54 protein-coding genes and 5 pseudogenes (2 of these 59 cut by a window edge) are annotated in these 55241 nt (G+C 70.8%); 33 read left to right on the plus strand and 26 right to left on the minus strand.

The genetic code is table 11. The features are described from left to right. Positions 1 to 223: the 5' end (the start) of an ABC transporter permease gene (locus ABD932_RS03205; RefSeq protein WP_345008524.1), read on the minus strand. Its footprint begins 791 nt before the window's first position; only the first 223 of its 1014 coding nucleotides appear in the window; the start codon lies at positions 221 to 223; its stop codon lies off the left edge, out of view. 213 nt (positions 224 to 436) lie between these two features. Next, positions 437 to 1453, minus strand: coding sequence for a sugar ABC transporter substrate-binding protein (locus tag ABD932_RS03210; protein ID WP_345008525.1), 1017 nt, complete (start codon positions 1451 to 1453; stop codon positions 437 to 439). A 224-nt stretch (positions 1454 to 1677) separates the two neighbouring features. Here ABD932_RS03210 and ABD932_RS03215 point away from each other — a divergent pair, with 224 nt between their 5' ends. From ABD932_RS03215 to ABD932_RS03235, 5 genes are all read left to right on the plus strand, one after another. Next, positions 1678 to 2640 (plus strand): carbohydrate kinase family protein, encoded by a 963-nt coding sequence (locus ABD932_RS03215; protein ID WP_345008526.1) that lies wholly within the window; start codon positions 1678 to 1680, stop codon positions 2638 to 2640. A gap of 221 nt (positions 2641 to 2861) precedes the next feature. Beyond that, positions 2862 to 5420 carry a GH32 C-terminal domain-containing protein gene (locus ABD932_RS03220; protein ID WP_345008527.1) on the plus strand — a complete coding sequence of 853 codons (2559 nt, stop codon included), beginning with the start codon at positions 2862 to 2864 and terminating at the stop codon, positions 5418 to 5420. 15 nt (positions 5421 to 5435) lie between these two features. Beyond that, complete coding sequence (locus ABD932_RS03225; protein ID WP_345008528.1) at positions 5436 to 5738, plus strand: putative quinol monooxygenase; 303 nt, start codon at positions 5436 to 5438, stop codon at positions 5736 to 5738. Positions 5739 to 5789: 51 nt separating this feature from the next. Next, positions 5790 to 6464 carry a substrate-binding domain-containing protein gene (locus ABD932_RS03230; protein ID WP_345008529.1) on the plus strand — a complete coding sequence of 225 codons (675 nt, stop codon included), beginning with the start codon at positions 5790 to 5792 and terminating at the stop codon, positions 6462 to 6464. Positions 6465 to 6601: 137 nt separating this feature from the next. Next, entirely contained in the window at positions 6602 to 6736 is a 135-nt protein-coding gene (locus ABD932_RS03235) for a hypothetical protein (protein WP_345008530.1), read from the plus strand. A 233-nt stretch (positions 6737 to 6969) separates the two neighbouring features. Here the strand turns inward: ABD932_RS03235 and ABD932_RS03240 are convergent, their stop codons facing one another. Further along, positions 6970 to 7686: a transporter substrate-binding domain-containing protein gene (locus ABD932_RS03240; RefSeq protein ID WP_345008531.1), complete on the minus strand. Its 717-nt coding sequence runs from the start codon at positions 7684 to 7686 to the stop codon at positions 6970 to 6972. Positions 7687 to 7711: 25 nt separating this feature from the next. Here ABD932_RS03240 and ABD932_RS03245 point away from each other — a divergent pair, with 25 nt between their 5' ends. Together ABD932_RS03245 and ABD932_RS03250 are read left to right on the plus strand one after the other, a co-directional pair. Further along, entirely contained in the window at positions 7712 to 8233 is a 522-nt protein-coding gene (locus ABD932_RS03245) for a chromate transporter (protein WP_486389362.1), read from the plus strand. A gap of 202 nt (positions 8234 to 8435) precedes the next feature. Continuing rightward, entirely contained in the window at positions 8436 to 8795 is a 360-nt protein-coding gene (locus tag ABD932_RS03250) for an ArsR/SmtB family transcription factor (protein WP_126395616.1), read from the plus strand. A 63-nt stretch (positions 8796 to 8858) separates the two neighbouring features. Here ABD932_RS03250 and ABD932_RS03255 read toward each other — a convergent pair whose 3' ends face one another. After that, positions 8859 to 9974, minus strand: coding sequence for a sensor histidine kinase (locus tag ABD932_RS03255; RefSeq protein ID WP_345008533.1), 1116 nt, complete (start codon positions 9972 to 9974; stop codon positions 8859 to 8861). Then, positions 9971 to 10636, minus strand: coding sequence for a response regulator (locus ABD932_RS03260; protein WP_345008534.1), 666 nt, complete (start codon positions 10634 to 10636; stop codon positions 9971 to 9973). Before ABD932_RS03260 ends, ABD932_RS03255 begins: the two co-directional genes overlap by 4 nt. Positions 10637 to 10811: 175 nt before the next feature. Here ABD932_RS03260 and ABD932_RS03265 point away from each other — a divergent pair, with 175 nt between their 5' ends. Continuing rightward, positions 10812 to 12053: a DUF418 domain-containing protein gene (locus ABD932_RS03265; RefSeq protein ID WP_345008535.1), complete on the plus strand. Its 1242-nt coding sequence runs from the start codon at positions 10812 to 10814 to the stop codon at positions 12051 to 12053. A gap of 204 nt (positions 12054 to 12257) precedes the next feature. Next, a pseudogene (locus ABD932_RS03270) lies at positions 12258 to 12570 on the plus strand (CBS domain-containing protein); the annotation flags it as partial. 24 nt (positions 12571 to 12594) lie between these two features. Here ABD932_RS03270 and ABD932_RS03275 read toward each other — a convergent pair. Next, the gene (locus ABD932_RS03275) at positions 12595 to 13143 is read right to left on the minus strand and encodes a GNAT family N-acetyltransferase (protein WP_345008536.1); all 549 of its coding nucleotides are present in this window, start codon (positions 13141 to 13143) and stop codon (positions 12595 to 12597) included. A 298-nt stretch (positions 13144 to 13441) separates the two neighbouring features. Between ABD932_RS03275 and ABD932_RS03280 the strand changes: the two genes are divergently transcribed. The 5 genes from ABD932_RS03280 to ABD932_RS03300 all read left to right on the plus strand — a co-directional run bounded on the left by ABD932_RS03280 (position 13442) and on the right by ABD932_RS03300 (position 18240). Then, positions 13442 to 14581: a hypothetical protein gene (locus ABD932_RS03280; RefSeq protein WP_345008537.1), complete on the plus strand. Its 1140-nt coding sequence runs from the start codon at positions 13442 to 13444 to the stop codon at positions 14579 to 14581. A 171-nt stretch (positions 14582 to 14752) separates the two neighbouring features. Further along, positions 14753 to 15112 carry an SCO4225 family membrane protein gene (locus ABD932_RS03285; protein WP_345008538.1) on the plus strand — a complete coding sequence of 120 codons (360 nt, stop codon included), beginning with the start codon at positions 14753 to 14755 and terminating at the stop codon, positions 15110 to 15112. A gap of 35 nt (positions 15113 to 15147) precedes the next feature. After that, positions 15148 to 15513: an SCO4225 family membrane protein gene (locus ABD932_RS03290; protein ID WP_345008539.1), complete on the plus strand. Its 366-nt coding sequence runs from the start codon at positions 15148 to 15150 to the stop codon at positions 15511 to 15513. Between the two features lie 136 nt (positions 15514 to 15649). Next, positions 15650 to 17113, plus strand: a complete 1464-nt coding sequence (locus tag ABD932_RS03295) for a flavin-containing monooxygenase (protein ID WP_345008540.1) — start codon at positions 15650 to 15652, stop codon at positions 17111 to 17113. A gap of 149 nt (positions 17114 to 17262) precedes the next feature. Continuing rightward, the gene (locus ABD932_RS03300) at positions 17263 to 18240 is read left to right on the plus strand and encodes an alpha/beta fold hydrolase (protein ID WP_345008541.1); all 978 of its coding nucleotides are present in this window, start codon (positions 17263 to 17265) and stop codon (positions 18238 to 18240) included. Between the two features lie 27 nt (positions 18241 to 18267). Here ABD932_RS03300 and ABD932_RS03305 read toward each other — a convergent pair whose 3' ends face one another. The 5 genes and pseudogenes from ABD932_RS03305 to ABD932_RS03325 form a co-directional block, all read right to left on the minus strand. After that, positions 18268 to 18390 (minus strand): hypothetical protein, encoded by a 123-nt coding sequence (locus tag ABD932_RS03305; RefSeq protein WP_345008542.1) that lies wholly within the window; start codon positions 18388 to 18390, stop codon positions 18268 to 18270. 126 nt (positions 18391 to 18516) lie between these two features. Next, the gene (locus tag ABD932_RS03310; RefSeq protein ID WP_345008543.1) at positions 18517 to 19707 is read right to left on the minus strand and encodes a cytochrome P450; all 1191 of its coding nucleotides are present in this window, start codon (positions 19705 to 19707) and stop codon (positions 18517 to 18519) included. A gap of 199 nt (positions 19708 to 19906) precedes the next feature. After that, complete coding sequence (locus ABD932_RS03315; RefSeq protein WP_345008544.1) at positions 19907 to 20614, minus strand: SDR family NAD(P)-dependent oxidoreductase; 708 nt, start codon at positions 20612 to 20614, stop codon at positions 19907 to 19909. A gap of 205 nt (positions 20615 to 20819) precedes the next feature. Then, a pseudogene (locus ABD932_RS03320) lies at positions 20820 to 21071 on the minus strand (response regulator); the annotation flags it as partial. Positions 21072 to 21304: 233 nt separating this feature from the next. Continuing rightward, positions 21305 to 21832, minus strand: a complete 528-nt coding sequence (locus tag ABD932_RS03325; protein ID WP_345008545.1) for a MarR family winged helix-turn-helix transcriptional regulator — start codon at positions 21830 to 21832, stop codon at positions 21305 to 21307. Positions 21833 to 21917: 85 nt separating this feature from the next. Here ABD932_RS03325 and ABD932_RS03330 point away from each other — a divergent pair, with 85 nt between their 5' ends. From ABD932_RS03330 to ABD932_RS03340, 3 genes and pseudogenes are all read left to right on the plus strand, one after another. Next, positions 21918 to 22757, plus strand: coding sequence for an alpha/beta fold hydrolase (locus tag ABD932_RS03330; protein WP_345008546.1), 840 nt, complete (start codon positions 21918 to 21920; stop codon positions 22755 to 22757). 243 nt (positions 22758 to 23000) lie between these two features. Next, positions 23001 to 23189: pseudogene (locus ABD932_RS03335) on the plus strand (hypothetical protein); the annotation flags it as partial. A gap of 268 nt (positions 23190 to 23457) precedes the next feature. Then, on the plus strand, positions 23458 to 24528 hold the full coding sequence (locus tag ABD932_RS03340) for a zinc-dependent alcohol dehydrogenase family protein (protein WP_345008547.1): 1071 nt from the start codon (positions 23458 to 23460) through the stop codon (positions 24526 to 24528). Positions 24529 to 24608: 80 nt separating this feature from the next. On the opposite strand, the gene ABD932_RS03345 is transcribed toward ABD932_RS03340, so the two are convergent. Both ABD932_RS03345 and ABD932_RS03350 read right to left on the minus strand, forming a co-directional pair. Further along, positions 24609 to 24770, minus strand: coding sequence for a hypothetical protein (locus ABD932_RS03345; protein ID WP_425587399.1), 162 nt, complete (start codon positions 24768 to 24770; stop codon positions 24609 to 24611). A gap of 411 nt (positions 24771 to 25181) precedes the next feature. Continuing rightward, entirely contained in the window at positions 25182 to 26174 is a 993-nt protein-coding gene (locus ABD932_RS03350; protein WP_345008548.1) for an SMI1/KNR4 family protein, read from the minus strand. 269 nt (positions 26175 to 26443) lie between these two features. Between ABD932_RS03350 and ABD932_RS03355 the strand changes: the two genes are divergently transcribed. The 3 genes from ABD932_RS03355 to ABD932_RS03365 all read left to right on the plus strand — a co-directional run bounded on the left by ABD932_RS03355 (position 26444) and on the right by ABD932_RS03365 (position 27838). Beyond that, entirely contained in the window at positions 26444 to 26740 is a 297-nt protein-coding gene (locus ABD932_RS03355; RefSeq protein WP_345008549.1) for a hypothetical protein, read from the plus strand. Positions 26741 to 26829: 89 nt separating this feature from the next. Continuing rightward, positions 26830 to 27117: a transposase gene (locus tag ABD932_RS03360; RefSeq protein ID WP_345008550.1), complete on the plus strand. Its 288-nt coding sequence runs from the start codon at positions 26830 to 26832 to the stop codon at positions 27115 to 27117. A 100-nt stretch (positions 27118 to 27217) separates the two neighbouring features. Then, the gene (locus ABD932_RS03365) at positions 27218 to 27838 is read left to right on the plus strand and encodes a dihydrofolate reductase family protein (protein WP_345008551.1); all 621 of its coding nucleotides are present in this window, start codon (positions 27218 to 27220) and stop codon (positions 27836 to 27838) included. A 46-nt stretch (positions 27839 to 27884) separates the two neighbouring features. Here the strand turns inward: ABD932_RS03365 and ABD932_RS03370 are convergent, their stop codons facing one another. From ABD932_RS03370 to eno, 4 genes and pseudogenes are all read right to left on the minus strand, one after another. Further along, positions 27885 to 29672, minus strand: a complete 1788-nt coding sequence (locus ABD932_RS03370; protein WP_345008552.1) for a thiamine pyrophosphate-requiring protein — start codon at positions 29670 to 29672, stop codon at positions 27885 to 27887. 140 nt (positions 29673 to 29812) lie between these two features. Beyond that, positions 29813 to 29995 (minus strand): hypothetical protein, encoded by a 183-nt coding sequence (locus ABD932_RS03375; RefSeq protein ID WP_345008553.1) that lies wholly within the window; start codon positions 29993 to 29995, stop codon positions 29813 to 29815. 43 nt (positions 29996 to 30038) lie between these two features. Further along, positions 30039 to 31289, minus strand: a complete 1251-nt coding sequence (locus tag ABD932_RS03380; protein ID WP_345008554.1) for an ATP-grasp domain-containing protein — start codon at positions 31287 to 31289, stop codon at positions 30039 to 30041. Between the two features lie 99 nt (positions 31290 to 31388). Next, a pseudogene (eno, locus tag ABD932_RS03385) lies at positions 31389 to 31568 on the minus strand (phosphopyruvate hydratase); the annotation flags it as partial. On the opposite strand from eno, the pseudogene ABD932_RS03390 reads away from it, so the two are divergent. Next, a pseudogene (locus ABD932_RS03390) lies at positions 31569 to 31739 on the plus strand (winged helix-turn-helix transcriptional regulator); the annotation flags it as partial. Between the two features lie 55 nt (positions 31740 to 31794). Continuing rightward, positions 31795 to 32511, plus strand: a complete 717-nt coding sequence (locus ABD932_RS03395; protein ID WP_345008555.1) for a FadR/GntR family transcriptional regulator — start codon at positions 31795 to 31797, stop codon at positions 32509 to 32511. A 12-nt stretch (positions 32512 to 32523) separates the two neighbouring features. Here ABD932_RS03395 and ABD932_RS03400 read toward each other — a convergent pair whose 3' ends face one another. Next, positions 32524 to 32988, minus strand: a complete 465-nt coding sequence (locus ABD932_RS03400) for a DUF6174 domain-containing protein (RefSeq protein WP_345008556.1) — start codon at positions 32986 to 32988, stop codon at positions 32524 to 32526. Positions 32989 to 33210: 222 nt separating this feature from the next. Between ABD932_RS03400 and ABD932_RS03405 the strand changes: the two genes are divergently transcribed. Continuing rightward, positions 33211 to 33984 carry a carbonic anhydrase gene (locus ABD932_RS03405; RefSeq protein ID WP_345008557.1) on the plus strand — a complete coding sequence of 258 codons (774 nt, stop codon included), beginning with the start codon at positions 33211 to 33213 and terminating at the stop codon, positions 33982 to 33984. A gap of 81 nt (positions 33985 to 34065) precedes the next feature. Here the strand turns inward: ABD932_RS03405 and ABD932_RS03410 are convergent, their stop codons facing one another. Continuing rightward, positions 34066 to 34581 (minus strand): MarR family winged helix-turn-helix transcriptional regulator, encoded by a 516-nt coding sequence (locus tag ABD932_RS03410; RefSeq protein ID WP_345008558.1) that lies wholly within the window; start codon positions 34579 to 34581, stop codon positions 34066 to 34068. A 124-nt stretch (positions 34582 to 34705) separates the two neighbouring features. On the opposite strand from ABD932_RS03410, the gene ABD932_RS03415 reads away from it, so the two are divergent. Beyond that, positions 34706 to 35224 (plus strand): YceI family protein, encoded by a 519-nt coding sequence (locus ABD932_RS03415; protein ID WP_345008559.1) that lies wholly within the window; start codon positions 34706 to 34708, stop codon positions 35222 to 35224. Here ABD932_RS03415 and ABD932_RS03420 read toward each other — a convergent pair. Continuing rightward, a complete protein-coding gene (locus ABD932_RS03420; RefSeq protein ID WP_425587400.1) occupies positions 35202 to 36926 on the minus strand; it encodes a hypothetical protein in 1725 nt (574 codons plus the stop codon). The genes ABD932_RS03415 and ABD932_RS03420 overlap by 23 nt on opposite strands. 100 nt (positions 36927 to 37026) lie before the next feature. Then, complete coding sequence (locus ABD932_RS03425; RefSeq protein ID WP_345008560.1) at positions 37027 to 41064, minus strand: bifunctional nitrate reductase/sulfite reductase flavoprotein subunit alpha; 4038 nt, start codon at positions 41062 to 41064, stop codon at positions 37027 to 37029. A gap of 232 nt (positions 41065 to 41296) precedes the next feature. Between ABD932_RS03425 and ABD932_RS03430 the strand changes: the two genes are divergently transcribed. From ABD932_RS03430 to ABD932_RS03445, 4 genes are all read left to right on the plus strand, one after another. Beyond that, a complete protein-coding gene (locus ABD932_RS03430) occupies positions 41297 to 41686 on the plus strand; it encodes a cell division protein SepF (RefSeq protein WP_345008561.1) in 390 nt (129 codons plus the stop codon). 86 nt (positions 41687 to 41772) lie between these two features. Beyond that, positions 41773 to 43080: an AAA family ATPase gene (locus ABD932_RS03435; RefSeq protein WP_345008562.1), complete on the plus strand. Its 1308-nt coding sequence runs from the start codon at positions 41773 to 41775 to the stop codon at positions 43078 to 43080. Then, positions 43077 to 43403, plus strand: coding sequence for a nucleotide pyrophosphohydrolase (locus ABD932_RS03440; RefSeq protein ID WP_126395678.1), 327 nt, complete (start codon positions 43077 to 43079; stop codon positions 43401 to 43403). Before ABD932_RS03435 ends, ABD932_RS03440 begins: the two co-directional genes overlap by 4 nt. 228 nt (positions 43404 to 43631) lie before the next feature. Next, complete coding sequence (locus tag ABD932_RS03445; RefSeq protein WP_345008563.1) at positions 43632 to 44102, plus strand: DUF6099 family protein; 471 nt, start codon at positions 43632 to 43634, stop codon at positions 44100 to 44102. A gap of 147 nt (positions 44103 to 44249) precedes the next feature. Here ABD932_RS03445 and ABD932_RS03450 read toward each other — a convergent pair whose 3' ends face one another. Then, positions 44250 to 44441, minus strand: coding sequence for a hypothetical protein (locus tag ABD932_RS03450; RefSeq protein WP_345008564.1), 192 nt, complete (start codon positions 44439 to 44441; stop codon positions 44250 to 44252). Between the two features lie 244 nt (positions 44442 to 44685). On the opposite strand from ABD932_RS03450, the gene ABD932_RS03455 reads away from it, so the two are divergent. After that, a complete protein-coding gene (locus tag ABD932_RS03455) occupies positions 44686 to 45609 on the plus strand; it encodes an LLM class F420-dependent oxidoreductase (RefSeq protein WP_345008565.1) in 924 nt (307 codons plus the stop codon). Positions 45610 to 45711: 102 nt separating this feature from the next. On the opposite strand, the gene ABD932_RS03460 is transcribed toward ABD932_RS03455, so the two are convergent. Beyond that, positions 45712 to 46512 carry an SAM-dependent methyltransferase gene (locus tag ABD932_RS03460; protein ID WP_345008566.1) on the minus strand — a complete coding sequence of 267 codons (801 nt, stop codon included), beginning with the start codon at positions 46510 to 46512 and terminating at the stop codon, positions 45712 to 45714. Between the two features lie 160 nt (positions 46513 to 46672). On the opposite strand from ABD932_RS03460, the gene ABD932_RS03465 reads away from it, so the two are divergent. Both ABD932_RS03465 and ABD932_RS03470 read left to right on the plus strand, forming a co-directional pair. Further along, a complete protein-coding gene (locus tag ABD932_RS03465; RefSeq protein ID WP_345008567.1) occupies positions 46673 to 48148 on the plus strand; it encodes a 3' terminal RNA ribose 2'-O-methyltransferase Hen1 in 1476 nt (491 codons plus the stop codon). Continuing rightward, positions 48145 to 50694, plus strand: coding sequence for a polynucleotide kinase-phosphatase (locus ABD932_RS03470; protein ID WP_345008568.1), 2550 nt, complete (start codon positions 48145 to 48147; stop codon positions 50692 to 50694). The genes ABD932_RS03465 and ABD932_RS03470 overlap by 4 nt, the downstream gene beginning before the upstream one ends. Positions 50695 to 50730: 36 nt before the next feature. Here ABD932_RS03470 and ABD932_RS03475 read toward each other — a convergent pair whose 3' ends face one another. Together ABD932_RS03475 and ABD932_RS03480 are read right to left on the minus strand one after the other, a co-directional pair. Further along, complete coding sequence (locus ABD932_RS03475) at positions 50731 to 51630, minus strand: diacylglycerol kinase catalytic domain-containing protein (RefSeq protein WP_345008569.1); 900 nt, start codon at positions 51628 to 51630, stop codon at positions 50731 to 50733. Beyond that, positions 51627 to 52736, minus strand: a complete 1110-nt coding sequence (locus ABD932_RS03480; RefSeq protein ID WP_345008570.1) for an SPFH domain-containing protein — start codon at positions 52734 to 52736, stop codon at positions 51627 to 51629. The genes ABD932_RS03475 and ABD932_RS03480 overlap by 4 nt, the downstream gene beginning before the upstream one ends. 125 nt (positions 52737 to 52861) lie before the next feature. Between ABD932_RS03480 and ABD932_RS03485 the strand changes: the two genes are divergently transcribed. Together ABD932_RS03485 and argF are read left to right on the plus strand one after the other, a co-directional pair. Beyond that, a complete protein-coding gene (locus ABD932_RS03485; protein WP_126395687.1) occupies positions 52862 to 54085 on the plus strand; it encodes an arginine deiminase in 1224 nt (407 codons plus the stop codon). Between the two features lie 88 nt (positions 54086 to 54173). After that, positions 54174 to 55181 (plus strand): ornithine carbamoyltransferase, encoded by a 1008-nt coding sequence (argF, locus tag ABD932_RS03490; RefSeq protein ID WP_345008571.1) that lies wholly within the window; start codon positions 54174 to 54176, stop codon positions 55179 to 55181. A gap of 28 nt (positions 55182 to 55209) precedes the next feature. Here argF and ABD932_RS03495 read toward each other — a convergent pair whose 3' ends face one another. Continuing rightward, positions 55210 to 55241, minus strand: the end of a protein-coding gene (locus tag ABD932_RS03495; RefSeq protein ID WP_345008572.1) for an ATP-binding protein. The gene runs 421 nt beyond the window's last position; 32 of the gene's 453 nt are visible here — the last part of the coding sequence; the start codon falls outside the window, past its right edge; the stop codon is at positions 55210 to 55212.

Raw genomic sequence — 55241 nt, forward strand, 5'->3', positions numbered from 1 at the left:
GGCCGATGGCGAGGGTGCCGACGACCATGACCTGCTGCACGATCAGCGAGAAGTTGCCGCCCGTGAGGAACTGCTCGGTCGAGAAGGAGAAGAAGGCGCAGGCCAGGAGGAGGGCGGCCAGTGGGCCGGTGGTGGGCGCGGTGAGCAGTCTGCGGGCCGTGGTCGGCGCTTTGAGCTCGGCATACGGCGAGGACGTGCTCGGAGGCGTGGACGTGGCGGTCATGCGGAGTCCTTGTCGGAAGACAGAGTCCTTGTCCGTCCTTGTCCGTCCCTGTCCGTCCCGGTCCGTCCTCGTGGGAGGCGCCGGAGGAACCGGAGGAATCGAAGAGGCCGGAGGACAAGGGAACGAGGGGGCGGCCGTCCCCACGGTCGGGGAGGAAGGGCCGGCCGCCCCGCTTGAGGGGGAGGCGGCGAACGTACGGTCGTCGGGGGCGGCTCAGCCCCAGCAGTTCTCCAGGCCGTAGGCGGTGTCCTTGGACGTGACCCCGTCCTGAGCCTTGTCGGTGATCAGCGTGACGCCCGTGTCGGTGTAACCGGACGCCTTCTTGTCGTCCTTGGCGTACGCCACGACGGCCTTGACGCCCTCGGCGGCCATCTTCAGCGGGTACTGCTGGGACGTCGCGGCGATCTTGCCGTCCTTGACCGCCTGGGTGCCCGTGCAGCCGCCGTCCACGGAGACGATCAGCACGTCCTTCTCCCGGCCCTTGGCCTTCAGCGCGGTGTACGCGCCCAGCGCGGCCGGCTCGTTGATCGTGTAGACGACGTTGATGTCGGGTTCCTTCTGGAGACAGTTCTCCATGGCGGTCTGGCCCTTGGCCTGGTCGCCGCCGGTGTCCTGGGCGCAGGCGACGTCCTTGTCGGTGGCGCCGAAGCCCTTCAGGAAGCCCTCGTGCCGCTGGACGCCGACGGAGACGCCCGGCGCGAGGTCGAGGGTGGCTATCTTCGCCGTCTTGCCCTTCATGGCGGCCTTGGCGTACTGGCCGATCAGCTCGCCGGCCTTCACGTTGTCCGTGGCGAAGAGGGCGTCGACCGCGCTCTCCGGGTCGGTCGGGGTGTCCAGGGCGATGACCAGAACACCCTTGGCCTTGGCCTTCTCGATCGCGGGGACGATGGCCTTGGAGTCGCTCGGAGTGATCAGGATGCCCTTCACCCCGGCGGCGACCATGTTCTCGAGGGCGGTGACCTGCCCGGCGTTGTCCCCGTCGAACTTGCCCGCGGCGGTGGACAGTTCGGCGCCGTTCTCCTTGGCGGCCTTCTCCGCGCCCTCCTTCATCTTCACGAAGAACGGGTTGGTGTCGGTCTTGGTGATCAGACCGACCTTGACGCTGCCCGAGCCGGAGCTCGTGGAGTCCGAACCGGAGCCGGATCCGCAGGCCGTCAGGGTGAGGGCCGCGACGCCCGTGACCGCGGCGGCTCTGACGAGGGAGGAGGACAGACGAGTGGTGCGAGGCATGTTCGACTCCTGAGGTGTAGCGAGCGGCACGGGGTTGTCAGAGCAGGCCGCCCGGGGTGTCATCGTTGACTTATGTCATCGTTGACACTGCATGGCGAGGATGATGGACTCCGCCTCCCGGAAACGTCAATGCCTTGCACGCGTCACAAGTCCGCAACGCCCCCTGCGGCCGCCCGTTTCGTGCCCGCTTTTTTTGCCCGTACGTTCGCAGAGAAGAGCAGCCCATGAGCCCGCGCCAGATCACCGTCCTGGGAGAGTGCGTCGCGGACGCGTTCGCCGAACCCGCCAACACCTCGAACGAACTCGCTCTGCGCGTGCTGCCGGGCGGCGGACCTGCGAATACGGCAGCGTCACTGGCCCGCCTCGGCACCCCGGCCCGCTTCCTCGCGCGGCTGTCGGGCGATGTGTTCGGCCGCCTGTTCCGCGCCCACCTGGAGACATCCGGGGTGGACCTGTCGAGCGCCGTCCCGGCCGCGGAGCCCAGCACGCTGGCCGTGGCGGAGCTGGACGCCCAGGGACAGGCCGCGTTCTCCTTCCATGCGCAGAACACGGCCGACTGGCAGTGGACGGCAGCGGAACTGGCGCGGGTGGACCTGTCCGAAACCGCCTGTGTGCACACCGGCTCCCTGGCCCTGGTCCAGGAACCCGGGGCGGCGGTGGTGGAGGACTTCCTGGCGGCGGCCGCCCCGCACGCGACCATCAGCATCGACCCCAATGTCCGGCCACTGCTGGTGCACCCCGACGTCTACCGCGCCCGGTTGGCGCACTGGTGCGGCCTCGCCGACGTGCTGCGACTCAGCGAGGACGACCTGGAGCTCCTGCTGCCGGGCACGCCGCCCGAGGAGGCGTGCGACATCTGGCACGCGGCCGGGGCGCGGCTCGTGGTGATCACGCGCGGCGCCGACGGCGCCCTGGCCTCGCTCGACGGCGAACGGGTCGAGGTGCCCGCCGTGCCGACGAGCGTCGTCGACACGGTCGGGGCGGGGGACTCCTTCACGGCCGGGCTGCTGCACCACCTCGGCGCCCGCGGCCTGCTCGGTGGTCGGCTGACGGAAGTCCGTCTCGACGACGTCGCGGAAGCCTGCCGGTTCGCCACCCGGGTCGCGGCCCTGACCTGCTCGGTCGCCGGCCCCAACCCGCCGTGGCAGAGCCAGTTGGAGCACCTCGCCACGGCCGATCGCACCTGACGGACAGTCGGGCCGCGCAGTGGACATCCCGGCCGAACCGTTGACGCATTGACCGGATTGCGTCCATCATCGGGCCACTCGATGTCATCGATGACACAAGTCAACGATGACACCCCTTCTCGGTGTCGTGGACGACGGCGCCGAGAAGGCGTCACTTTTCGGTCGGTTCCGCGCCGGGCAGCAGGCTCCGCTGCGCGGACGGCCGCGGCACAGGAGTCACCATGAGCTCTGAACGTGTATTTCGGCATGCCCGCATACGGATGATCGCGGCGGTGGCGACCGTCTGCGCCCTGTCCGCAGCCCCGCTCGTCCCCCAGGCCGTCGCCGCCGACACCTCGCCGTACTCCGAGACCTACCGGCCCCAGTTCCACTTCACCCCGGCGAAGAACTGGATGAACGACCCCAACGGCCTCGTGTACTACAAGGGCGAGTACCACCTCTTCTACCAGTACAACCCCAACGGCAACTCGTGGGGAGACATGTCCTGGGGGCACGCGGTGAGCACCGACCTCGTGCACTGGAAGGAGCTGCCGCTCGCCCTGTCGCACGACGACCAGGAGATGGTGTTCTCCGGCAGCGCGGTCGTCGACCGGAACAACACCACAGGGTTCGGAACCAAGGAGAACCCGCCCATGGTGGCGATCTACACCAGCCACGCCAAGGGCACGGGCATCCAGGCCCAGTCGCTCGCCTACAGCACCGACCGCGGCCGCACCTGGACCAAGTACCAGGGCAACCCCGTCATCGACATCGGCTCCAGGGAGTTCCGCGACCCCAAGGTCCAGTGGTACGAGCCGACCCAAAGCTGGCTGATGACGGTGTCCCTGTCCACCGAGCACAAGGTGCGGTTCTACTCGTCGAAGAACCTCAAGGACTGGAACCTGCTCAGCGAGTTCGGGCCGGCCGGCGCGACGGGCGGCGTGTGGGAGTGCCCCGACCTGATCCCCCTCGCGGTCGACGGGGACAAGAACAACATCAAGTGGGTCCTCGTCGTCAACATCAACCCCGGCGGTATCGCGGGCGGTTCGGCCGCCCAGTACTTCATCGGCGACTTCGACGGCAAGAAGTTCACCGCCGAGGACAAGGGCACCTACACCCCGCCCACCGGCACGGTGCTGCAGGACTTCGAGAACACCGACTTCGGTACGTGGACGACCACCGGTACCGCGTTCGGCGCCGGACCGGCGGCCGGCGCGGTGGCCGGACAGGGTGCCGTCTCCGGCTTCGACGGCAAGGGCCTCGCCAACAGCTTCCACGGCGGTGACGCCACCACCGGCATCCTCACCTCGCCCGAGTTCACCGTCGACAGCCGCTACCTGAACTTCAAGGTCGGTGGCGGACGGCACCCGCACGAGCCCGGGACGCTCCTGGAGCAGGCAGACCCGCCCGCGGGGACGGTCCTGGCCGACTTCGAAGGCGGGAGCTACGGCGACTGGACGGCGACCGGAGACGCCTTCGGCTCGGCACCGGCCAACGGCACCCTCCCCAACCAGCAGGAAGTCTCCGGATTCCGGGGCAGCGGCCTGGTCAACAGCTACCTGAACGGCGACTCCACCACCGGCACTCTCACCTCGCCGGAATTCACCATCGACAAGGCCTACGTCAACTTCCTCGTCGGCGGCGGCAACCACCCCGTCGGCTCCGACAACCCCACCGCCGTCGAGCTCCTCGTCGACGGCCAGGTGGTGCGCAGCACGACCGGAAAGGACGGCGAGGCGCTCAACTGGGCCTCCTGGGACGTCAAGGCCCTCGCCGGCAAGAAGGCGCAGATCAGGATCGTCGACGACAACACCGGCGGCTGGGGCCACATCAACGTCGACCACATCATGCTGTCCGACATCAAGGCCCAGCCCGTCTCCCAGGAGACGTCCGTCAACCTGGTCGTCGACGGCCAGGTCGTCCGCAGCGCCACCGGCTCCAACAGCGAGACCCTGGACTGGGCGTCCTTCGACCTGCGTCCCTACGCCGGCAAGAAGGCGCGGATCCAGATCGTCGACATGAACACCGCCGGCTGGGGCCACATCCTGGCCGACCGGTTCACCGCCGCCGACGCCCCCGCCAAGTCCGTCGTACAGCGCGCCGACTGGGCCGACTACGGCAAGGACTACTACGCGGCCGTCTCCTGGGAGAACGCCCCGGGCGGCAAGCGCTACATGATCGGCTGGATGAACAACTGGGACTACAGCGGCGCCATCCCCACCTCACCCTGGCGCGGCGCGCAGAGCATCCCCCGGGAGATGGCCCTGCGTACGATCGACGGTCGGATCCGGCTGACCAGCAAGCCGGTGAACAGCGTGGCGTCCCTGCGGCAGGACCCGGTGTCCGCGACCGGCGTCACCGTCAACAGCACCACCAAGCCCCTGATCGGCCCCGCGGCCCAGGGCAAGGCCCTCGACATCGAGGCGACCTTCTCCCTCAAGGACGCCGAACGCTTCGGCCTGAAGGTGCGCACCGGCGCAGGCGGTGAGGAGACCGTCATCGGCTACGACACCACGACCCAGGAGCTCTACGTCGACCGCACCCGCTCCGGCGCCGTGGACTTCAACAGCACCTTCCCCGGCGTCCAGACCGCACCGCTGAAGGCCACGAACGGCAAGGTGAAGCTGCGGATCCTCGTCGACTGGTCGTCCGTCGAGGTCTTCGGCGGCAACGGCGAGGCCGTGATCACCGACCAGATCTTCCCCGACCCCGCCGGCCAGGGAGTGGAGGTCTTCGCCGAGAACGGCTCGGTGAAGCTGGACCAGGCCGTCGTCTGGCACCTCGACTCCGCCCACGACTGACAAGGACACGAGACCATGAAGAAGACCCTGCTCGCCGAGTTCACCGCCCGCGAGGGAGCGGAGGCCGAGGTCGCCCGCATGATCGGGGACTACGCCCTGAAGGTGCGCGAGGAAGAAGGCAACATCGCCTTCGACGTCTACACCAAGGCAGCCCACCCGCGCGCCTTCTGGATCTTCGAGGTGTACCGGGACGAGGACGCCTTCCAGGCGCACCTGAACGCCCCGTACGGCGGCCCGTTCAACGCCGCCCTCACCCCGCTGATCGAGGAGGACGCCTCCGTGCTGACCTTCTTGGATCCGCTGGCCATGAAGCCGTGACAGGCAGTCGACAAGGGGCCCCACCGGGGCGCAATCTCATCCCGCACTCACTTGCCAGCGCGTCCTGGAGACGGCCCAGCAGCTGGGATACGCGCCCAACGGGCTGGCCCGTGGCCTGAGGCTGAAGCGGTCGAGCACCATCGGCTCAAGGAGATCGAACTGCTGCTCCAGCGCCAGGTCGACGGGGTCCAGGGCGGCTACACCGCCGTACAGGAACTGCTCCGCCACGGCCACCGTCGTATCGGCTTCCTCAACAACGTCGACGACATCCCTGCCACCCACGGGAGGCTGGCCGGCTACCGCCAGGCCCTCGCGGAAGCCGGTGTCGTCTTCGACCCCGGGCTGGTGGTGACCGACACCTCCGACGCCGCCGGCGGCTACCGGGCGGCACGCGGTCTGCTGCAGGCGGCGGAGCGCCCGACCGCGCTGTTCTGCTTCACCGACCGGATGGCGATGGGCGCCTACCACGCCGCCGCCCAACTGGGGCTGTCGATCCCCGCCGATCTGTCGGTCATCGGTTTCGACAACCAGGAACTGATCTGCGACGGCATGTTCCCGGGGCTGACCACCGTCGCCCTGCCGCACTACGAGATGAGGGCGCGAGCCGTCGTACAACTGCTCTCGCTCACGGGCGCCCGGGACCGGGGGACTGGTTCGGTTGCCCAGGAAATGCTGCCGTGCCCGCTGGTGGCACGGGCATCGGTCGCTTCGCCGCCCCGACTCTGACCCCGAGACGGCGAAGCACCACCGATACAGGCGGCCGCATCATCGGCCGCCGGCACGGTCTTGCAGGACCGCGGTCTTGCAGGGCCGTGCCCAGTGAATTGGAGGAACCCGTGGAATCGAGAACCAGGCGCCTCGCGGTGTCGAGTTTAGCCGCCCTGTCCGCCGCGACGCCGGTCGCGGGCTGCGGGGGCGGTGGCACCGCGGCCGGCTCGGGAGCCGAGGGCAACACCCTGACCCTGTGGACCCACGACGCCGGCAAGGCCACCGAGTAGGCCGTCGTCAAGCAGATCGTCAATCGCTCGACGGCGGCCACACCTGGGCCAAGCGGCCATGCACTCGCCCCCCGAGTTGCTCGGCTTCAGGGGCGCCGGGCAGTCCGCTCGTCCTTGCCGGATGGCGCGGAGGACCCCGGTGCGGCCGGGCCTGGTGCCAGGCAGCGTCGTAGGACGGGCGTCCAGCGCATGGCGACACCTCTCCCATGCCCGGCACCCTCGGTGAGACACCGCTAGGCCGGCAGAGCCACCAGGCTGTCGGACTGCCCCGCGCGGCGCAACGACGCGGCGACGAAGCCGTTCGCCTTGAGTTCCTCGACCAACTCCCGCAGGAACCGCACGGTTTCCGGACGCCGGTCCTTGGTCGTGCCGACGGCCTGCCGGATCTGCATGAACCCCTCCTGGATCAGCCGCACTTCGGGGTGTGCGTCCGCGTAGGCGGTCATCGGCTGCCGGATGCCCGCGCCCGCCTCCAGGCCTTGCGCGGCAAAGGTGTCGACGCCTTCGTCGCCGCGAACCAGGGTGGCGTGGCGCAGGGTTCGGGTGAGGTAGAGGTCGTATGCGGACCCGGACTTCACGCCGATCCTGACCCCGGGTGCGTCGACGTTCTCGGGCTTCGTCAGCTCGGAGTCCCGGGGCACCGCGTACACGCCCTCGATGAGCACGTACGGGGCTGTGAACGCGACCTCCGCCTCGCGGGCGGGGTCAATCGCGAGGAAGCACACATCGGCCCGCCCGTCGGCCATCGCCTCGAATGACTTCCGCGCGGCGTCGAAGCAGAGGAACTCCACGGGCACGCCGAGTCGGGCCGCGATCTCCTGGGCCAGATCGACGGTGATGCCGCTCGGCGCGTCCGGCGTGCCCTGGGCGAGGACGGGATTGCCGAGGTTGATGGAAGCGCGCAGGACACCGGTGGGCGCGAGGTCGGCGGCGAGGGAGGGCAGGCTCATGGCGAGAGTCTAGGTCGGGCGGCGAATGCGCCGGGCAGGGCGGAGGCTTGAGGGCCGCCGATGCCGGTGGTCACGAAGGCTGTCGCCTCTGGAGGGCCCCGAACCGGTCGTACGTCATGCGATCGGACGGCAGCGCTTCAGCCACGCCCTGAGCTACTGCATGCTGCAGCCCGGTCCCGAGGCGCATGCTGCAGGCACCCTGTTCGTGCTGCCACGCGTCCTGGCGCTGCTCGCGCTGTCCGCGCTGTACGTCGGCTTCGGTACGACGGCCGCGGTCACCGGGCTGTTCGCCGGGCTCGCCCCTGCTGTGGTCGTCATCGTCGCGCAGGCCGTGTGGCGGGTCGGCCGCCGTACGTCGCGGATCCTGCTGGTCGGCCTGCTGCTGTGGGTCGTCCCGGTGGTCGCCGTCGCCGTCCTCACCGGCACGGGGAGCGTCTTCACCATCCAAGCTCACCTTCGTGCCCTTTTCCTGTTCATCTTGCTCGGCGCCCCTATATCGAGGACCGCCTGGTACTGCGGGGTTCATTGGATGCCTGGAACGGGGTAGAGACCGGTCAGGACCCGAGGGGAGGTGGGATGCGATGAACAAGATTCCCCGCTGGGTCGCCCAGGCCGTCGCGGTGCTGGCCTGCGTCGCGGTGTTGCTGTTGGCGGCGACCTGGGCCGTGCAGAACTTCTGAGGCGCTCGTCCCGCCAGAGCCGGCCGGCGATCCGGTCGCGGAACTCCCGTATGGCTCTAGGCTGAGCCCATGCCTGAGCGCCATGCCGTATCACCTGCAGTCGGTGCGCATCTGCGTGCCCCGGACAGTGCGCGGCTCGCCGAGGCGACCGGGGTGTTCGCGATGCTCTCGGACGTCACCCGGCTGCACCTGTTGTGGCTGCTCTCGCAGGACGAGGCGGACGTCGGTTCGCTCGCCGAGCAGTGCGACGCCTCACGCACTGCGGTCAGCCAGCATCTGGCGAAGCTGCGGCTTGCCGGGCTCGTCGACACCCGTCGCGAGGGACGGCACATCTACTACCGCCTCAGCGACGGGCATCTGCGGCGCCTGGTCGTGGAAGCGCTCAGCCACGCGGACCACCGGGTGAGCGGGACGGCTCCGCACGACTGAGGTGTCGTACGAATGCCCTCTCATGAGGTGTCGTACGAATGCCTCTCACTTCTGAGCCGCCGGTCAGGACGTGCCGTCGGCCGGGAGTTCGAGGTGGACCTCGTAGCCGCCGTCGGCCGTGGGGCCGGAGGTGATGGTGCCGCCGAGGAGCTCGGCGCGCTGGCGCAGTCCGACCAGGCCGTGGCGGGAGCCGGGCAGGGGGAGCGGGGGCCGGGTGGGGGCGGTGTTGGTGACGGTGGCGCGTACGGTGCCGTCCTCGTGCTGGACGCGGATCGTCGTTCTGGCCCCTGGGGCGTGTTTGCGTACGTTGGTCAGCGCCTCCTGCACCGTGCGGTAGACGGCGCGCTGGAGGGGCGGCGCCAGGCCGTCCGGCAGGTCGGTGTTCAGCTTGGCGTCGAGGCCGCTGCCGACCACCAGCCGTTGCAGATCGGCGAGGGACGGCTGCGGGGTCAGCTCCGTCGGGCGGCTCCCCGAGGCGCGCAGCACGCTCACCATGTGCCGCAGCTCGTCGAGGGTGTGCACGCTGAGCCGCCGGATCGCGGACGCCGTCTCCCGGACCTCCGCGTCATGGCTGCGCATCTGCAGTGCCCCGGCCTGCACGGCGATCAGGCTGACCTGGTGGGAGACCACGTCGTGCATCTCCCGGGCGAGCTGTGCGCGTTCCTTGGCCAGCACCGTCTGCGTGATCAGTAGCTCTTCGCGCTCGCGCACCTTGGAGATCTCGGCCAGCCGCAGTGACAGTTCACGTCGGGCCTGGGCGAGCTGGCCCAGGAAGACGGGCGCGACCGCTTCCGCCAGGCTGTAGCTGACGGCGATGAGGGTGGAAGACGCGTCCGAAGGGTCGGCGAACTCCGGTGTCGGCCAGGACCAGACGGTGATGTTGCACGCGGTGAAGGCGGCGGCGCAGACACCCAGCAGGACGCGGTGGCGGGTGAGGGAGGCCAGCGTGTACAGCGCGGCCAGGGTGGCGAACACCGCGTCGGTGACCAGGACGCTGGGCAGGGTGAGGACGAAGGTCGTCAGCGGCAGCCGGCGGCGCAGCGTGAGCGCGAAGGCTCCGAGCAGGGCACAGGCCAGGGCCGGCCGCTCGTCGCCGTCCACATTGACCCAGACGTCCAGCAGCGACACTCCGACCAGAGCGAGGTCGATCAGCCGGGCGGGAGGGCGGCGTGGTCTCATCCGCCCTCCCGGTGTCCCGGCTGTCTGAGCAGGCCCGCGCGTTCGGCGAGCAGGGCGGCCTGGACCCGGCTGCCCACCTCCAGCTTGCCTAGGACGGTGCTCACGTGATCCTTGACCGTGCCGGTGCTCAGGTGCATCCGCCGGCCGATGTCGGCATTGGACAGCCCCTCGGCGATGAGGGTGAGGACGGCACGCTCGCGCTCGGTCAGCCGGGCGACAGCGCGGACGGCGGCTTCCTGGTGGCTGTTGTCGAGGTAGCCGTCCACGACGGTGCGGGTGACCGCCGACGACAGCACGGCACCGCCGTCGGCCAAGGTGCGCACCAGGTACGGCAGCTGTTTGGGGTCGGTGTCCTTGAGCAGGAAACCGGCGGCCCCCGAACGCAGCGCTGACGCCACGTACTCGTCCATGTCGAACGTCGTGAGCATGGCCACCACCGGTGGATCCGGCAGCCGACGCAGATCGGCCAGGACGGTGAGCCCGTCGACGTCCGGCATGCGGATGTCGAGCAGCACCACATCCGGACGTGACTGCCGTACGGCGCTGACGGCCTGCCCGCCGGGGACGGCCGCCACCACCTCGATGTCGTCCGCGCTGTTCAGAATGTGCTGGAAGCCCGTACGGATCAGGGCCTCGTCGTCGACCACCAGTACCCGGATCACCTGTGCTCCACCCGTCGTCGGACCTACGCCGGATTCCCACGACGCACTGCGCGGCTTTCAGGTTACTTTGCGCCGGTTGCTGCTACATGGCGGGAAAAGTACCGCCGGTCGGCGGGGGTGGCTCCGGACGGCCGACGGGTGGTGGGCTTCACGTTCGCTGCGGATCGTGAAGCCCATGACCGGCAACGCATCCTCGGCCGTACCGTCGACGGTGGAACCCGCCCTGGCGACCGGTCCTCCCGCGGCTCCTTCCCGGGCACCGTCGACCGGCCGGCTGATCGGCATCGACCTCGCCCGCGGACTCGCGGTCCTCGGTATGTACGCCAGCCATGTCGGGCCCGATCCGTCAGTGGGCGGGCCGGTGGGCTTCCTGCTGGAGTCGGCGCGTGGCCGTTCCTCCGCCCTGTTCGCCGTACTCGCCGGATTCACCCTGGTCATCATCACCGGGCGGCCGTCCCCACGGACCGGGCGCGACGGGCGGCAAGCGGCCGGCCGGGTCGTCGCCCGCGGCATCGTCCTGATCGCGCTGGGCTTCGCCCTGACCGCCCTGGACACCTCGATCGACGTGATCCTCTCCTTCTACGGGCTGATCTTCCTCGTCGTGCTCACGCTGTACCGACTGCGGGCCACGACGCTCGCGGTGATCGCCGCCGCGGGAGCCCTCGTCCTGCCCCAGGTGCTGTACGTCGTACAGCAGTCGATCTACGAAGGAACCTGGTCGGACACGGTCATCGCCTGGGACCCGCTGGCCCGGATCGGCGACTCGGACGGATTCATGGAACTGCTGTTCACCGGCGAGTACCCGGTGCTCACCTGGGCACCGTTCGTGATCGCCGGCATGGCGGTGGCCCGGCTCGACCTCACCGACGCCAAGGTCCGCGTCCGCCTCGCTCTGACCGGCGGCGCGCTTGCCGTGGTCGGCTACGGCGGCTCCTGGCTGGCCCTCCGCCTCCTCCCGCAGGCCCGCACCGTCATCGCCGACGCCACGGACGGCGGTTCGGCGTCCTCCGCCTGGTGGTCCGACACCGTCGGTGACATCACGGACAGCACCCCGCCGCAGTGGCTGCTGGTGGCCGCGCCGCACAGCCAGACGACCTTCTCCATCCTCGGCAACGCGGGCGTCGCCCTCGTCGTCGTGGCGGCATGCGTCTGCGCCGCGTACCGGACGCCGCGCGTCATGCGCCTGCTGCGCCCCGCCGCCGCGGTGGGCATGGTGGCGCTCAGCGCCTACGTGCTGCACATCGTCGCCGTCCGCGTCTTCGGCACTGAGGACGGCTCGATGTCCGCTCTGCTGGTGCTGTCCGGCCACATCGCGGGAGCCATGGTGTTCGCCATGGTCTGGACCCGGCTGTTCCGCCGGGGCCCGCTGGAGTACCTCCTGCATACCGCGACCCGGCCGGCCCGCCACATCAGGTGACGACCTGCTCTGTCCCTGGACCGGAACCCCGGGGCCCTCGCCGTCCCCGTCCTGCTCGGTGTCGGCTGCCTGCGGAGTGGGCGAGGCCGACGTCTCCTCCGCGGTCGGGTCGGCGAGGCAGGCAGGGTGTCCGGCTGGCTGGGGGCCGGGCTGACCGGCATGGCGCCAGGGGGTGGCGGCCGAGCGGATCACCTCGGTGCGGGTGCCGAGGCGGATGTGGCCGAGATCCTCGCGCTCGCGGCCGCGCAAGACCGCAGCCGATTTGCTGGTGCGCGACGGCGACACGGTCGTCGGCTCCGTCCATGCCCCGCGACACCCTGGTCGCCCAGGCCCGCGGCCGGGGCCGTCACCGCACGCGACCTCGCGCGCCCCGTGCCCGAACCGGCCCCGCAGGACACCCTCGGCGACGCCATCGAACGTCTGCGCCGCCGCCGGGTCACCCTCGCTGTCGTCCATGACGATGCGGGTGGGCTCACCGGTGTTGGTCCCGCTGGCCGACCTGCTCGCACGGCGGTTGTCTGCCTGCCGGGAACGGCGTGCCTCAACCGGACGGCGTGACCGGGGACCACACTCCGAACCACTGCTCGGCGCCGTACTCCTCGAACCGCCCCACCTCGGTGAACCCCAGCTTCGCGGCGAGGCGCATCGCGCGGTCGTTGGCGGTCTGGGTGCTGAGCACCACCGGCTCGACGGGAAGCGCGTCGGCGAACCAGTCGAGTGCCGCCACGCACGCCTCGGCGGCGTAGCCGCACCCCCACGCCTCCGGCAGGAACATGTAGCCGAGCTCGGCCTCCCCGGCATCCGGACGGACGTGGCCCGGACGCTCGGCGTCGCGCCGATCGAGCGTGATCATGCCGATCATCGCTCCGTCGAGCTCGATCACGAACAGGCCGGGGCGCCGCCCGGGCACCTCGGGCACCGCGCGTTCGATCTCATCACGCGGTCGAGGGCCACCGATGTAGGTGCCCACCTCCGGCGAGGCGAACAACTCGATGAACGCCGCACGGTCCCGGGCCTCGGACTCGCGGAGCACGAGCCGCTCGGTTCCGATCGGGGCTGGTGGCCAGGCGCCGGGTCCGAGGGCAGTCATGGCGGGCAACCTATCGCACGCCCGTGAGCGTGATCCGAGAGAGAAAGAGAGGGAAAGAGAGGGCCTGGGCAGGGCGGCAGTTGCCGGGCTCGCCGCCACGGCGACCGTACGGAGAAACTGGATGGGCAGCCCGGAGCGCGGCTCTTCAGTGGTCATGCAAGTCCCCCCAAGGACGTCCTCATGCGCTGCCCATGGTGACTCATGCCACTGACAACGCAGGTCGCACAGGCCAAACCCGCCCATGCGGACACGCGCATTTCCGCGCGCGAAGCGGTTCCTTCCTGTCAGGCTCGGACACGTGACGTACGTAGTGACCGTGGACACCTGCATCCCGGAGGACACTCCGGAGATGGACCCGCTGCAGCGCGCCGGCGCCGTGGCACTCATCGAGGACGGATTCGACTCCGTCCGGGCGATCGAAGGGCCCGACGGTGTGGAAGTCGATCTCCTCGACACCATCGTGGCGGTCCACCCCGGAGGAGCTCTTCTGAAGGTCATCGTCGACGCTCCGGCCCTGGCGTTCGCCGAGGACTCGGTGCGGGCGCTCGTGGACGAACTGCTGGAACGCACCGAACTGTTGGCGGACTGGACGATCGAGCGGTGCGAGGTCGAGCTGCACCAGGATCTGGCGAAGGCGAGCCTCGACGCGGCCGATGGGCCGGATGCCCCACCCGACGATCCAGCCGCCCGGAAGGCACGCCACGCCGAGACCCCGACGCCCGACCGCGCCGATGAGGGAGACGACGCCGAGGCGAAGGCGACGGCTGTGCGAACGCAGATGCTGGGGCTGGCGGACGAACTGCGCTCCTTCCCTCCGGTCATGTTCGGCGTGGTCGAGAACGAGGGCGGGGAGCGGGAAGGCGGCGATGACGAGTTCACCGTCCCGCCGGAAAGCGCCAGACTCGCCGCCGGCGCCCTGGTCTACGCGACCGACATCCTGGTGGACGAGCTGTTCGAAGACGTGCAGGTCCTGACACAGGAGGACGCCGCCGTAGCGGAATGCGAAGGCCCTTTGTGGCACCTGGAACGCCTTCCCGACCGGTACGCCCTCCAGTACGACGCCCACTTCGCCCGCCGCTTCCTGGTGACGGCGATCGCCATGACCACCCGTTTCACCGACGGGAGCTTCCAGCGGCTCAGCTGCGTGGCCGAGGAACTCGCCCTGAGGTTCCTCCTGAGCCGGACGACCATGACCCTGGAGCTGTACGACCTTCTCGACGACGACGTGTCAGCCGCTCTGGAGGCCTTCGCCGACAACGTGTACGAGGACCGGGACCACGAGTGGCTCTACGACGACTCGACGGACGGGATCGACGAGTCTCCCGAGGGCGTCACGATCGGAGTCGCGCCCATGGAGTTCAAGACGTGGTTCACCCCCTTCAAGGAGGGCAGATACGTCCACCCGTCCGCGGCGAACGAACCCGAAGCCGCGGCGTAGCCGGGGGCGGCACGCGAGGCGGTGTCGGGCTGAGGCACCTGCGACCGCCCGCACGCGGCAGTCGGTGTGGGTGGAAGTCCCCGCGGAGATGAGCATCCGTACTCATGTCCGAGCGCGCGTCCCGGTCCACCGTGGAGAGCACAACCGGCGGACCGAACCGAAGGACCTGCGATGCCGAACGCCTCCCACCCACGCCGTCTCCCACGGCTGCGCCGGCTCCTCGCGCTCGCCACGGACAACTGGCCCGCCCGGGGCTGTCTGGCGGTCTTCGCCGCCTCCGTGCCGGTCTCGTTCCTCTTCCCGGACAGCATGTACGCCACGACTCCTCTGCTGCTCACGGAACCTCTCTCCCTCCTGGGCATGGTCCTCCCCGCCGGTCCCGGCGTCGTCGAGGACAGCGGCGGGCCGGCCGTGGTGGTGGCCTCCGTCGTCGCGGGCGTGTGGCTCCTCGCGTGCGCCCTCGTGAACGCCGCCGTGGTCGGCGCGCTCGCACACCACGTCCGCGACGTCCGCACCGCCCGGCACGCGTGAACCCCACACATCACTCCGAACAGAAAGGAACGGACATGGCGCGATCGGCACGCCCCCGACTGCAGAGGATCCGGGCCCTGTTGACGCCCGCCGTGGACAACTGGCTCGCGCGCGGCTATCTCGCGGTGGTCGCGGCGTCGCTGGGGTTCTTCCTGTGGGCCGTCTACCTGTCCCCGGACCCGGGGTTCGCCGGGATCTGGCCGCTCATGGCCACGGCGCCGCTCAGCATGCTCGTCAGCATCCCCTTGATGGCGGCGGCACCCGCGTGGGACTCCTCGCTCGACTGGCTGAGCCCGTTGCTCTTCTCCGCGGGTACGACCCTGTGCGGGCTGGTCAACGCCGTACTGCTCGGCCTGCTCGCCCGCCGGCTCACGACTCGGGAGCCGCACCCGGCGGCCTGACAGTCCACTTCCGGTACACCCGGCGTGGCCTCTCCTGACGCATCGTCATACGCCCGGTGCGCCCTGGGCATCGGCCTCCGCAGCCGGGATGATGGGCGGGCTGGATGTGGCGATCACCCCGGGGGAGTGGCAGCTGATGAAAGCGTGTGTGGTCGGGGCCGGCCCCGGGGGAGTCGTCACCGCCAAGGTGCTGCTGGAGAACGGCTTCGACGTCACGGTCTTCGACAAGTACCAGCAGGTAGGCGGGATCTGGTCGGCGGAAGGCTGCTACGACGGGCTGGCCAACCAGGCCGCGCTCCGCCTCTTCGAGTTCGCGGACCTGCCCAACCGCCTGCACTTCGCCGACGCGCGGGACACGCAACGCTATTTGGAGGACTACGCCGAGAAGTTCGGCGTGCTGGACCGCGTACGGCCCGGCACCGAGGTGATCTCCGTCCGGCCGGTGGAGGGGCCAGGGCGGGTGGGTGCCCGCGGCTGGTCGGTCGACTCCCGGCCCGTCGACGACAAGTCGGCGGACCTTCATCGGGAAACCTTCGACTACGTCGTCGTCGCCAGTGGGGCTCATCATCATGCCCACCTGCCCGAGCTGCCCGGGCGGGAGTTGTTCCGCGGGACCGTGCTGCACTCCAACGAGGTGCGCGCCGGCACGTTCGCCGACCGGCGGGTGGTCGTCGTGGGCGGCGGCAAGTCCGCGTTGGACCTGGTCACCCGCGCCTCACGCGAGGCGGCCTCGGCCACGCTCGTGCAGCGCAAGGTGAACTGGATGGTCCCCGAGCGGCTGCTGCTCGGTCTGGTCGGCTACAAGTGGATCCTGTTCACCCGGCTCGGTGAGGCGCTCCTGCCCCGCTACCACGATCCTGCCTGCGTCCGTCCGGTCGACCGCGTCGACGAGCGGGTCAAGCGGGCTCTGTGGTGGCTCATCACGCGCGACATGCTGTTCTCCAGCGGGCTGTACCGGCTGCCGAAGCAGCTGCGACCCGCCTACGCGCTCCCCTTCCACCTGGCCCACGCGGGAGTGATGCCACGCGGGTACACGCGGGCCGTCCGCCGCGGCCTGATCCACCCCAAGGTCAGTGCCGTCGAGGCGTATACCGACAAGGGGCTGCGACTGGCGACCGGTGAGGAAGTGGCGGCGGATGTCATCGTGTTCGCCACGGGGCACCACAAAGTCTTCCCGTTCCTGGACGCGAGCGTGCCGGTGCACGATGCCGACGGGCGGCTGCGGCTCTACCGAGGCATCGTGCCACCCGGCGCCGACCGGCTGGGGTTCGTCGGTTTCCGGCAGGTCTTCAACAACATCATGGGCGTGGAACTCACCGCGCACTGGCTGACCCGTCACTTCCTGGCAGCACTGCGCACCACCCCGGGCGAGCAGGAGATGCAGGAGGCCATCGACGCCCGCCTGACCTGGCAGGAGCAGGTGCTGCCCGGCTCCGGCGGCTACGACTTCGGCCCCTACGACATCCACTGCGCGGACGAACTCCTGCACGACATGGGGTTGCCGTCCCACCGCGCGGGCAACCTGCTGGCCGAATACCTGCTTCCGGGCGGAGTCGCACACCGCTACGCGGGCCTGAGTGGACCGGGTTCGGAGGAATGAACGCGGAGGATGGGCGGCCCGACACTCCATGTCACGCACGGCGAGATCACCCAAGGCACGTGCACCGGACCGACGATCGATGTGAACCGGCGCGGTGAAGCACGGGGCACGGTCGAAGCCGGAAAAACATGGTCAGTACACTCATCCGCATGGTTGAGCATCGGCTGGTTGACGTGAACGGCGTTCGGCTGCACATCGCCGAACAGGGCGACGGACCCTTGGTGGTGCTTCTGCACGGCTTCCCCGAGTCGTGGCACTCCTGGCACCACCAGTTCGGCCCCCTGGCCGACGCGGGCTTCCGGGTGGTCGCCCCCGACCAGCGCGGATACGGACGCAGCGACCACCCCGACTCCGTCGACGCGTACACCATCCTCCACCTGGTCGGCGACGTCGTAGGCCTCATCCAGGCCCTGGGCGAGGAGAAGGCGTACGTCGTCGGCCACGACTGGGGCGCACCGGTCGCCTGGCACACCGCCCTGCTGCGGCCGGACATGGTGCTCGGCGTGGCCGGTCTGAGCGTGCCGCCTCCGTTCCGGGGAACAGAGCCTCCGCTGGCCGCCATGGAGGAGAGGTTCGGCGGCCGGTTCTACTGGAACTACTTCAACCGCCCCGGTGTCGCCGACGCCGAGTTCGCGAAGGACACGCGCACCACCCTGCGGAAGTTCTTCTACGCCGCGTCCGGCGACGCTCCCGACGCCGAGCACGGCAAGCAGCCGCTGGTCGACCCCGAGCGTGGCTGGCTCGCGGACATGGCGGACCCCGAAGTGCTGCCGGCGTGGTTCACCGAGGACGACCTCGACACACTCACCGAGAGCTTCTCCCAGGGCTTCACCGGCGCCCTCAACTGGTATCGCAACCTCGACCGCAACTGGGAACTGACCGCTCCCTGGCACGGCGCCGTCGTCACCCCGCCCGCCCTGTACGTCTACGGCGACCGCGACCTGGTCCCGGCGTTCCCCGGCACACCCGAGCTCATCGAGCGCCTCCCCGACCTGATGCCCAACCTGTGGCGCAAGCCCGTCAAGTTGGCGGGCTGCGGACACTGGACCCAGCAGGAGCGCCCGGACGACGTGAACCGGGCACTCGTCGAGTTCCTCACGGCCATCAGGAGCCGCCACGCGTCGTAGGCCGTCAGCGCCTGCCCACCGGTTCGCTCAGGGCACGGACTTGACGCGAGTGGCGATGACGAGGCCACCGAGAAGGGTGGGAGCGGCAGCGATGAAGAACAGCAGGGTGCAGTTCTTCTCGTCGCCGCTCGCGCCGAGCAGCAGGACCACCGGTGCGGCCGGCGGGGCGAGTCGTCCAGCAACTCGCCCCCATCAGTGGCGCCATGATGGCGGGCGGGTTCCCCGGACTCGGTGGCGCGCCGCCGTGGGCGAACTCGTCCGTCACCGGTTCCGTGGTCACACGTCCCAGGTGACCGGGAGGGTCTTCACTCCGTAGATGTCCGCGGTCTCCGGACGCAGGCCGACTTCTTCGGCCGGTACGGCCAGACGCAGCGTGGGGAAGCGGTTGATCAGCGCGGAGAGGGCGATCCGCATTTCGATGCGGGCCAGTTGCTGGCCCAGGCACAGGTGGATGCCGTGGCCGAAGGCCAGGTGCCCGCCGTCCTGCCGGTGGAGATCGAGCACATGGGGATCGGTGAAGCGCTCGGGGTCGCGGTTGGCGGTGTTGTACGACAGGACGACCGTCGTGCCGGCCTCGATGGTCCGGCCGCCCACCTCGACGTCCACCAGAGCCGTCCTCATGAACGTCTTGGCGACGCTCAGATACCGCAGCAGCTCTTCCACGGCCTGGTCGGTGAGCGCGGGGTCGGCGCGCAGTGCGGCCAGTTGCTCCGGATGCTGCAGCAGCGCGAAGGTGCCGAGGGACAGCATGTTCGCGGTGGTGTCGAACCCGGCCGCGAGCAGGATCAGGCTGATCCCCTGAAGCTCCTCATCGGTCAGGTCGCTGTCGGTGAGCTCGCTGAGCACGTCGTCGGTGGGGTTCACGCGCTTGGCGGCGACCAGTTCCGCGAGGTACTGCTGGGTCGCGGTGTAGGCCGCTATCAGCTCCTCCTCGCTCGGCTCCCCGTTCATGAACGAGTCGATCTGCTCCTGGAAGGAGGCCCGGTCCCGGTACGGCACCCCCAGCAGCTCGCAGATGATGATGGTGGGGATGGGCTTGGCGAACGCGGTCACCAGGTCCGTCGGCGGCCCGGTCTTCTCCATGGCGTCCAGGCAGTCGGTGGTGATCTGCTCGATGCGCTCGGTGAGCAGTCGCATCCGTCGTGCGGTGAACTTGCCCACCAGCGGTTTCCGGTAGCGCCCGTGCTGGGGTTCGTCCATGAGGAGGAACTCGCCGGGCGGCGCCGGAGGGAGTTCGAAGTCGACCACGTTCAGGAGCTCTTTGCGTGAGCTGAACCGCGAGTCGGCCAGGACCGACCTGACCAGGTCGTATCCGGTGATCAGCCAGCCGGGCTTGCCGCCGGGGTGGGTGTAGCGGCTGATGGGACCGTGCCGACGGGCGTCGATCAGCTCTGCCGGCGGGTCGAAGGGACAGCCGGGCGGACGCTCCGTCGGGAGCGTCGTGACCGTGTGGAGGGATTCGCTCATGGCTCTTCCTCATCTCGCGACATCAGGTGTTTGACGCCTGCCGAAAGCTACGTTGCATTCGTGGTGCGGTCAATCGCTCGATGGGTGTAAGTGCTGCTAGTAGGCGGTAAATTGATGCAATGACGCTGTGAGTGAATGCAACGCTTCGTTGCAATGAGTGGGGGCGAGGGGCCGATGCGGTGTCAGTCGCGCGGGAAGCTCAGCCGCGCGGGAACCCCTCCCCGCCGACCTTGAAGACGAGTTCGGCCTCGTCGCGCCGGGTGGTGTGCAGATCCCAGTAGAGGGGCGAGATCTCCTCGGGCTGGACGGCCTCCACGCCGGGGATGACGGAGACGCCGATCGACGCGTCGATGCCGACATGGGCGGCCTGGATACCGGTGCCGGCGTCGGCCAGCCCTTTGTGCAGGTTCATCGCCCAGTTGCGCAGCGCCGCCGCGGCGGCGTGGACGTTGGCGACCCGCGGGTCGGGCCAGATCGAGCCGGCGCCGGTCGTGTAGAGCAGGGTGCCCGCGCCGGCCTCGCGCATCGCGGGCAGCGCCGCCTGCGTGGCGGCTATGGCCCCGTACAGCTGGAAGTTCATCTCGAACTCCACGTCGGACGGTTCGGTTCCGGCCGGAGAGGTCAGCGTGGTGACACCGAACTGCCCCACCGGGGAGTACTCCAGGACGTCGATCCCGCCGAAGCGCGTGGCGGCGTCCTGGAGCGCCTGCGTGAGGCCGGCACGGTCGAGCACGTTCGCTGGGAACGCGGCGGCGGTGATGCCCTCGGCGCCGAGCTTGCCGACGATCCCGTCGAGCTTCTCGCGGTCACGGGAGATCAGGGCGACGTCGAAACCCTGGGCGCCGAAGGTGCGGGCGATGGCCAGGCCCAGCTGGGGGTCGGCTCCGATGATGGCGATGCTGGTCACGACAAGTCCTTTCGCAAAACTGGTGCAGGGGGTCGCGTCCGCGGCGCCCGGCTGCGCCCGCTGCGCCTCGGTGATGGTGTCCACGGGGACGGAGACCACGTCGGCCACCCGCGGCCGCCCCCGCCGCGTGCCACCGCCTCGGTGATCACGGCGGTGTGGCCGTGGCCGGAATGAAAGGCGACGGCGACGGTGGAGCGGGCGGAATGGCCAGCTCCGGCATCCGGTCGCGCAGCTCGCGGCAGACGGTGATGCCGTCGCCGTCGGGGAGGCGTACGTCGAGCACGGCGACGTGCGGGCGCAGTGCCGGCCCGCGGACGAGGGCGTGCTCGACGGTGTCCGCGTAGCCGACCACGGAGATGTCCGGTTCGGCGTCGAGGAGGTCGGCAGGCCCCGTCATACGACATTGCTCGCCGGGCCAGGAAGCACCCGGGCCGTCCGGCCCTCGATGTGACCCGATGCGTGGTGCTCCGGATCTGGACGGAGCCTATTTGAACGTGTTCAAATAGTGGCGCGCGGAGGGCTACCGTGCGGAAGTTGCCGCCGCTGTTGCGGTGGGTATCCGGGGAGGAAGCTTTGGGGTCCGGTGCGTTCGGCGTCGTCTGGGCGGTGTTCTTCCTCTACGTGCTCCTCATGGGGCCGTTCTGCATCCTCATCGGCACCAGGACGTCCGGGAGCATGGGCTGGCTGATGTCAGTTCCCTTGATCTTCCTGCCCTTCGCCTGGCTGGTCGGCCTTCTGATTCCCTGAGCCGCCCGAGTCCCGGTCGCGCGCTCGCCGTGCGGCGGCGATGTCGCGCATGGCCAGCAGGAAGCGACGTACCGTGGCCAGCTCCTTCTCGTCGAAGGACCGCATCTCGGTGACCATCTCGTCGATCAGCGGCCCGAAGAACGACCAGCCCAGGGTGATCGCCTCGTCCCGCACGACCAGCAGTACCCGCCGGCGGTCACCGGTGTCCCGTTCCCGGCGCACGAGCCCCAGCCGCTCCAGCCGGTCGACCAGCGCTGTGGTCGACGCCGAGTTCACCCCCAGCTGGGATCCGAGCCACCCAGGAGTGGCCCGCAGGTTCTCGCGCCGGGCGTCCAGCAGGTGGATCAGGGCGCGCACGTCCGTGGGGTGAAGCCCGTTGCGGCCGGCGAACTCGGCGGCGAAAAGGTCCAGTTCCACGGTGACGGCCCGCAGCAGATGGACCAGTTGGAGGCCGGGGTCCTGGTCGTCCATGCTCACGCTCCCGTAATATCTTGATGGTCGAGATTATTGACAGTCGAGTAATCATACGGTGGTGGGGGACAGGTGGTGGGGGGCCATGGGTGACGAGGCGGTCTTCTTCGCGGCGTACGACGCCGTCCTGCGACGGTGGCCGGTCGAGGTGCGCGGCGTTGATGTTCCGACCCCGTACGGCAGTACCCGGGTCCAGGTCTGCGGCCCGGAGGACGGCGTTCCGATCGTGCTGCTGCCCGGAGGCGGAGCGACTTCGGCGGTCTGGTTCGCCAATGTCGGAGACCTGGTGCCCGGCCATCGCGTGTACGCGGTGGACCTGATGGGCGACTTCGGGCGCAGCGTGCACGACGGGGCACCCCTGCGCGGCGCCGGTGACCTGGTGGCGTGGCTCGACGCGCTCTTCGACGAGCTGGGCCTGGACGGCGCGCACCTTTGCGGCCACTCCTACGGCGCCTGGATCGCCCTGAACTACGCGCTGCACGCGCCCCAACGGCTCGGCAGGCTTGTGCTGCTCGACCCGACCAGCTGTTTCGTCGGCATGAGCCCGCGCTATCTCATGCACGGGCTGCCGACGCTGCTGAAGCCCACCGTCGAGCGTGTGCGTGCCTTCCACCGGTGGGAGACCGGCGGCGACCCCGAGGACCCCGTGTGGCGGGCCTTCCTGGACAGCACCGCCACCGCCCGCCGGTCGAAGGTCGTGGCCATGCGACGCCCCAAGGCACAGGACCTGAGGGCCTGCACCGTCCCGACCCTGGTGCTCCTGGCCGAACACAGCCGGGCGCATGACGTGCCACGTGCGGCGGCCGCCGCCCGCCGGCTCCTGCCCGAGGCGAGCGTCGTCACCCTGTCCCAGGCCTCCCACCACTCGATCCCCACCGAGCGGCCCGCCGAACTCAACCGTCTGGTGGCCGAGTTCCTGGCCTGAGCGATGACGGTCGGAGCCAGGCGCACGGCGGCTTCTTCCGTGCCTCGGCTCGCGCGCGTGTTTCAGACGCGGCTGCCGGCGCCGTACGGGGCGTAGAGGTCGAACGTCAGCCCTGCGGCCAGGGATCTCCGACATCGGGCAGGCCTGCGGGACCGTGCACACCCCGAACCGCCCATGGGCCCCCGCGCAGATCCGCAAGGTGCTCGAAGCGTGATGAGCCTCGGAGGAGACGGGCGGCGCGCCATGACCGCGACGACCGACGTCGACGCCGACTTCGACCGTCTCCCGGTTCACGCCCTGCTCGTGGACGGCACCACCGTGTGCATTCGCCCCGTCCTGCCGGGTGAACACGGTCAACTGCGCGCGCTCTACGAGGAGATGTCCGCGGAGAACCTGCGGTTCAGGTTTTTCGCGGCGAGCCGGCGTTCGGCGAGGGGATGGTGGCCGGCATGATCCCGCGCTCCAGGAAGGGCGGGGGCTTCCGGGACCGCACCGCGATCGAGAAGTGGGCGGGGCGTGTGGCCGCCGAGGTGGCGAGTGGTGAGTGACGGACGCGGCGGATGACAAGCGGTCCGCACGCGTGCGGGTCAAGCTGGAGGTGCGGGGTGATTCCGGCGCGGGGTCGGGCCAGGCTCGTACTGGCGCCGGGCCTCGGTGCCGGGCCAGGGTTCCGCGGCTCATCGAGTGAGGTGAGGACGTCATGAAGGGCTACGTGTTCCATGGCGCGGGCGAGTCCGCCTGGGAAGAGGTCCCGGACCCGGACGTCAAGGAGCCCACCGACGCGGTCGTGCGCGTCACTGCCGTCACCATCTGCGGAACGGACCTGCACATCCTCAAGGGCGACGTCCCCGAAGTGCGCCCCGGCACCGTCCTCGGTCACGAGGCGGTCGGGGAGATCGTCGAGGCGGGCAGCGACGTGCGTACCGTACGGCCGGGGGACCGGGTCCTGGTCTCCTGCATCAGCGCGTGCGGGCGCTGCGCCTACTGCCGACAGGGAACGTACGGCCAGTGCAGGGGCGGCGGAGGCTGGATCCTCGGCCACCTGACCGACGGTACCCAGGCCGAATACGTCCGTGTGCCCTACGCCGACCTGTCCGTGCACCCGCTGCCGGGCGCCATGGACAGCGCGGACGCCGTCCTGCTGGCCGACATCTTCCCCACCTCCTACGAGGTGGGCGTGCTCAACGGGCGGGTCCGCCCGGGGGACACCGTCGTCATCGTCGGCGCCGGGCCCATCGGACTGGCCGCGATCAGCACGGCCCGGCTGTTCTCTCCCGAACGGATCATCGCCGTGGACCTGGCCCCCGCCCGGCTGGAGGCCGCCCGGCAACTCGGCGCCGACGCGGTGGCCGAGGTCGGGGAGACCCCGGAGGAACTGGTCGCCGACCTGACCGACGGGCTCGGCGCGGACGTCGTCATCGAGGCGGTCGGGGTGCCGGAGAGCTTCGAGCTGTGCACCCGGATGGTCCGGCCCGGCGGGCACGTCGCCAACGTCGGCGTGCACGGCGCCCCCGCGACCCTGCACCTCGAGGACCTGTGGATCAAGAACGTCACCATCACCACGGGCCTGGTCGACACCTACTCCACCCCCACCCTGCTGCGCATGACGGCGGCCGGCCGCCTGCCCACCTCGCGGCTGGTCACCCACACCTTCCCGCTGGACCGGATGCAGGAGGCGTACGACGTCTTCGCCCGCGCGCCCGACACCGGCGCCCTGAAGGTCGTGCTCGGCGGGGAGCAGCACGAGGTCGTCGCGGTGCGCGCGGCCTGAGGATGGGACGTGACGGTCGTGCCGACTCGTCCGCGGGCCCGCGCGGACCGTGCCGGGGCCGGTGCCCGTTCCGGCGTGGTTCAGGCCCCGCCCGAGCTGTCGGCCGCGGTGAGCAGGATGCCCGTGATCAGGCCGGGCCGGATACTCCAGCCGAGACGCGTCCGCGGGTCGATCGCGTCGGCCTCGTGGGCGACGACGACACCGGGGCCGTCGGCCGCCTGGGTCTGCGGCCCTTCTCGCATCGCCGGGCATGGGGACGGAGCGACACCGCGGGGGATCGGTGCCGCTCCTGTCTCCACTGTCTCTCGGGTCGTGGCCGGCGCCAAGAGCCAATGGGCCCTGATCCGGTTCCGGACGGCCGGCGGCAGCGGGCGGGGCGCGGCATCCCGGCCGGGTTCGCGGGGAGGTATTCGGTCCATGACACCCGGCGTTCGCCGAGGTCGCGGCCCGGTTGCGGAGCGCGGACGTGCGGGTGCTCGGCTATGCCGACCGACACCGACACCGACACCGACACCGACACCGACACCGACACCGCCCACCGACCACGGCCGCAGGCCCACCGCCGACGTCGTACGCGACCTCGCGCCGCACCGCGACCGGTACGGCGCCGAAGGCGTCTTCCTCGACCAGGTCGCCGCGGGACGGCGCTGTCGTCAGCCGGACAGGGGTTGCCACCGGTCCTCCTGGGCGGGGTCCACTGCGCTGAGCCACACCAGCGCCCCGCCGACCAGGCCGGGCCTGTCCCGTGTGGCCAGGGCCGGGGCTTCGAGCATGTCGGCCGCCTCTTCCAGGTAGGTGACCAGGGTGTCGAGGTCGTCGCCGGGAGGTTCGTTGTAGCGGGACCAGCGGCCCAGGTGGCCTGTCGCGGTGTCCAGGTACAGGCCCGAGGTGCTGTCGGCCGGGCCGAGGGCGACGACCGGAATCCAGGTCGCCTTCCACACGGTGATCCGGTCGTCCTCGGGGCGGTGGGCGTCGAGGGTGTCCTGGTGGGCCTGGGCGTCCGTCTTCCGCCGGTGGATGGCGGCCACGGCGTCCAGGGTCAGCAGAGCCTCGTTGCCCGGAAGGCAGCCTGATCCCTGGCCGTCGGCCCCGTCGTCGCCCCCGGTCAGCAACCACAGGACGCTCAGCTCGACGGGTATCCGGATGCCGAGGTCGCTTTCCAGGGCGGCGATGGCGCCGGGGCCGGCACCGGCGCGGAGCGCGGCATAGGAGTCGGGCGCATTGCGCCGGAGCCAGCCGGTGATGCGCTGCCAGGCGTCGGCGACCTGCCGTGCGGTGAGCGCGTCGGTGGCGATGTCGGTGGGCGGGTCCGGGTCTGGAGCCGAGTCCCGGTTCGGGTTCGGGTTCGGGGCGTCCTCCGGTTCCCCGGCGTCCGCGGCGGACTCGGTGGACTCGGAGTTTCGGGCCCGGTTCAGGTGCCGGATCCGGATCCGGTCGGGCTCGCGGACGTAGCCGATGGCCAGGTCGGGGCAGTCCTCGAACAAGTCGCCGTCGACCATCACCGTGAGGATGCCCGGTAACCCCGAGGGTCGGCCCATGTCCGGGTCGTGCGTCAGCCGGTCGGCGATGACGCTCAGGGCGTAGGGGGCGCCGTCCCCGAGCCGGGCGGCGGTGTCGCGTATGTCCTGGGGGATCTCGACCTTCATGGGCCGGCGCTCCTTGCTGGTCGGACGGAGGGCGGGCAGTCTCCCGGGCCTCGAGGACCTCACACGGTAGGGCGCACAGGGCCGGGCCCGGACGGTCGACCGGCGTGGGCGGTCCGACGGAGGCTCAGCGGCGTTGCCCACGGCTTCCGTTGCGAGATCACAAGCCTCGGCGCGTCTGGGAATATATTGAGACTTTTCCCATTAATCTCTGCTCACTGTACGAAGTCGATCTTTCACGGATCGCACCACCTCGCTCCATCGGAGATGACATGCACAAGCTTCGCAAGGCTGCCGTCGTGGCCGTCGCCCTGGGCAGTGTCGGATTTCTGAGCGCCGGTACGGCCACCGCTCAGGGCCTCGACGGGCAAGGAGGCAAGGGCGGGGACAAGGTCAGCGTCCTGCAGAGCTCCAACTGCAAGTCGCACGACCTGAACGTCGACGTCCTCGGCCAGGTCGGCGTGCTCAACGGCGCGCTGGGCAACGCCCTCAACGGTGAGGGCATCGCGGGTGGCCAGGACGGTACCCACCTGGGCGCGGAGATGGGCTGCACCAACAAGGCCTTCTAGGTTGTGCCTTGGCACGGGGCTTCTCGCCACGTTCCCACCGTGACCATCTCGGTGGGGGACGTGGGGATCCCGGATGAGCAGTGGGCCGTATGGGATCGCGGGTGCCTGTTGCCGAGGTCGGCAGGCAGTCCGCAGGTCGACGGAGACTGATCGACGGGATCCGCCGACGGGAGCGGACCGGCGCCTCGTGGCGGGACCCACCGGTGGAGTACGGACCGTGGCATACGGTCCATGGGTCGCGCCGATGGCAGCGCACCGGTGTCCGGCGAGCCGTGCCGACTGGGCCGCAGACGGATGCCGATGCCGATACCGATGCCGATACCGAGGCCACCGGGCTGACTACCCCTCGGAAAACCGGGCAGGGGCTTGATCCATGACAGTGGGTCAGGCCCCTGCCTGGGCTTGTCCGCAGGGAGAGGGCAGGGAGAGGGCACGGAGAAGGCGGGGAGAGGGCAGAAGGGGAGCAGGGAGAGAGCGATGACTCAGCCCGCAGGCAGGGTGGTCTGCGACATCACGATCTCGGCCGACGGTTACTCGGCCGGGCTCAACCAGACCGAGGAACGCCCGTTCGGCGACGACGGCGGCGACGGCACGGGCGACAGGCTGCACGCCTGGATGTTCGACACTCCCGACGAGAACCGGGCCGAGGTCGACCAGCTGGCCGCCGCCGAAGCGTTCATCATGGGGCGCAACATGTTCGGCCCGGTGCGCGGCGCGTGGGATCGCCAGTGGAACGGCTGGTGGGGCGCCGAGCCGCCGTTCCACGCGCCGGTGTTCGTGCTCACCCACCACGCGCGCGAGCCGCAGCCGATGGCCGGCGGCACCACGTACTACTTCGTCACCGACGGAATCGAGTCGGCACTGGCACAGGCACGCGCCGCGGCCGGCGACGGCGATGTCTCGATCCACGGCGGCGCGACCACCATCAACCAGTACCTCGCCGCCGGCCTGATCGACGAGCTGCGCCTGCACATCGTGCCGCTCACGCTCGGCGCCGGCACGCGACTGTTCGACGGCGTCCCACCGCTGAACCTGGAGCAGGTGAAGTCGCGGCCGGCGAGACTGGTCACGCACCTGACCTACCGCGTGCTGCGCTGACGGGGAAAGCCTTCGTGCGCTGCTGAACCGTTCCGTTCAGCACCATTCAGTGACGGCCCGCCAGGAACTCCTGGACCTTGGCCTTGAAGCCCTGCCGGACCATGGCGGCGCCGTCGCTGTCGCCCTTGAGGACGGAGGCCGCGGCGGCCTCGATCTGGTCGAGGGTGGCGTGTGGCGGGATGGGCGGGACGGCGGGGTCGGTGACGAAGTCGAGGACGCAGGGCCGGTCGGCCGCGAGCGCGCTCTCCCAGGCGCCGCGCACCTCCTCCGGCTTCTCGACACGCAGACCGGTCAGACCGAGGGAGCGCGCGAAGTCGGCGTAGGCGACGTCGGGGAGGGACTGGGAGGGCAGGAACTGCGGGGCGCCCGACATGGCGCGCATCTCCCAGGTGACCTGGTTGAGGTCCTGGTTGTTGAGGACGGCGACGACCAGCCGCGGGTCCGCCCACTCCTGCCAGTACTTGGCGACGGTGATCAGCTCGGCCATGCCGTTCATCTGCATCGCCCCGTCGCCGACCAGGGCGATCGCCGGCCGGTCGCCGTGCGCGAACTTCGCGCCGATGGCGTACGGCACACCCGGCCCCATCGTGGCGAGCGTGCCCGACAGCGAGCCGCGCATCGCGCCGCGCAGTTTCAGGTGCCGGGCGTACCAGTTGGCGGCCGATCCGGAGTCCGCGCTCAGGATCACGTTCTCCGGGAGCAGGCCGTCGAGTGCGTGGAACACATACTCCGGGTTGACCGGGCGGGCCTCGACGCCGGCCCGCCGCTCCATGACCTCCCACCAGCGCGCGACATTGTCCTCGATCTTGGTGCGCCAAGCGGGGTCCTCGACCGGTTCCAGCAGCGGCAGCAGCCGGCGCAGGGTGCGGGCGGCGTCGCCGACGAGGTTGACCTCGAAGGGGTAGCGCAGGCCGACCATGTGCGGGTCGAGGTCGATCTGCACGGCCCTGGCCTGACCGTACTCCGGGAGGAACTGGCTGTAGGGGAAGCTGGAGCCGACGACGAGCAGACCGTCGCACTCCCGCATCATCTCGTACGACGGCCGGGTGCCCAGCAGGCCGATCGCGCCGGTGACGTACGGCAGGTCGTCGTCCAGGGCGTCCTTGCCGAGCAGCGCCTTCGCGACGCCCGCGCCGAGCCGGTCGGCGACGGCCTGGACCTCCGCACGGGCCCCGCGCGCGCCCTGCCCGATCAACAGGGCGATCTTCCCGCAGGAGTTGAGGGCATCGGCGGCACGTCGCAGGTCCTCGTCCTCCGGCACGGGGGCGTAGTGGGGCATGTCCAGGCTGGAGGGGACCATCTTGAAGGCGTGCTCGGGCGGGGAGTAGTCGAGTTCCTGGACGTCGGCCGGGACGATCACGGCGGTCACCGAGCGACGCGCAACGGCGGTCCGGATCGCGCGGTCCAGCACGTTGGGCAGTTGTTCGGGGACGGTGACCATCTCGCAGAAGTCCGAGGCCACGTCCTTGTAGAGGCTCAGGAGGTCGACCTCCTGCTGGTACGAGCCGCCCATCGCGCTGCGGTTGGTCTGGCCGACGATCGCGACGACGGGCACGTGGTCGAGTTTCGCGTCGTAGAGGCCGTTGAGGAGATGGATGGCGCCGGGCCCGGAGGTGGCGGCGCAGACGCCGACCCGGCCGGAGAACTTGGCGTAACCGACGGCCTGGAACGCGGACATCTCCTCGTGACGGGACTGGATGAACCGGGGGTCGTTCTCCGCCCGGCCCCAGGCGGCGAGCAGCCCGTTGATGCCGTCGCCGGGATAGGCGAAGACGTGCTCCACTCCCCACTCGCGCAGCCGCTCGAGGAGATGGTCGGAGACCTTCGTCGACATGATCGGGATCCTTCCCAGGGGTGGTCGGGCCTCCGGGCGCGCACGGGAGCGCGTCCGGTGCGGCCACCGGGTACCCCTGGACGATGCGGGTAATGACGGAAGGAGGAACGCGTATGCGCGTCGATGGCCCTGGTCCCCCGTCACCGGGTCAGGAGGACCTCGGGCGGATCGGCCAGATTCGCCTCCAGGAGCGTCCGGGTAGGCGGGGAGTCCCCGTCTGCTGCCGCCGTGCCGTGGGTGCGGAACAGACAGCCCCTGATGCCGAGTTCGGCCAGGTCCCTGACGCACCGCTGGATGTAAGGGTCGGCACGCCGGATCTCCACGGATCCGCAGGAACGCGATCTTCCGCACGGGCCCGCGTACGGATCAGCTCACCTTCACCCGCGTGCCGGCGATCACCCGGTCGGCAAGACGGCCGGCCTCGTCGACGGACGCGGCACGCGCCACCACGTGGCCGACCCGGCCGGAACTGTCGGCCGGTTCGGGCACCCGCTGGCCCGGACGGATGTGCAGCCGGCTGTGGGTGCCGGGCACGTCGGGGACGACGACGTCCTCCAGCACCCCCGCCCGGTCGGGCAGCAGAAAACGCACCGCGGCCGCCGCGTCGCGGGTCGGCACGGTGTCCGGCACCTGCCCGGTCACGGCCTGCAGATAGGCGGCTGCCTCGCTGACGCCCGTAGCGGCCTCGACGATCTCGCAGATGTTGTCCCCGGGCAGCCGGGCCCCGGTCTCGATGACGACCGGCCCGCCGCCCGGAAGGATCTTCACCTCGGTGTGGGCGATGCCGTTGCGCACCCCGACGGCGAGCGCGGCGCGCGCCGCGGTGCCCTGGATAGCCCGCACCGTGCGCGCGTCGAGCCCGGCGGGGCAGGAGTGCCCGGTCTCCACCCGGTACCGGCCGGCCGTGGTGTCCTTGCGGACCACGGGCAGCGGGTACGGCACGCCCTCGTGCACGACCGTGTCGGCGGAGAACTCCTCCCCGGGCACATAGCTCTGCAGCAGCACGCGCGGGTCCAGCGCCAGACCGTGCGGCTCGGCGCGGGTGACGAGCGCGGCGGCGGCCACCGCGGCGTCGAGGCCGTCCGGGCCGTCCACCACACTCACGCCCCAGGAGCCGCCCTGCTCGGCCGGTTTGACGACGAGCGGCCACCCCAGCCGGCCGGAGGCGGCGACGCGATGGGCCTGCTCGGCGGTCGTGACCACCGCCTCCGCGGGCGCCGGCACGCCCGCCGCCCGGAACGCCTGAGCCATGGCGATCTTGTTGCGGGCGGCCTTGGCGCGCAGCGGGTCGTTTCCCGGCAGCCCGAGGCGCGCGGCGAGCAGGGCCGCCAGCGGGGTCAGCAACTCCCAGCAGACGGCGACACCCGCGATGCGCCGCGCCCGGCAGAACGCCTCCATGTCGTCCAACGCGCTTGCGGTGTCGGCCAGTTCGGTCAGGCACACCCCGGCGAGGCCGCGGGTCAGCCATGGCTCGTAGCCGGCGTGGACCCGCTCGTCGGTGGCCGCGTACAGCCGTATGCCCGACCGGGCGGCGGCCTCCGCGAGGAAGGGTCCCGCGTTGCCCATGGGCTCGATCACCATCACGCCGGTCGCGTCCGGCTCGTCGCTGCTGTCCACGTGCCCAGTGGATCGGCCGCGGCGGTGCGTCGTCCATCGGGCTGTCCTCCGAAAACAACTCGCCGACGACAGAGGGGAGTTGGCCGAAGCGACAACCGCTCAGCGGCGCAGGCCCAACGCCTCCCGGCCCGCGTAGCGTGCCTGGGTGCCCAGCTCCTCCTCGATACGGACGAGCTGGTTGTACTTGGCGGTGCGGTCGGCCCGGGACAGCGAACCGGTCTTGATCTGGCCGCAGCCCGTGGCGACGGCGAGGTCGGCGATGGTGGTGTCCTCGGTCTCGCGGCCCTGCGGCTGCCGACCTTCCGTGGCGCGGGCCGGCTGCGGCACAAGCGCCTGATCCTGGTCGTCGACGCGGAACGGGTCGTACGGCATGTGCTGTTCCCGGTCATCGACATCCCCGGTGAGGTCGCCGAGAGCCTGCGCCTGGCTGGCTCACTGGTTCACCGGTAAATCGGTTCGCTCATTAGAATTCAGCCAGCCCGTCCCTGTCGAAGTGAGGAAGTCCATGGCCGAGCTTGCGAGGATCAAGGTCGAGCCGCGGGAGCCGCTGGCCGCCGAGGTCTCCCGGCGTCTGATCGACTACCTGATGTCGGGTGAGGTGCAGCCCGGTGACCGGATTCCCTCCGAGCGGCAGCTGACCGAGATGCTCGGCGTCAACCGGCCCACCGTCCGGGAGGCGATCAAGTCGCTGGGCTTCCTCGGCCTGCTGGAGATCCGCCAGTCCAGTGGCACGTACTTCCGAGGCGCGGATTCGGATGTCCTCTACCGCCTGTTCGAACTCGGACTGGTCCTCGGGGAGCGCGGCGCGAACGACATGCTGCAGGCGCGTGCCGAAATGGAAGTGGTGGTCGCGGGGCTCGCCGCCCAGGCGCGCGACGAGGCCGGCGTGGAGCTGCTGCGCGCCCGCCTGGCGGCGATGCGCGACTGCCCGGACGAGCAGTTCCCCGACGCCGACACCGCCTTCCACGCCGCACTGGGCGAGCTGGCCGGCAACACGGTGCTGCGGGACATGCTCAAGGGAATGCGCGCGATGATCCAGCGCGGCTGGGTCGAGCGCACCGGCGAGGTCCGCTCCCGTGAGGTCGCGTACGCCGATCACGTGCCGATCTTCGAGGCGGTCGAGAAGGGCGACGCCCAGGCGGCGCGCGCCGCGATGGCCGCCCACATGGAGGGCGCGTCCCGGCGCCTGAAGGAGGCCCTGGAGCGGCGCGAGGACGCCTGACGGGGGTGGGGCTCAACCGAACTCCCTGTAGTCGCTGATGGCGTAGAGCGCCTCGTCGTCGATCGCGTTCTCCTCCCAGTCCAGGGAGATCCGCACCGGGCTCCCGTCGGCCGCGTACTCCGCCTCGGTCTGGTCCGCGTCGTCCCGCCGCGCCTGTTCCAGCTCGTCGAGAAGCTCCCCGATGGTGGGCACCGCGTCGGGGACGTCCTCGACCACGCGCCGGCCGCTGTCGTCCAGCCCCACCGCCTCGACCACCGCGCCGTCGCGGACCGTGATCCGGAAGGTGCCGAGCAACGTCCGCTCCCCTTCGGTCGATCGGAGCGTGTACGTGTACGAGGCGGGCTCCTGCCAGGTGGACCCGCTCTGCGCCGACACGCTGTTCGATTCGGTGCCACAGGCGGCGACCGCGCAGAGCAGCCCTCCGATCAGCGCGGCGGTCCTGGTCACGGCACGGGCGGGTCGAGGTGCGGTGGTCATGGCAGTGGTCCCTTCGAGAACGGCTACCGCTATGACGCCGCCCGCCCGCTGAACGTTCGCCCTGCCCGAAGCGGCCGTCGGACCACTCTCCGTGGGCCACGCTCCATGATTTGGACGCGTCTTTCTCGTGCGCTGCATCAGCCCTGTACGGGCGTTAACCGCTGCTTCGCAACAGTGGAATCACCCGCCCCACCAGGGACAACAGCAGAAGGGATGAGTGCCATGGGCAGTGTCTCGCTACCGCAGCGCCGAGCCATTCTCACCGGAGGGCTCGTGGCCTCCGTGGCCGTGATCACCGGCTGTTCGTCGAAGACGGACTCCGGTTCGGCGGAGCAGAAGACGACGGCCGTCGGCGCGGCGTCGACTCCCTCCGCCGCCGCGGCCGCACGGCCGGACTCGCCGTGGTCGGCGTTCGCGCGGCTGATGGAGGGCAACAAGCGCTGGGTGGACGGGTCGCTCCAGCACCCCGACCGTGACCCCGGGCGGCGGCAGTTCGTCGCCCAGGAGCAGAAGCCCTACGGCGTCATACTCTCCTGCATCGACTCCCGGGTGCCGCCGGAGCTCCTCTTCGACACCGGGATCGGCGACCTGTTCGTGATGCGCACCGGCGGCCAGGTGGTCGCCCCCGTCGTCACCGGCTCCGTCGAGTACGGGCCCATGACCGCGGGGACCCCGCTGATCGTCGTCCTCGGCCACCAGCGCTGCGGTGCGGTCAAGGCCGCGCACAAGGCGCTCAAGGACGACAAGCCGCTGCCCGGCAACCTGCAGTCGATCGCGGAGGCACTGCGCCCGGCGTACCAGGAGGTCGCCAAGCAGAAGCACAGCGACCCGGTCGACGCCATGACCCGCGTCCACATCAAGCAGACCGCCGGCGATCTGCGGACCAACCCCGATCTCGCCCCGCTCGTGAAGAAGGGCGACCTGGCCGTCGTCAGCGCCTACTACTCGCTCGACACGGGCCGGGTGGAGGTCCTCACCGGAGCGCCCTCCGCCTGACGCGAGGACGACCGGCCGCCCGCCCACCGCGGCTCGGCCGGCCCACCTTCCTCACGCCTCTCACGCCGCGAGTCGGCCGGTCTAGCGTTCCCGCTCCCGCTCGGCCTCCCCGGCGAGATCCGGCAGCAGATGGCACAGCGCCTCCCGCTGCTCCGCCCCCACGAAGCGCGCGAGGGCCGCCTTGACTGTCTCGCCGAGGGTCTCGGAGGCCTCCGTCAGCAGACGGCGGGCCTTCTCCGTGAGGGTGACCTCGACGCCCCGCTTGTCGCCGCACACCGACCTGCGGGTGACGAGTCCGGCGTGCTGGAGGCAGGCGATCTGGTAGGTGAGCCGGGTCTTCGGGCGGCCGAGGAGCTCCGCGATCCGGGTCATGCGCAGGCTGCCCGCCGCGGGCTGCTCGGCCAGCAGGCACAGGATGAGGAACTCGTCGTGGGAGACGTCCAGCCGCTCCTTGACGACGGTCCGCAGCTGCTGCTCCACGGCCCCGGTGGCGGCCAGCAGCAGCATCCAGCCGCGCAGCTCGGCCGGGAGCAGCCCGCCGCCCTGGGCGGAGGGGCATTCGAGCTGGTCGGCGGGGTGTTCCTGAGCGGCGGACATGGCTCGATTCTACCTGTCGTTCATTTTTGGACGATGGAGTGGGCGACACGGTTGTTCATATTTGGATTATGGGCTAGCGTGCAGTCATCCAAATTTGAACGACAAGGTTCGCAGGAGAAGGATCATGACCGTCGCCGTCGAAACAGGGCTGTGGCAGCTCGACTCGTCCGCCTCCACCGTCGCCGTCCGGCACCGGACGATGTGGGGCCTGGTCAACGTGAAGGGGGCATTCGCCGGCGTCACCGGCAACGGCGAGGTGCGGCCCGACGGCTCCGCCGTGGGCACGATCACCCTGGACGTCGCCTCCCTCGACACCCGCAACGCCAAGCGCGACGAGCATCTGCGCTCCGCCGACTTCTTCGACGCCGCCAACCACCCCGAGATCACCTTCTCGGTCCGCAGCGCCGAACTCCGCGACGGCGACAGCGTGCACGTCGTCGGTCAGCTCACCGCCCGCGGCATCAGCCGCCCCCTGTCCTTGACCGCACGTCTCGTCGGCGCGGACGCCGAGGCGCTCACCCTGGACACCGAGTTCACCGTGGACCGCGAGCAGTTCGGCATGGGCTGGAACCAGCTCGGCATGATGCGCGGCCTCGCCACGATCGCCGCCACGCTCCGCTTCACCCGGACGGCGACAGCCTGACGTCGGCGCTCGACAGCGTCTGCGGTACGGCCGTGAAGGCCCGCAGCCGGATCCGTACGCCCGGCCGGGGCAGCCGGAACCTCCCTGCGGGCGGCCGGAGTTCATAGCGCGCAGTCGCGTGCCCGGGCAGCGTGGCCGGGCCCCGTACGACCGTCCAGTACTCGTTCATGCCCTGGCCGGTGGTGAGCGTGAAATGCGGCGCGAGGGCGGTGGCGTCCCTGTTGGTGACCTCGACCTCCAGGCGGGACACGGCGGTCGGGGTCGCCCAGCGCACCGACCTGAGCCGCATGTCCAGCGCGGGCGTTCCGGTCGCCGCCCATGCCACGCTCGCCAGGGCCGGGGTGAGCAGCAGCGCGACCGCGGCGATCCGCGCCGGACGCCCGGAGAGCACCGGCGGACGCGGCTGCCAGGCCGTGGCGAACTCCGATGCCGGCACGGTGATCGCCGCCGCCAGCCACAACGGCGTCATCATCAGGTAGTAGCCGTCCTGCGACCTCGTCGCCACGAAGAACGCGCACCACGGCAGCACGGTCGCCGCGGGCCCCAACCGCCTTACGAACAGCACGAACAGTGCCAGCAGCCCCGCCGCCAGCAGCATGCTCGCGTGGGAGTACCAGTCGAGCCGGTCGCTGCCGTCGGTGAAGTACAGCGAGATGCCGACCACCCCCTGCCCGTGGATCACCGCGCCCTGCGTCAGCGGCAGCGCTATGCCCCGGATCCAGGTGCCCGGCTCGCTCACGACGAAGTAGGTGTTCGGCAGCAGCCATACGATCCCGGCGGTCCCGACGAACCGCCCCACCACCAGCGCCGCCGCCCGCGCGCCCAGCTCCCCGCGTCGCACGGCGTAGATCCCCGCCAGCAGGAACGGCGCCACGAACCACGGCAGTTGCTGAGCCGCGCACGCCGCCCCCAGACACGCCGCCCGCGCCAGCCCACCGGCCCCCAGCCGCCCGCCCCGCCCGGTCCGCGGCCACCGCACCACCACCGGCACCAGCAGGGCCAGCGCCACGATCGCCGGATAGCCGAGGCGGCCGTACGACGGAAGGAACCCGAAGCCCAGACACGCCATGGTCGCCGCCGACCGCCACGGCGTGGGCAGCGCACGCCACAGCGCGACGGTGCCGGCCACGAGGGCGGCCGTGCTGACGACCGTCGCGGGCAGGGCCCCGTGCCCCAGCCACAGCAGCGGTGCGGTCAGCAGTGGGGCCAGCGGCGGATAGCCGTAGGTGAAGTCGTAGCCGCCGGTGACCGTCGGGGTGAGCGCCACGCCGTGGCCGAAGAGCCAGGGCCACGGCTGCCCGTAGACGGGATGCCCGGCGACCAGCTCACGGGCGGCCTGGGTGGTGAGGATCGCCTCGTCGCTGCCGCCGTGGTTCATCGCCCACGCGCACAGCGTCAGCGCCACCGCGGTCACCAGGACGCACAGATCCAGCCGAGCCAGCGACCTCGCCCGCCGCACGACCAGCGCCAGCACCCCGCAGACCAGGATCGACGCGTAGCACGCCGAGATGGCGGCGGCCACGACGAGACGGTGACTCGCCGCCTGCGTCCAGATCGCCCGCGTGCCGATGAAGAGGCTGATGTCCGCGAGGAGGGTCAGCACGCGGTGCCACTGGGCGGGGGATTGCGTTTCCGGGACGGCGGGCGTCGGCGCACGTGTCCCCCGGGCCGGTGCCACCGGCTGCTGCTCTGCCAACTGCACGCCACCGGACCGTAATCAGGCCTGGTGAGCGGGGTGCCGAGGGAGGTGAAGAGTCCGGTGTGAGCCGGGTGAGAAGATCCCCGGGGTTCCCCGGGACCGGTCAGTAGACGTCCCGCACGTACCGCTTCGCCGCCCCCAGCTGCTTCACGTACGCCGACGCCTCGGTCTCCGCCAGCCCGCCGTGCGTGACTGCGATGTCCCGGAGTGCCTGGTCCACGTCCTTGGCCATGCGTGAGGCGTCGCCGCATACGTAGAAGTGGGCGCCGTCCTGGAGCCAGCGCCACAGCTCGGGGCCGTGCTCGCGCATCCGGTCCTGGACGTACACCTTGTTGCGCTGGTCGCGGGAGAAGGCGGTGTCGAGGCGGGCGAGGGCGCCCTCGTCGAGCAGCGCGGTCAGCTCGTCCTCGTAGTAGAAGTCGCTGGCGCGGTGCTGCTCCCCGAAGAACAGCCAGTTGGGGGCCTTGTGCCCGAGCGCGTGCCGCTCCTGCAGGAAGCCGACGAACGGTGCGACACCGGTACCCGGGCCGACCATCACCATCGGTGTCGAGGCGTCCGCGGGCGGCCTAAAGTGCGGTGAGCGCTGCACGAAGACCGGCACCTCGGTGTCCGGCTCGGCGTCGGCGAGGAACGGTGAGCAGACGCCGCCGCGCGGCCGGCCGTGCAGGTTCTCGTACCGCACGACGGAGACCGTCAACGAGACGCTGTGCGGGTCGACGAGCGGGCTGGACGATATGGAGTACAGCCGCGGCTGGAGCTTCTTCAGCACCCCGGCCCACTCCTCGGCGCCCGCCCGCACGGGGTGCTCGGCGATGACGTCCACGGCCTGCCGCCCCCAGCTCCACTGCGCCAGGCCGTCCTTGTTGTCCGGCCGCAGCAGCCGACGCAACTCCCGGTCGTCGCGGACGCGTTCGGCGACGAAGCGGAGCAGATCCGAGGTGATCTTCGTGATGTCCAGGTGCCGGCGCAGGGCCTCGGCGAAGGGAACCTCGCCAACGCCGTCCAGTTCCACGGCGGCCGACCCGTCCACGCCGGTCACCGCCAGCCATTCCGCCACCAGCGCGGGCGAGTTGACCGGCCGCACGCCGAGCGCGTCGCCCGCCTCGTACGTCAGCGGGGTCCCGCTCGTGTCGAAGGTGAAGCGCCGCACCTCCTTGCCCGCGCCGGGCAGGCTCAGCAGCCGGTTGCCGACGAGGCGGGCGGTGGTGGGGGCAGGCCTGGCGGGAGTTGCGGCACTGGCCTTCGGCTTCTCGACCGGCTTCGGGAGCGCGGGTGCGTCCGTGCCGCCCAGTGCCGTGAGGACCTGGTCGAGCCACGCCCCGGCGGACGGCTCGTAGTCCGGTTCGCAGTCCGTACGCGGCGTGAGGCGCACCCCGCCCAGTTCGTCCAGCCGTGCGTCGAGCCGCCGCCCGTGCCCGCAGAAGTCGTCGTACGAGGAGTCGCCGAAGGCGAGCACGGCGTACCGCACCCCGTCCAGCCGTGGAGCCCCCGCGTCGGACAGCGTGTCCCAGAAGCCGGCCCCGTTGTCGGGCGCGTCGCCGTCGCCGAACGTGCTGGTGATGAAGAGGAGGTCGGCCGCGCGGGTGAGAGCGCGGACATCGGCCTCGTCCATGTCGACCACGGTGGCCCGGTGCCCCGCCGCACCCAACCGCTCGGCGGTGGCGGTGGCGAACTCCTCGGCGTTGCCGGTCTGCGAGGCCCACAGCACGACGACCTCACGGCCGTCATGCGTGACCGGTTCCGCCGCCGTCCGTGAGTACATCCCGGCGAGCACGCCGTTGACCCACATCGCGTGCTCGGGGCTGAAGGGCGCGTCCGGCGGCAGGACAGGGATCCCGGGCGCGCCGGTCTGGATTCCGGCGAGGAAGCCGGTCAGATAGAGGCGTTCCTGGGCCGTCAGCACGGGCGGCGCGGTGGGTTCCAGACCGAAGGGATCAGCCGAGCCGGGGGTGATGGCCGTGGGCGTCAGCGCTTCCACCGGCCCCTCCGGCACCGGAGCCGCCACCCTGGTCAAGGACACCGCGCACACCTTGAACTCGGGCTGGAAGGAGATCGGGTCCACCGCGTCGCTCGTCACCGCGTTGACGCTCAGATACTCCCCGAACAGGTCGTTCCAGTGGAACGGCGCGAAACAGCCCCCCGGCCGCACCCGATCCGTCACCACCGCCGGAAGCACCGCCCGCCCCCGCCGCGAGGCGACCTCCACCCGGTCCCCGTCGGCGATCCCGAGCGCACCCGCGTCCTCGGGATGCACCTCCACGAACGGCCCCGGGTTCAGCTTGTTGAGCTTGGCGACCCGCCCGGTCTTGGTCAGCGTGTGCCACTGGTGCTGGACCCGCCCGGTGTTCAGTACGAAGGGATAGTCGTCGTCCGGCATCTCGGCGGCCGGCATGTGCGGCCGCGCGTGGAAGACACCCCGCCCGCTCGCCGTAGGGAACCGAAGCCCGCCGTCCGCGTCGACATACCGGATGGGATTGCGCTCCGGGCCGTCCACGTCGGCGGCCGGCCACTGCACGGGCGTGTCCCGCAGCCGCTCGTACGTCACCCCGCGCAGATCCCAGCCGGTCACCGGGTTCCAGGCCCGCCGTATCTCCTCGAAGACGTCCTCGGCACTGTCGTACGAGAACCCCTTCTCGTACCCCATCGCACACGCGACGGCCGCGATGATCCGCCAGTCCGCCATCGCCTCGCCCGGCGGGTCGGCCACCGGCGCGGTCAAGGTGAGATTGCGCTCGCTGTTGACGAAGACGCCCTCGCCCTCGGTCCACATGGCGCCGGGCAGCACGACATCGGCGTACGCGTTGGTCTCGGTCTCGCCGAAGACGTCCTGCGTGACGACGAACTCGGCGGCCTCAAGACCCTCGATGACCGTACGGCGATTGGCGACCGAGGCGACGGGGTTGGTGCAGATGATCCAGCAGGCCTTGATCTCGCCGTCGGCCATCTTCTGGAACATCTCGACGGTGCCCTTGCCGACCCCGTCGGCGCGCAGGGTGCCCGACGGCAGCTCCCACAGCTCCTCGACGAAGCCCCGCTCGGCCTCGACGGCGACCGACCGCTGCCCCGGCAGCCCCGGCCCCATGTACCCCATCTCACGGCCGCCCATCGCGTTGGGCTGCCCGGTGAGGGAGAAGGGACCGGAGCCCGGACGGCAGATGGCCCCCGTGGCCAGATGCAGGTTGACCAGGGCGTTCGTGTTCCAGGTGCCGTGCGTGGACTGGTTGAGCCCCATCGTCCAGCAGCTCATCCACTCGCCCGCCTCGCCGATCAGCCGGGCGGCGGTGCGCAGGTCGTTCTCGTCGATGCCCGTGATCTCCGCCACGGTGGCCGGCGCGTAGTCGGCGAGGAACTCGGGCATCGCCTCCCAGCCCTCGGTGTGGGCGGCGATGAAGTCGGGGTCGGTGTGGCCGTTCTCCACGAGCAGATGCAGCAGGCCGTTCAGGAGAGCGAGGTCCGTCCCCGGCTTGACCTGCAGGAACAGGTCGGCCTTGGCGGCGGTCGCGGTGCGTCGCGGATCGACCACGATGAGCTTGGCGCCCGCCTTGACCCGCTCCATCATCCGCAGGAAGAGGATGGGGTGGCAGTCGGCCATGTTCGAGCCGATCACCAGGAAGACATCGGCCTTCTCGAAGTCGTCGTACGACCCGGGCGGCCCGTCCGCGCCGAGCGACAGCTTGTAGCCCATGCCCGCGCTCGCCATGCACAGCCGCGAGTTCGACTCGATCTGGTTCGTCCGCACGAACCCCTTGGCCAGCTTGTTGGACAGGTACTGCGCCTCCAGGCTCATCTGCCCGGAGACATAGAAGGCGACCGCGTCCGGCCCGTGCTCGTCGATGATCGCGCGCAGCCGGCGGGCGGTCTCGGCGATGGCGTCGGCCATCGGGGACGGCACCGGCTCCTCGCCCCGGTCGTCCCTGACCAGCGCGTTGGCCAGCCGCCCGGGCGCTGCCAGCATCTCGGCCGTCGTCGCGCCCTTCGTGCACAGCCGGCCCGCGTTCGCCGGGTGCGCCTTGTCGCCCGAGGCCTTCAGGACCGTACGCCGTCCGTCGGGCCCCATCCCGACGTTCAGCAGGATTCCGCAGCCGACCCCGCAGTACGTGCAGACCGTCCGGACCTGAGTCGTGGAGGTGGTCTCGGTCACGTGCTGCCCTTCTCCGGCGGTCGGGGTGACGCGTAGAGCGTACGAATTGCCCGTTACGTCGATGTCACATCGCTTGATCATGAGGAGTTACGTCGGCCACACAGCCGTCCGGCGCTTGATGTGAGGGGGTGTGCGGCGGTCGCACACCGTGTCGCTGTTGGGCCGAACGGGTGACTTGGCGTAAGAATTGGCAGGTGCAGGAAATGAAGGCGAGTCAGGGCGGGGGGAGCCGGTGAACAGCCACGACGTCACCGATGAACAGTGGGAGGGGCTCGCCCAGGTCGTGCCGTTGCGCGGCCGTGACGCCTGGCCGTCCGCGGTGGACCACCGAGTGCCCCCGGAGGCGGTGACGGAGCCGCGGCGGCGGTTCGTCGTCCTGCGGGTCAATGTGTTCGCGGACGCCCGCGACGTCGCCGAGACGCTCATGGCGGGAATCCCGGTGCTGCTGGATCTGACAGGGGCGGAGTCCGAGGTCGCCAAGCGGGTCCTGGACTTCAGCACAGGCGTCGTCTTCGGCCTGGCGAGTGGGATGCATCGGGTGGACCGGAACGTGTTCCTGCTGACGCCGCCCGGGACCGAGGTGAGCGGGCTGATGGAGGGTGCGGGGGTGCCGGGCACCTGAGGCGGCCCGGCCGGGCGGTCCCTCGATCGTAGGAAGGCCTCGGGGCGGAACGGTTCGTCTGACGGCGCGGGACCTACGGTCCGGGAATGGCCGTGTCATCTGCGTCTGGTGCCGTTTCCGTGCCGTCTCAGGGGGGCCGTGCGGCCTCCCCGCCGTCCCGGGAGGGGCGTGCGGTTTCCCCGCCGTCTCGGGAGGGTCGTGCGGTTTCCCCGCCGTCGCCGGAACGCCTTGGGGGTGAGCCGTCCGATGCGCACCCCGGCGGCGAGCCGTCCGCGGCCCGCTCCGATCGGTCCCACCTCACCGAGCTGCGGCTGTCGGCGTTCGCCGGGCATCGGCGGGCGGCGCTTCCGCTGGGGCCGTTCACGCTCCTCGCGGGGCCGAGCGGGTGCGGGAAGTCGACCGCTCTGCGGGCGTACGAGGCGCTGGCGCGGCTCGCCGGCGGTGCCGGGGTCGGTGAGGCGTTCCCCGATCCGCAGGCCTGTGTGCCCGAGCGGGCCCGGCCCGATGCCCAGCGCAGGCGGGGCTTCCGTATCGGCTGTACCGCCGACGGTCCCGAGGGGCCGGTGCGGCTCGACGTCGCCGTGCAGGCCGAGCCCGGACTGCGCATCGTGGGGGAGCGGTTGAGCGCGGACGGCGTGGTGCTGCTGGAGACGGCCCTGCGCGATCCGAGCCGGCCCTGGGTGCAGGCCGCCTGGCACACGGCGGGTCAGTCGCCGGTGACCCGGGCGCCCTTGCCCGACGACCGGCTCGGCACGGCGTTGCTGCCGCTGCGGGTGGCGGGCAAGACCGACGGGCAGCGCCGGGTGCTCGCCGCCGCGGAGCAGATGGTGGTGGCGTTGCGGTCGGTCTTCGCCTGTGACCCGCGGCCCGACCGGATGCGGGCTCGGGTGCCGGTCGGGTCCGGTCGCCTCCACGGCGGCTGCGACAACCTCGCCGATGTGCTGTGGCGGACCCGGATCGAGTGCGGGCGGCGGCATGCGCAGTTCGTCGCCGCGGTGCGGGCTGGCTGTGCCGGGCCGGTGGCGGACGCGGCCGCGGAGGTGATGGACGACGGGACGGTGCGGGCGGTGCTCGACCGCGGGGACGGGATCCGGACGGAGCTCGGTCGGCTGGGCGACGGTGAGCTGCGGTATCTCGCACTGTCGCTGGTGCTGCTGACCGGGCCCGGGGTGCTGGAGGTCGACCCGGTCGGTGAGGTGCCGCAGGCCATGCAGACGTTGACCGTGCTGGCCGACGGGCTCGATCGGGGGCTGGATCCCGGGCAGCGCGGGGAAGTGGTGCGGCTGGCGGCGCGGATGTGCGAGCGCGGGCACATCCGGGTGGTCGGGGCGGTGAGCGACGCCTCGTGGGTGGCGGAAGCGGACGGAGTGACGGTGGTACACCTGGAGCCGTGACCGAACCTCTTGATGTGGCCAAGCTGCAGCGCAGGCTGGCCGAGTTCGCCGCCGCGCGCAACTGGCAGCCGTATCACACGCCGAAGAACCTCGTCGCGGCGCTCAGCGTCGAGGCGTCCGAACTGGTCGAGATCTTCCAGTGGTTGACGCCGGAGGAGTCGGCGCGGGTCATGGCCGACGCGCAGACCGCGGAGCGGGTGACGGACGAGGTCGCGGATGTGCTGGCGTATCTGCTGCAGCTGTGCGAGGTGCTCGGGATCGATCCGCTGGCGGCGCTGGACGCGAAGATCGACCGGAACGAGCGGAGGTTTCCGGCGCCGTAGGGGGGTGCGGGGAGGGGGTCCGTCCGACGCGGGAGGGATTCCGTCCGGCGTGGGAGGGATTCCGTCCGCTTTCACTCTCCGTATCCGATTCGGCGTCCGTAGCCGAAAAGTTGTCCGCAGATTTCCGCCTTCCTCTGGCTTTTCGTCTCAGAGCCCTTCACGCTGGGTAGTGAACAAGGGAGTTCGGGCGGACGCGTGGGCAGCGCGTCGGACAGACGGGGACAGCGGATGGACGCGGTGCGACTCATCGTGACGAGCAGGCGTGCGCTGGCCGGTACTGGGGGCGTGCCGGAGACCATGACGGAGGTGTGGCAGGCACAGGCCCTGGCCCAGGCGATAGGGAGCCGCCTGGCGGTCTTCGGCCCACCTGAACTGCGCGGCGAGGCCCTGGGGTTGACGGAGCTGGCGGGGCGTGGCTGCGGGGTCCTGGACGCGCCGGAACTGGCGGAGGCGGACTTACGCGCCGCCCAGCTCACGGAGTTGGGGGATGCGCGGCAGGCGCTGATGCAGCTGGGGAGTCTGCTGGGAGAGGTGGGGATCGCCCTGGTGGGGATGGCCAGTGGGGCGGACGACGAGACGACGTACTGGCAGTGCATGGAGGCGATCGACGCGGCGGACGAGTCCCGGGACCGGGTGCTGGAGATGCTGCGAAGACTGGCGGATCGGGACCAGGTGCTGGCGGAGCGGGAGGCGGGGTAGGGGGCTGAACGACTTTGTCCCGAACCTCCGTCCGTCAGGCCGCGGGCAGTCGTGCCGCTGGGCGGCACCCTTCCCGAAGAAGGGCGGCACCCAGTGGCGCCGGGCTGCGCGACCCACCCCCGCCCAGCCGCGGCGCGGAGCGACTCGTCAGCGACTTGAACTTCGGCCGGCCTCCCCGTCCTGCCGCGCGCCCGCGCCGGACCCCCCGGTCGCCTGCAGATCCGCGTCCAGGGCCGACAGGTCCGCGTTCAGCGCTGCCATCAGCTCCTCCATCTGCTGCAGCAGCCCCTTCTGCGGTCCGGCGCCACCGGTCTGCTGTGGTGCGAGTTCCTCGGACATGACGGCCTCCTCGGCCTCCGGCCCCCCTGACAGAAGGTGGGCCGACACGGTGACGCTCCGGCGGTCAAGGGCCGACGCGGGCGCCGGGCGGTCCGGCTCCGACCGAGCCAACGATCACCGTCGGGGCCGGTCACTGGCCTGGGCGAGGGGCGGCAACCGCGTGGGCGGAATTCACCCGACCGGGGACGCGAGGGCAAGGGGGACCGGTGCGGGCGGCCGCTGCCACGGCGTGCAGGATGGAGGTATGGATCTTCGCATCTTCACCGAGCCCCAGCAGGGGGCCACCTACGACACCCTCCTCACCGTGGCGAAGGCCACCGAAGACCTTGGCTTCGACGCGTTCTTCCGGTCGGACCACTACCTCAAGATGGGTTCCGGGGACGGCCTCCCCGGCCCCACCGACGCCTGGACCACGCTCGCCGGCCTCGCGCGCGAGACCAAGCGGATCCGCCTCGGCACCCTGATGACCGCCGGCACCTTCCGGCTGCCCGGCGTGCTGGCCATCCAGGTCGCGCAGGTCGACCGGATGTCCGGCGGCCGGGTCGAACTCGGCCTGGGCGCGGGCTGGTTCGAGGAGGAGCACAAGGCGTACGGCATCCCGTTCCCGAAGGAGAAGTTCGGGCGGCTGGAGGAGCAGCTCGCCATCGTCACGGGGCTGTGGGCCACCGAGGTCGGTCAGACCTTCGACTTCCACGGGACGTACTACGACCTCACCGACTCGCCCGCGCTGCCCAAGCCCGCCCAGGACCGGATCCCGGTCCTGATCGGCGGACACGGTGCCACCCGTACGCCCCGGCTCGCCGCCAGGTACGCCGACGAGTTCAACATGCCGTTCGCCTCGATCGAGGACAGCGAGCGGCAGTTCGGGCGGGTGCGGGCCGCCGCCGAGGAGGCCGGCCGCAAGGGTGACGAGCTCGTCTACTCCAACGCCCTCGTCGTCTGCGTCGGCAAGGACGACCAGGAGGTCGCCCGCCGTGCCGCCGCGATCGGGCGGGAGGTCGACGAGCTGAAGGTCAACGGGCTCGCCGGCTCCCCGGCCGAGGTCGTCGAGAAGATCGGCCGGTACCAGGAGATCGGCTCGCAGCGGCTCTACCTCCAGGTCCTCGACCTCGACGACCTGGACCACCTGGAGCTCATCTCCTCCCAGGTGCAGTCGCAGTTGTCGTAGCTGTCGTAGCTGTCGTGGCACCGGACCGGTCCCGACCGGCATGAGTGGTTCGTGCGTCATCCGGCGGATCGGGCCGACGAGGACGATCCGCCGGGTGCGTCGTCATCGCTTGTGGCCGACCCCCACGTACAGGGGTATCTCCTCGCCCCCGTGCCGCTCACCGAGCTCGGGGTGCCACTCGGCGGCGAGCACCACGCCCGGGTCCACCAATTCCAGCCCCGTGAAGAAGCCGGCGAACTCGTCGCGGGAGCGCACCTGCGCCGGAGTGCCGCCCTTGCGGTACACCTCGACGACGCGCTCCCAGGTCTCCGGGTCGAAGTCCCCGGTCGCATGGGAGAGCGTCAGACAGCTGCCCGGTGCCAGGGGTTCGAGCAACTCGCCGACGATCCGGCCGGGTTCGTCCTCGTCGGCCACCAGGTGCAGCAGCGCCACGAGGGACAGCGCGATCGGCTGCGCGAAGTCGAGGGTCTCCCGTGCCGCCGCGAGGATCCTGCCCGGTTCCCGTACGTCGCCGTGGACGTATGCCGTTCTTCCCTCGCGGGTGCTGTGCAGCAGGGCCTCGGCGTGTCTGAGGACGATCGGGTCGTTGTCCGCGTACACCACCCGGGCGTCGGGGACGATCCCCTGCACGATCTGGTGGAGGTTCGGCTCGGTCGGGATTCCGGTTCCGATGTCGAGGAACTGGCGGACACCCCGCTCGGCCAGCAGCCGGGAGGCGCGGTGCATGAACCGGCGGTTGGTCCGCGCCATGTCGCGTACGGCGGGGAAGAGGGACACCACCTGCTCGGCCGCCTCCGCGTCGACCGGGTAGTTGTCCTTCCCGCCGAGGAAGTAGTCGTACATGCGGGCCGAGTGGGGCTTGCTGGTGTCGATGGGGGTCGCGCGTAATCCGGCGTCTGTCACGTGAGGCCTCCGCTGGTGGACATGCGTGGGCGATCGGTCGTGCGATGTTCGAACGCCCGGACGGTCCGGAGGCTAGCGAAAATTCTCGGGTGCCGCCGATGCACGGTCTGTACGGTGGGCGTATCCGCAGTTCAGACGACTACTCCAAGGCCTGCCCACCGTGTTCCTGACCATCACCACCACCGGCTCTCCAGAGCGCCCGGCCACCGACCTCGGCTTCCTGCTGCACAAGCACCCCGAGAAATCGCAGGCGTTCTCCACCTCCTACGGAAAGGCCCACGTCCTCTACCCGGAGGCGGACGCCGAGCGCTGCACGGCGGCGCTGCTCCTGGAGGTGGACGCGGTGGCGTTGGTCCGGCGGGGGAAGGGCAAGGGCCGGGGCGGCGCGCCCGACGCGGCGCTCGCGCAGTACGTCAACGACCGGCCGTACGCCGCCTCCTCACTGCTCGCCGTCGCACTCAGCAGCGTGTTCTCCAGCGCGATGCGGGGCGTGTGCAACGCCCGGCCCGAGCGGGCCGCCCAGCCGCTGCCCCTGCGTATCGAGGTGCCCGCGCTGCCGGCCCGGGGCGGCCCGGAGCTCGTACGCCGCCTGTTCGAGCCGCTCGGCTGGGCGGTGACCGTCGAGCCCGTGCCCCTGGACCCGCAGTTCCCCGAGTGGGGCGACTCGCGCTACGTCCGCCTCGTCCTGGAGTCGGACACGCTGACCCTCGCAGAGGCCCTCCGCCACCTCTACGTCCTGCTCCCGGTCCTCGACGACGCCAAGCACTATTGGGTGGCCCCCGACGAGGTCGACAAGCTGCTGCGGGCCGGTGAGGGCTGGCTGCCGGAGCACCCGGAGCAGAAGCTGATCACCAGCCGGTATCTGTCGCGCCGCTGGTCGCTGACCCGGGAGGCGATGGAGCGGCTGGAGCTCGTGCGGCTCGCGGAGGCCGACGACAGCGAGGTCGAGGACATCGACAACGCCGTCGAGGCCGAGAGCGAGACGGAGGAGAAGCCGACCCCGCTCGCCGTGCAGCGACGGGACGCGATCATCACCGCGCTCAAGGCGTCCGGCGCCGCCCGCGTGCTCGACCTCGGATGCGGACAGGGCCAGCTGGTGCAGGCCCTCCTCAAGGACCCCGCGTTCACCGAGATCGTGGGCGTGGACGTGTCGATGCGGGCGCTCACCATCGCCGGGCGGCGGCTGAAGCTGGACCGGATGGGGGAGCGGCAGGCCTCGCGCGTGACGCTCTTCCAGGGCTCCCTGGCCTACACCGACAAGCGGCTCAAGGGCTACGACGCCGCGGTGCTCTGCGAGGTCATCGAGCACCTCGACCTGCCCCGGCTGCCCGCCCTGGAGTACGCGGTGTTCGGCGCCGCGCGTCCGCGGACGGTTCTGGTGACCACCCCGAACGTCGAGTACAACGTCCGCTGGGAGTCCCTCCCGGCCGGACACGTCCGGCACGGCGACCACCGGTTCGAGTGGACGCGCGAGGAGTTCCGGACGTGGGCGGGGGCGGTGGCCGAACGGCACGGGTACGGCGTGGAGTTCGTGCCCGTGGGGCCCGACGACCCGGAGGTGGGGCCGCCCACCCAGATGGCCGTGTTCACGGTCATGGTGAACGTGAACGACGAGAAGGAGGCGAAGGCCGCATGAGCGAGAACACCCGGGCAACGAACGGGCGTGTTCTGCCCGTCACCGACCTCTCCCTCGTCGTGCTCGTCGGCGCCTCCGGCTCCGGCAAGTCCACCTTCGCCCGGCGGCACTTCAAGCCCACCGAGGTCATCTCCTCCGACTTCTGTCGCGGCCTGGTCTCCGACGACGAGAACGACCAGAGCGCGACCCGGGACGCCTTCGACGTCCTGCACTACATCGCGGGCAAGCGGCTGGCCGCCGGCCGCCGTACGGTCGTCGACGCCACCAGCGTGCAGCAGGACTCCCGGCGGCAGCTGATCGAGCTGGCCAGGCAGTACGACGTGCTGCCGATAGCCATCGTGCTCGACGTGCCGGAGGAGGTGTGCGCCGAGCGCAACGCGGCCCGCACCGACCGGGCCGACATGCCGCGCCGCGTCATCCAGCGGCACATCCGCGAACTCCGGCGCTCGATCCGGCACCTGGAGCGTGAGGGCTTCCGCAAGGTGCACATCCTGCGTGGCGTGGAGGACATCGAGAACGCCACCGTCGTCACCGAGAAGCGCTTCAACGACCTCACCCACCTCACCGGCCCGTTCGACATCGTCGGCGACATCCACGGCTGCGCCGCCGAACTGGAGTCGCTGCTCGGCAAGTTGGGTTATGTCGACGGCGTGCACCCGGACGGCCGTACCGCCGTCTTCGTCGGCGACCTCGTCGACCGCGGCCCGGACAGCCCGGGCGTGCTGCGCCGTGTGATGTCGATGGTGAAGTCGGGCAACGCGCTGTGCGTGCCGGGCAACCACGAGAACAAGTACGGGCGTTACCTCAAGGGCCGCAAGGTCCAGCACACGCACGGCCTCGCCGAGACCATCGAGCAGATGGAGACGATGAGCGAGGAGTTCCGCGCGGAGGTACGGGAGTTCATCGACGGACTCGTCAGCCACTACGTCCTCGACGGCGGCAAGCTGGTCGTCTGCCACGCCGGTCTGCCCGAGAAGTACCACGGGCGTACATCCGGCCGGGTCCGCTCGCACGCGCTGTACGGCGACACCACCGGCGAGACCGACGAGTTCGGGCTGCCGGTGCGCTATCCGTGGGCCGAGGACTACCGGGGCCGGGCGGCCGTGGTGTACGGCCACACTCCGGTCCCGGACGCCACGTGGCTGAACAACACCATCTGCCTGGACACCGGCGCCGTCTTCGGCGGCAAGCTGACCGCGCTGCGCTGGCCGGAGCGGGAACTGGTCGACGTACCGGCCGAGAAGGTCTGGTACGAGCCGGCCAAGCCGCTGCGGACGGAGGCACCGGGCGGGCACGACGGCCGGCCGCTGGACCTGGCGGACGTGCACGGCCGCCGGGTCGTGGAGACCCGCCACCAGGGCCGTGTCGCGATCCGCGAGGAGAACGCGGCGGCGGCGCTGGAGGTCATGAGCCGCTTCGCGGTCGACCCGCGCCTGCTGCCGTACCTTCCGCCGACCATGGCACCGACGGCGACCAGCCATGAAGAGGGCTACCTGGAGCACCCTGCCGAGGCCTTCGCGCAGTACGCGCAGGACGGCGTCGAGCGGGTCGTGTGCGAGGAGAAGCACATGGGCTCGCGCGCGGTGGTCCTGGTGTGCCGGGACGCCGAGGCGGCACGCAAGCGCTTCGGCGTCGACGGCCCGACCGGCTCCCTCTACACCCGTACCGGCCGTCCGTTCCTCGACGACGAGTCGGTGACGGAGACGATCCTCGACCGGGTACGGACGGCGATCGGCGAGGCGGGCCTGTGGGACGAGCTCGAGACCGACTGGCTGCTGCTCGACGCCGAGCTGATGCCGTGGTCGCTGAAGGCGTCGGGCCTGCTGCGCTCGCAGTACGCAGCGGTCGGCGCCGCCTCCGGAGCGGCGTTCCCGGGTGCGCTGGCCGCGCTTCAGGGCGCTTCGGCGCGCGGCGTCGACGTGGCGGACCTGCTGGCACGCCAGCGCGAACGGGCCTCGGACGCGGCCGCGTTCACGGAGGCGTACCGCCGCTACTGCTGGCCGACGGACGGCCTGGACGGCGTACGCCTGGCCCCCTTCCAGATCCTCGCGGTCCAGGGGCGCAGCCTCGCCGCCCTGCCGCACGACGAGCAGCTCACGCTCCTCGACCGGCTGGTGGAGCACGACAGCACGGGCCTGCTCCAGACGACCCGACGCCTGTACGTCGACACCGGCGACCCGGAGTCGGTGCGGGCCGGCGTCGACTGGTGGCTGGAGATGACAGGCCGCGGCGGCGAGGGCATGGTCGTCAAGCCGATCGGCGCGGTGGTCCGCAGCGCGGAGGGGCGGCTGGTACAGCCCGGCATCAAGTGCCGGGGCCGTGAGTACCTCCGGATCATCTACGGCCCGGAGTACACCCGCCCGGACAACCTGGACCGGCTGCGCAAGCGGTTCCTCAACCACAAGCGCTCCCTCGCCATCCGCGAGTACGCGCTGGGACTGGAAGCCCTCGACCGGCTGGCGGAGGGCGAGCCGCTGTGGCGCGTGCACGAGGCGGTGTTCGGCGTGCTGGCGCTGGAGTCGGAGCCGGTGGACCCGCGGCTGTGACAGTCAATGACAGTGACGGTAAGCGGCTGTTCACGGTCAGTTGACGAGTCGGAGCCGCTCCCGGCACACGCCCACCCGGACGGTCTGACCCCAGGTCAGCTCCACCGCGTCCGTCTCCATCCCGTCCCCGAAGGCGACGAGCCGCTCGGACTCCACGGTGAGCCGGAGACGGGTCGCGGCCGCGAGTTCCCCGGCCACCAGTGAGGTACCGGTGGCCGGGGAGGGCCAGGCCTCGCGGACGAACCACATGAGCCGTTCCTCCGTGGGGGAGGGCAACCGCAGTTGCCCTCCCCGCTCCTGCCACACCGACCGGAGCCATCCGGTCGCCCCCGTCCCGGTGCCCACGATCACCCCGGACGAAGCCTGGGCCTCGACGACACCCCCGTCGTCCTCCAGGCCCAGGCGGTATCGGGCCGTCTGGTGTCCGACGGCGCCGAGGTAGATCTCGTTCAGCGCCACGAGCCGCTGTGTGTCGTCGGCGACCGCCTCGACCATGGTGAGTTCGTCGAAGCGGACCCGTCCGGATTGCGTGGACGCGAACAACTTGGCCGCGTCCCCGGGGCGGTGGCGCACCAGCACGCCCGGATTGCGGCCGGGGTCGGTGTCGACGCCGAGCACCGGCTGGCCGGCCAGGTACTTCGCCACGTTCGCGACCAGGCCGTCCTGACCGACCACGACCACCACGTCCTCCGGCGCGAACAGGAACCGGTCCAGGTCCGCCCGTTCCACCCTGGTCTGCCGCCAGGTCAGGGGGATCGCCGAGGTCACCTCCGCGAGCGCCTGCCGCGTGCGGCGGTGGCGTTCCGCGATCTCCTCGATGTCGCGGCCGCGGGAGGAGAGGAAGAAAGCGGCTTGGCCGTGTGTGCCGTGCCGGGCCACCAACTCCTCGTATTCCGTGGTGCGATGGACGAGGACGACCCGCGGAGCGAGGCTCACGCCTGCTCCTGCGCCTGGGTGCCGAGCTTGGCGAGCAGCCCCGTCAGCACGTCCGGCGACACCGTCACGCTGTCGATCCGCGGCAGGTTCTCCGCCAGCCGGGTCCCGGTGAGGGCGTGCAGGGTCGCCACGTCCACCTCCGCGTGCACCCGCAGCCAGGCCGCCTGCGCCTGGGCCCGAGCCTCACCGACCTCACGCGCCCCCTCGGCCTCGGCCCGGGCCAGCCGTACGGACCGGGTGGCCTCCGCCTCCGCGAGCCGTACCGTCCGTGCCGCCTCCGCGTCCGCGAGCCGTACCGTCCGTGCCGCCTCCGCGTCCGCGAGCCGTACCGTCCGTGCCGCCTCCGCCTCGGCCCTGACCGCGTCGGCCGCCGCGTGCTCCTCCGCCTCCCGCCGCGCGTTCGTCCCCCGCTGATCCACCAACTGCTCCTCGCGGCGGGCGAGTTCGATCTGGCTGGCCAGTTCGTTCTCGGCGATGGTGCGCTCCCGCTCGACGGCCACCGCCCGGCGCTCGTACGTCGCCCGGTCGGCCTCCTGCTGGATCTGCTCGCGGGCCGGGGTGCGCAGCGCCCGCTCCACCTCGGGTTCCGGGCGCAGCGCCATGACGCGTACGGCGACGACCTCGATGCCGGTGGCGGGCAGGCGGGGCTCCCCGGCGAGGCCGGTCGCGATCCGCTCCCGTACCGCCGTCACTCCGTCCACCAGCGCGGCCGACAGCGGCGTACGGGCCAGGACGTCCAGCGCGTGCTGCTGTGCCGTCTCCGTCAGGAGGGTGCCCAGCTGCTCCAGCGGGGTGCCCCGCCATGCGCCCGTGTCCGGGTCGACGGAGAAGTCCAGCCGGGTCGCGGCCACCGCCGGGTCACTGATCCGGTAGGTGACCGTCGCCTGGACGGCCACGTCCTGGAAGTCGGACGTACGGGCGTGGAAGGTCATCGCCAACTCCCGGTCGTCGACCGGTACTTCGGAGAGCGCGGCGGTCAGTGCCCGGAACCAGAAGCTGAGTCCCGGGCCGTCGTGCAGCAGCTTTCCGCCGCGGTGGTGGCGGATGTGCGCCGTGGGCGCGCCGCGCAGATGGCGCCAACCGAGGCGCCGGGTGATGTCGGCCATGGAGCCTGCCCCCTCTTTTTCGTCATGCCGACGATAACCGTCATGCGTGCTTGTCGTCAAGGGGACGAAAAGAAGAAGGAGGCAAGTGGGGGGTGAACACGCGCCCCGATGGTCAGGATGGAGGCATGGCATTCCATGTCGACTCCGAGGCCGGGCGGCTGCGCCGCGTCATCCTGCACCGGCCGGATCTCGAGCTCAAGAGGCTCACCCCCAGCAACAAGGACGCGCTGCTCTTCGACGACGTGCTGTGGGTGCGCCGGGCGCGCGCCGAGCACGACGGGTTCGCCGACGTGCTGCGCGACCGCGGCGTCACCGTCCACCTCTTCGGCGACCTGCTCACCGAGGCCCTGGAGATCCCGGCGGCCCGCAGGCTCGTCCTGGACCGGGTCTTCGACGAGAAGGAGTACGGGGTGCTCGCCACCGACCACCTCCGTGCGGCCTTCGAGGGCCTGCCCTCGTCCGAACTGGTCGAGGCGCTCGTCGGCGGCATGACCAAGCGGGAGTTCCTGGAGGCGCACCCCGAGCCGACCTCCGTGCGCTTCCATGTCATGGAGCTCGACGACTTCCTCCTCGCGCCCCTGCCCAACCACCTCTTCACCCGCGACACCTCCGCCTGGATCTACGACGGCGTCTCCGTCAACGCGATGCGCTGGCCCGCCCGGCAGCGCGAGACCGTGCACTTCGAGGCGATCTACCGGCATCACCCGCTGTTCCGCGACGAAACGTTCCACTTCTGGTCGGAGGGGCAGGCGGACTACCCGTCCACCATCGAGGGCGGGGACGTCCTGGTGATCGGCAACGGCGCCGTCCTCATCGGAATGAGCGAGCGGACCACCCCGCAGGCCGTCGAGATGCTCGCCCACAAGCTGTTCGCCGCCGGATCGGCCGAGACGATCGTGGCCCTCGACATGCCCAAGCGGCGTGCCCTCATGCACCTGGACACCGTGATGACGATGGTCGACGGCGACGTCTTCACCCAGTACGCCGGGCTCGGCATGCTCCGCTCGTACACCATCGAGCCGGGCGCCGGTGACAAGGAGCTGAAGGTCACCGACCATCCGCCGGAGCACATGCATCGCGCGATCGCCGCCGCCCTGGGCCTGAACGAGATCCGCGTCCTGACCGCGACCCAGGACGTCCACGCGGCCGAGCGCGAGCAGTGGGACGACGGCTGCAACGTGCTCGCCGTCGAGCCGGGTGTCGTCGTCGCCTATGAGCGGAACGCCACCACCAACACGCATCTGCGCAAGCAGGGCGTCGAGGTGATCGAGATTCCGGGCAGCGAGCTGGGGCGGGGGAGAGGCGGGCCGCGCTGTATGAGCTGTCCGGTCGAACGCGCGCCTGTGTAGAAGTGTCCGCACGGGGGCGTCTGTATAGAAATGCCTATCGTCGTATAGACTTCCAGAGTCCCTGTTCACGTACCTCTGGAGCGCCCCCATGGCGACTGTCCCGACCGCCCTCGCCGGGCGCCACTTCCTCAAGGAGCTCGACTTCACCGAGCAGGAGTTCCGTGGGCTGGTCGAGCTGGCCGCAGAGCTGAAGGCCGCCAAGAAGGCCGGGGACGAGACGCAGTACCTGCGGGGCCGGAACATCGCGCTGGTCTTCGAGAAGACCTCGACGCGCACGCGCTGCGCGTTCGAGGTCGCGGCCGCCGACCAGGGTGCCTCGACGACGTACCTGGACCCCTCGGGCTCGCAGATCGGGCACAAGGAGTCCGTGAAGGACACCGGACGCGTACTGGGGCGGATGTTCGACGCGATCGAGTACCGCGGGGACAGCCAGCGGAACGTGGAGGAGCTGGCCGAGTACGCGGGCGTGCCCGTCTACAACGGCCTCACCGACGACTGGCACCCCACCCAGATGCTGGCCGACGTGCTCACCATGACCGAGCACACCGCCAAGCCGCTCAAGGAGATCGCCTTCGCCTACCTGGGTGACGCCCGCTTCAACATGGGCAACTCCTACCTGATCACCGGCGCCCTGCTCGGCATGGACGTACGGATCGTCGCCCCCCAGGCGTACTGGCCCGCCCAGGAGATCGTCGACCGGGCCCTGGAGCTGGCCGAGACCAGCGGCGCCCGTGTCACCCTCACCGAGAAGGTCGACGAAGGTGTCCTCGGCGCCGACTTCGTCGCCACCGACGTCTGGGTCTCCATGGGGGAGCCGAAGGAGGTCTGGGACGAACGGATCGCCGCGCTCGCCCCGTATGCGGTGACCATGGACGTCCTGCGTGCCACCGGGAACGCGGACGTGAAGTTCCTGCACTGCCTGCCGGCGTTCCACGACCTCGGCACCAAGGTCGGGCGGGAGATCTTCGAGACCCACGGCCTGGATTCGCTCGAGGTGACCGACGAGGTCTTCGAGTCGGCGCACTCGGTCGTCTTCGACGAGGCGGAGAACCGGATGCACACCATCAAGGCGGTTCTGGTGGCGACGCTGGGTTGAGTGGGGAGTCGCGCCGTAGGGGTGCGGGTTACGTCGGGCGGCGTTGAGCGGGTACGACCG

The organism is Streptomyces shaanxiensis, assembly GCF_039537145.1.
GTDB lineage: Bacteria > Actinomycetota > Actinomycetes > Streptomycetales > Streptomycetaceae > Streptomyces > Streptomyces shaanxiensis.

Bases quoted from the DNA above. Each gene is read 5' to 3' on its own strand.
- ABD932_RS03210 (WP_345008525.1), bottom strand. From the start codon at position 1,453: ATGCCTCGCACCACTCGTCTGTCCTCCTCCCTCGTCAGAGCCGCCGCG.
- ABD932_RS03215 (WP_345008526.1), top strand. From the start codon at position 1,678: ATGAGCCCGCGCCAGATCACCGTCCTGGGAGAGTGCGTCGCGGACGCG.
- ABD932_RS03220 (WP_345008527.1), top strand. From the start codon at position 2,862: ATGAGCTCTGAACGTGTATTTCGGCATGCCCGCATACGGATGATCGCG.
- ABD932_RS03225 (WP_345008528.1), top strand. From the start codon at position 5,436: ATGAAGAAGACCCTGCTCGCCGAGTTCACCGCCCGCGAGGGAGCGGAG.
- ABD932_RS03240 (WP_345008531.1), bottom strand. From the start codon at position 7,686: ATGAGCCTGCCCTCCCTCGCCGCCGACCTCGCGCCCACCGGTGTCCTG.
- ABD932_RS03245 (WP_486389362.1), top strand. From the start codon at position 7,712: ATGCGCCGGGCAGGGCGGAGGCTTGAGGGCCGCCGATGCCGGTGGTCA.
- ABD932_RS03250 (WP_126395616.1), top strand. From the start codon at position 8,436: ATGCCTGAGCGCCATGCCGTATCACCTGCAGTCGGTGCGCATCTGCGT.
- ABD932_RS03255 (WP_345008533.1), bottom strand. From the start codon at position 9,974: ATGAGACCACGCCGCCCTCCCGCCCGGCTGATCGACCTCGCTCTGGTC.
- ABD932_RS03265 (WP_345008535.1), top strand. From the start codon at position 10,812: ATGACCGGCAACGCATCCTCGGCCGTACCGTCGACGGTGGAACCCGCC.
- ABD932_RS03275 (WP_345008536.1), bottom strand. From the start codon at position 13,143: ATGACTGCCCTCGGACCCGGCGCCTGGCCACCAGCCCCGATCGGAACC.
- ABD932_RS03285 (WP_345008538.1), top strand. From the start codon at position 14,753: ATGCCGAACGCCTCCCACCCACGCCGTCTCCCACGGCTGCGCCGGCTC.
- ABD932_RS03290 (WP_345008539.1), top strand. From the start codon at position 15,148: ATGGCGCGATCGGCACGCCCCCGACTGCAGAGGATCCGGGCCCTGTTG.
- ABD932_RS03295 (WP_345008540.1), top strand. From the start codon at position 15,650: ATGAAAGCGTGTGTGGTCGGGGCCGGCCCCGGGGGAGTCGTCACCGCC.
- ABD932_RS03300 (WP_345008541.1), top strand. From the start codon at position 17,263: ATGGTTGAGCATCGGCTGGTTGACGTGAACGGCGTTCGGCTGCACATC.
- ABD932_RS03310 (WP_345008543.1), bottom strand. From the start codon at position 19,707: ATGAGCGAATCCCTCCACACGGTCACGACGCTCCCGACGGAGCGTCCG.
- ABD932_RS03325 (WP_345008545.1), bottom strand. From the start codon at position 21,832: ATGGACGACCAGGACCCCGGCCTCCAACTGGTCCATCTGCTGCGGGCC.
- ABD932_RS03330 (WP_345008546.1), top strand. From the start codon at position 21,918: ATGGGTGACGAGGCGGTCTTCTTCGCGGCGTACGACGCCGTCCTGCGA.
- ABD932_RS03340 (WP_345008547.1), top strand. From the start codon at position 23,458: ATGAAGGGCTACGTGTTCCATGGCGCGGGCGAGTCCGCCTGGGAAGAG.
- ABD932_RS03345 (WP_425587399.1), bottom strand. From the start codon at position 24,770: ATGCGAGAAGGGCCGCAGACCCAGGCGGCCGACGGCCCCGGTGTCGTC.
- ABD932_RS03350 (WP_345008548.1), bottom strand. From the start codon at position 26,174: ATGAAGGTCGAGATCCCCCAGGACATACGCGACACCGCCGCCCGGCTC.
- ABD932_RS03355 (WP_345008549.1), top strand. From the start codon at position 26,444: ATGCACAAGCTTCGCAAGGCTGCCGTCGTGGCCGTCGCCCTGGGCAGT.
- ABD932_RS03360 (WP_345008550.1), top strand. From the start codon at position 26,830: ATGGGATCGCGGGTGCCTGTTGCCGAGGTCGGCAGGCAGTCCGCAGGT.
- ABD932_RS03365 (WP_345008551.1), top strand. From the start codon at position 27,218: ATGACTCAGCCCGCAGGCAGGGTGGTCTGCGACATCACGATCTCGGCC.
- ABD932_RS03370 (WP_345008552.1), bottom strand. From the start codon at position 29,672: ATGTCGACGAAGGTCTCCGACCATCTCCTCGAGCGGCTGCGCGAGTGG.
- ABD932_RS03395 (WP_345008555.1), top strand. From the start codon at position 31,795: ATGGCCGAGCTTGCGAGGATCAAGGTCGAGCCGCGGGAGCCGCTGGCC.
- ABD932_RS03400 (WP_345008556.1), bottom strand. From the start codon at position 32,988: ATGACCACCGCACCTCGACCCGCCCGTGCCGTGACCAGGACCGCCGCG.
- ABD932_RS03405 (WP_345008557.1), top strand. From the start codon at position 33,211: ATGGGCAGTGTCTCGCTACCGCAGCGCCGAGCCATTCTCACCGGAGGG.
- ABD932_RS03410 (WP_345008558.1), bottom strand. From the start codon at position 34,581: ATGTCCGCCGCTCAGGAACACCCCGCCGACCAGCTCGAATGCCCCTCC.
- ABD932_RS03415 (WP_345008559.1), top strand. From the start codon at position 34,706: ATGACCGTCGCCGTCGAAACAGGGCTGTGGCAGCTCGACTCGTCCGCC.
- ABD932_RS03435 (WP_345008562.1), top strand. From the start codon at position 41,773: ATGGCCGTGTCATCTGCGTCTGGTGCCGTTTCCGTGCCGTCTCAGGGG.
- ABD932_RS03445 (WP_345008563.1), top strand. From the start codon at position 43,632: ATGGACGCGGTGCGACTCATCGTGACGAGCAGGCGTGCGCTGGCCGGT.
- ABD932_RS03450 (WP_345008564.1), bottom strand. From the start codon at position 44,441: ATGTCCGAGGAACTCGCACCACAGCAGACCGGTGGCGCCGGACCGCAG.
- ABD932_RS03455 (WP_345008565.1), top strand. From the start codon at position 44,686: ATGGATCTTCGCATCTTCACCGAGCCCCAGCAGGGGGCCACCTACGAC.
- ABD932_RS03470 (WP_345008568.1), top strand. From the start codon at position 48,145: ATGAGCGAGAACACCCGGGCAACGAACGGGCGTGTTCTGCCCGTCACC.
- ABD932_RS03480 (WP_345008570.1), bottom strand. From the start codon at position 52,736: ATGGCCGACATCACCCGGCGCCTCGGTTGGCGCCATCTGCGCGGCGCG.
- ABD932_RS03485 (WP_126395687.1), top strand. From the start codon at position 52,862: ATGGCATTCCATGTCGACTCCGAGGCCGGGCGGCTGCGCCGCGTCATC.
- argF (WP_345008571.1), top strand. From the start codon at position 54,174: ATGGCGACTGTCCCGACCGCCCTCGCCGGGCGCCACTTCCTCAAGGAG.